A 57671-nucleotide genomic window follows, 5' to 3' on the forward strand; every position below is an offset into this window, starting at 1 on the left:
TAGCTCGATTCACGCTCCCGAAGCACGCCCCGGATGCGTTCCGCCTCCGCGTCGATATAAGCCCTCGGCACGTGGAAGGACGGGTCGATCCGCAGGCCCTGCAGGCTCACCGCGCCGATTGCGAGCTCCGGCTGGTTGGGATGGCCGATCTTCTTGGTGAGCAGGATGTCCATGGGCAGGTGCAGCGCGCGGGCCACCTCAGCCGCCACGTGCACACCGCCGCGCGGTATGGCCAGCAGCACGGCATCCTTCCCGTGGAACGCCTTCAGCGCATCCGCGAGCTGGAGGCCGGCATCGGTGCGGTCGACGAACATGGCGTGAGACTAGACCCGTTCCGGCTTCCCGGGCTGCGGATGCGTGGGCGGGTCCGTGCTCGGCCGCGTAGGCGGATCGTTTGGCCGGGTGACGGGTTCCTCGCGCCGAGGCGTCACCGGGGGCTCGTGAGGCACGCGTGTGGGCGGTTTGCGCTTGGGGGTCTCGGGCGTTGTTGGGTCGGTCATGGTCATTGAGGCCTTTCTGCGGATTGGAGCATGCGGCTGCCCGGCGATGCGTGGGGGTCAACAGCGCTTTCCACGCTCAATCAAGGCCACTGCCCCTGTGCAAGCACCTAAAGATGGCCCGCCGCCCATCCAGCGCACCATGATGCCGATCAGCCCGGTCCCGTTACCTTGCCTGCATGCGAATCCTACTGCTCGTCGGTCTGGTGCTCAGCGCAGCCTTCGGTAATGGGCAGACGCATGCCACCCTGCTTCCCGCGAACCCCGATTACACGGCAGTGGTGAACGACCACCTGGCCGGCCCCGGTGTCACGGTCCTCAATGCCAGCTACCAGTACCTGCCCTACGCCATCGCCACATTCACCGATAGCGTGGCCAGCGTGGGCATGAGCAGCGGCTTGGTGCTGGCCACCGGGCTGGCGCATGTGATCGAACCGCCCAACCTCTCACAGGGCACCACCATGGCCGGGCAGGTCAGCGGGATGGCCGACCCCGACCTGCTGCAGCTGCTGAACCCACCGGCGCCGCAATGGGATGCGGCCATCCTGACGATCGAGCTCATCCCGGCCGGCGATACGCTGCGACTTCGCTACGTCTTCGGCAGCGAGGAGTATGATGAGTACGTCTGCTCCGTGAAGAACGACATCGTGGGCATCTTCCTCTCTGGACCGGGCATCGCGGGGCCTCACAGCAACGGCGCCATCAACATGGCCACGCTGCCCGCCACCGGCCTGCCGGTCTGCGTGAACACGGTGAACATCGGTGTGCCCGGCAGCAACGGCGATGGCTTGTGTTGGGCCTACCCCAACTGGCAGCAGGACACGGTGCATTACGTGGACAACTTCTTCGGCCCGGATTGCGGGCTCGATGGCTATACCGAGGTCCTTACCGCGAAGGCAGCGGTGCTTCCGGGTGCCGTGTACCAGCTCAGGATCGCCATCGCCGATGTGCATGACGGGCTATACGACTCGGCGGTCTTCCTCGAACAAGGCAGCCTCAGCTCGGACCTGTCCACCGGCATGGCCGGAGCCGCGGTTAGTACGCCGTTGCTCTGGTGCGACGTAGAAACGGGCCAAGTGGTGCTGCATGGCCTCTCACCCCGAGGTGGACATACCGTGCTTCAGGCCTTCGATACCGCCGGTCGCATCGTGGCACAAGCCATTGTTCAGGCCGATGGTCCGGTCCTGCGGATTCCCATGCAGCTGGCCGCCGGCTGCCACACCATCCGTGCCGTGCAGGGTGGGACCGTGGTGACCGGGAAGGTGGTGGTGCAGTGAAGTGCTCATCTCCGCGCGTGGATCACCGAAGGAATTGCCCCATCAGCAAGCGGACAGCCTGACCCACGGGTAAGGCTGCGAGGTGGGAGAGGGGGCATGCCCCAGTACATTACACTTCCGCCTTCGACTTCTTGGCCTTCCCGTTCCCGTTCGCCTTCCGCTCTTCCTTCGCATCCACGGGTTTCCGGAGCACGATCCGTCCGTCGAACACATCGATGACCTGCGGTTTGCCGGTCTCCAGGGTCCCTGCGATGATCTGCTTGCTCAATTCGTTCAGCAGCTCCTTCTGGATCATGCGCTTGATGGGTCGGGCGCCGAACTGCGGATCGAAGCCGGCCGAGCCGATGTGCTCGATGAGCTCTTCGCTGGGGATGAGCGAGTAGCCCTTCTCCTCGAGCTTGGCGAGCAGCTGGTGCAGCTGCAGCTTCACGATCTCCCGCACATCCCCCTGGCTCAGCGGACGGAACATGATCAGTTCGTCCACGCGGTTGAGGAACTCGGGCCGCACGGTCTTGCGCAGCAGCTCCATCACCTCGCGCTGGGTCTTCTCCACGACCTCCTCCACGTTCTTGCGCTCCAGCCCTTCGAAGTTCTCCTGGATGATGTGCGAGCCGATGTTGCTCGTCATGATGATGATGGTGTTCTTGAAGTTCACCACGCGGCCCTTGTTGTCGGTTAGGCGGCCATCGTCGAGCACCTGCAGCAGGATGTTCCACACGTCAGGGTGGGCCTTCTCGATCTCGTCGATCAGCACGCGAGTGAATGCGGAAGAAGCGCAACGAATCAGAGTTCTATATTGGACTCGAATCCGGGAATTATTCTTGAACTACATTGGCCATGCTTCGCATCGTTGCCTTCATCTGCGCCGCCCTGCTCTTCCTGGCACTGGCCCGGCTACCGATCGGCTACTACACCTTCCTGCGCATCGCCGTGACCATCGGGGCCTTGCTCCTCCTGCACCACCACTGGACCCGGAGCGGGTTCAATGTCTGGGTGGTCCTCTTCGGGGCGGTAGCCATCCTCTTCAATCCCATCCTCCCCATCTACCTCGGTGACCGCTCCCTGTGGCTGCCGTTCAACATCGCCGGAGGTGTGCTCTTCGTGGTGGCTGGTTTCGCGATGCCACGTACTTCAGGTCGATCAGGCGATCAATAAAGAACGAGACAGAAGATGGCGAGGGTAACCACCTACTTCACCGGCAAGGACGACCTGCAGGCTGTGCTCTTGGTGCAACTCGCCCTGGCGCGCACCTCGGTCCACGTGGCCGTCGCCTGGTTCACCGACGTGCCCCTGTTCAACAAGCTCCTGGAGCGCCAGCGGAGCGGTGTCCACGTGGAGCTCATCATCACGAAGCACGAGTTCAACGACACCTGCGCGAACGACCACGAGGCGATCGCGGAGAACGGCGGGCTCTTCCTGGAGCTCGGCTCGGAGGACCAGCTGATGCACCACAAGTTTTGCATCATCGACCGCAAGGTGCTGCTGCAAGGGTCGTTCAACTGGACGAAGCGGGCCAACCAGAGCAACAACGAGACCCTCACCTTGATCGAGGAGGACCCGGCGAGCGTGAACCAGTTCCTGGCGGAGTTCGAGCGCCTGAAGCGGAACGCAGGGGTGGTGGAGGCCGAGCAGCAGCTCCAGTTGGCCCGGGTCTTCGAGTACTTCAAGCTGCTGCGTGCCTTCATCGGCCTGGGCCGTTCGGCGGACGTGAACGCCCATGCGCACGAGCTGAGGGGTGTGTCCGGATTGGACGGCATCGTGGACCTGCTACTGGCCGGTGAGTACGAGCAGGCGACGAAGGCCATGGAGGCCTTTGAGAGGCGGCACCAGGCCATCGTGAACGTCTCGGCGGTCGAGCGGGAGTGGCTACTGAGCCGCATACGCATGCTGAACGCCATGGTCTCTCAGCTCGTTGGGGAACGGGCCGAGGTGGAAGCGCTCGTTGACCGGTACAACCACCGCTTCCGGGTGGAGCTGAACCCCATCCTGCTGAAGATCCTCGAGCTGAAGAAGAAGATCTACGAGAAGCTCAAGAAATACGGGGTCGACGACCCGACCTATGCTGATCTGGAGGAGGAGTTCAAGAAGGTGAACGAGGAGTACGAGGCGGAGCGCCTGGTGGTGGTGGCCGACCTGAGCGAGGAGGACCAGAAGGACATCAAGGCCATGTACCGGGAGGCGGCCACACTGTGCCACCCGGATTCGAGCAAGTGCGTGTTCAGCGACAAGAAGGAGGCGGAGGAGGCGTTCGGCAGGCTGAGCCAGGCCTACAAGGCGAACGATATCCTTACCGTGCGCGAGATCCTGGCGCAACTGCGCAAAGGCACTTGGCAGGGCGTGAATGAGCTGGACGAGATGGAGACGCTCCGCGCGCAACTGGCAACCCTCGAACACCGCTACCAGAACCTGCTGCGCGAACTCGAGTTGGTGAAGACGACCGAGCCCTACCGAACGATCGAGAAGTTGGATGATTGGGATGCCTATTTTCAAGGCCTGCGCACCGAGTACGAGGCGCAGTACGAGCAATTGGCCAGTGAATACACCAAATAGGTCCGGACATGGGCGATGAAATACAGAAGGTACCTGGTACGGGAGGCGTTCCGTCAACACCGGGAGGGGCAAGCCGATTCGGGCAGAAGTTCCAGCAGTCCGCACAGGGAATAACGGCTCCCATGGAGATCCCCCGGGTCTTCCACCAGCTGGTGATCTTCCTGCTGGATGGTTCCGGCTCAATGACCGCGCTGGGACGGACCGGCCGAACCAAGGGCCAGGAGCTCCACGATGCGATGTACAAAGTGCTTGAGCGTTTGAGAGCGAGCAAGAACAAGAACTGCTTTGACATCAGTTGCCGAGTGTATTCCACGGATGAGAAAGAGATCATCGCTCAACAGACCGTTACGGAGATCGACCTTGCGAAATGGTCCTTCGACCCGGCCGATCACATTGAGGCTGAGGAGACGCACGCGGCAACCTCCTTGGAGGCGGCCTTCGGACAGGCCAGAGGCTACTTGCGCGATAGAACGGACAAGCAGAGCAACGCGCTCATCATTCTGTTGACCGATGGGGATTTCCATGATGAGGACGAGGTGGCCGAAGTGGCGGACAGGATCAGGGAGCATCCGGGGATGTCGTTGGCGACCATCTTCTATGAGACCGAGCTGACACCGGAATGGCAGGAGCTCGTGGGCAGCGACTACAATGAGAATTGTGCTGCGGTGCTGCGGAGCATGGCCACGGAGGAGGCGGACTTCGCCTCCACGGTGGATCCGGAGGCCATCCGCAACCACATGATCAAGAGCATCAGCAAAACGTCGCAGGTCTGAGATGTACTTCGCCGCCGGGCATATCGCCGTCAAGAAGGATCAGGACAGGTCCCTTTGCATTGCGCACGAGCAGTATCGGCTCGTTGCGCTCTGTGACGGTATTGGCGAGTTCAAGGATTCAGGCAGGGTGGCTGAGTTGCTCGTTGAGGCCATCCGGTCGGAGATGCCCGAGCACCGGACCGAGTTGGATGGGATCGTCAGGTCGGCCCAGGAGGGGGTCAAGGCAGGAGGGCTCGTCGGCGGAACCACCTTGCTCTGCTGCTATCAGTGCGGCAGGCACGCAAGCGATGAGGTGACGGTCGCTCACCTGGGCAACGGCGCGATATTCCATCTGGCCGGTGACTTCTATGAACGCGGACCGTCGCAGGTGCCCTATCGCATGCACCATGTCGTGCTACCCCATGTGGATGAGCAGGGTGTGCTCGTGCGCCATGTTTCCCATACGAGCGGCACTCCGGAGTTGGCCCTGTCGGAAACCACTCTTCGTTTGAATTCGCCCCACGGTGATATCCTCCTGCTCGTTACGGACGGGATCGCCACGTTGGAGGAGGAGATGGTGACCCGGGACCCGAGCGGGACGCTCTGGCGGTTGCAGGCCTCCGCGATGCAGCAGGTCCTGGAGCAGCTGCACACATTCCTCTCCGGTGTTCGCGCTCCGATGACCGTTCAAACGGACCTCGGTCGCTTCGTCGCTTCCACGTTGCAGGGCTTGAAGGAGAGCGGTGTGCTCGAGGACGATGCATCCCTGGGCGTGGTGGTCACGGAAGCCGTCCTGTCGCACTACAACAAGCAGCGCAGCTGATGGGCCTTTTGCGCAACATCCATGCGATCTCATCCGTCCCATTCGGACCCAACACGCCGTTCACAGCAGCGACAGAGATCGCCATGGAGGAACAGCCCCTGAACCAGGGCGGTTTCGGTGCGGTGTATCGCCTGCACACGGTGGATGGCCGGTCTGTCCGAGGCGCACTGGTGAAGGTGATGTTCAATGAGGAGCATGGTGAACACGCCTACGAGACGGTGCGCCTGTTGCACGAAAAGTTACGGGGCCGTTTCCATGACGCATTGACCATCGAGCATCCCGAACTGTTGGGCATGCCCTTCTTCTTATTCAGGGCAGAGAATGATGAGGGTGAGCCGGTCGTGGCCATGGCCTTGTGCGATCTAGGAACGCTGGGTTTTGAGGACATGGGAAGTGACAGTTGGGATGCTGCTGCCTACTTCCGCAACACCAGCCCATTGGAGAAGCTGCACCTGGCCTACCAGTTCGCCCGTACCGTCGATGTGCTGCACAACATCGGATTCCTCCATGCCGACCTCAAGGACAAGTCGATCTTCCTGAACACCCGGCAACCACAACTTGCGCTGATCGATTTCGATTCGGGCTTCCATCCGGACACTCAAGGTGCCGCAAGCACCCTGGGCGCCCTCAGCCAATGGGCCAGTGCAAAGCTCAGGGGGTGGATCAAGAGCAAGCAGAGCCCTGGCCAGCTTTCGATCGATGACCGACAGGACGAGGAGCGCTGGGCGCTCGCTTCGGGTGTATTCGAGTTGCTGTCGGGGGTAGCTCCCTTCTTCTTCCTCAGGGATGCAGACGATAACTCCATCGCCAAATACCTCAAGGAGCACAAATGGCCGGAAGTGGATCCGAACTCAGCGTTGGTGAACCCCGCGAACCTGGCATACCACGAGGCCATGCTCCTCTTGCTCCAGGAGCTGGAGGATTCCGGTGGAAAGGACCTGGTAGCAGCGTTCAAGCGGACCTTCAACCGGGGTTACTACAAACCCGGTGCAAGGCCCAAGCCGGCGGAGTGGAAGGTTTTATTGGGCAACCTGTGCAAGCAACATGTGGGCAGCCCGGCGATCACCAGCCTTCAAGGGGATCGCGACAAGATCCACCGAAAGGGAGAACCGGTCAACTTGACCTGGAGCGCCACGCAGCACCGCGCATTGCTTCTCGATGGGAGGCCACTTCCATTTGGTGCCACTGCTGCGGAGGTTGCCCCCAGCGATACCACGGTGTTCACCCTAAAGGCCATCAGCGACTTCGGTACTGCGGAATCCACGTTCAAGGTGGAGGCCGTCAAAACCCCGCCGGTCATACACGGGTTCAATGCGAACAAGCATCTGCGCGATACGCTTGAGCCTGTTGTTCTTGAATGGGCGACCACGGACGCCGTCGAGATCCGCATACTGCCGGTCGGAAGCACGGTGGAACTGAGCGGCACGATCGAGGTACTACCAGAGGCGCCCACCACATATGAACTTCAGGCCTATGGTGGCTTCGGCCAATTGGCCGTTGCGCACGTGCACGTGGAGGTCGCCAGTCCTCTTATCGAGTCGTTCGACTGGGAGGTGAATCTCCTGAAAGGCATCGACAATGTGGACCTGATCTGGCGCACACGCAACACGGTGGAAGTGCTCATTGAGGGCCAACCGGGTGTCCATCCGCCGGAGGGTGTGCTGCACGTGCCCATCCGCCAGGGAACGCCATTCACCCTTACGGCCAAGGGGCTTTTCGGCACAACGAGTGCCTCGCTCAAAGCCTATCCCTTCCCGGTACCCGTGATCGAGCAGATGGCCATGGACTTCCCGCTGATGAACATGACCACCGAGGTGACCATCCCTGCCGCGACCTTCCTTGTCACACCCTTGGACAGGTCCCTTCTGGCTCAAGCACCCACGCCCAGGGACCTTGGCCCCGGGTACCTGCGCGACCAGATGGGCAAGGAACTTTCGGCCCTCAACGAATGGCAGGGCCACTGGATCCTATCGGGCAGAGCCATCTGGGATCGCATCACTGGTAACAAGACTGACGCAGATTGATATGGCACTAGCCCGTTTCCTTTTTAAGCCGATCGAACGCCTCTTTCTCTGGTCCTCGGGTGCCGACATTGAGGTGTTGGACCAAGTTCCCACCGAGAAGAGCAAGTACTACGGTATTGGCGGCACTATAGTCTTCACGGCCTTGATGGCGAGCTTCGCTGGTGGCTATGCCTTCTTCACGGCCTTCAAGGATCCTGCGCTCTCTGTCTTCTTCGGCCTATTCTGGGGCGCATTGATCTTCAATCTGGACCGTTACATCGTCTCCTCTTTCGGCGTCGGCGACGGCAAACGCACCATATCCCGGCAAGAGGTGCTGGAGGCGGCGCCCCGGTTATTGATGGCTGCATTGCTGGGTTTCGTTATCGCCACGCCGCTCGAACTCAAGTTGTTCGAGGGAGAGATCGAAGCAGAGGTGCAGCAGCAGGTAGCTCTTGCGAACAAGCGAATTGAAGGAAATTATGATCTCGCGAGCGATAAACAACTTGTGCTGTGGAAATCAGAGTTGGCTGACATTTCCAACCGGCTTGCCAATATGCAGAATGACGAGGATAGGAAGCGAGTTGAAAGGGATTCTGCTGATTCTGCTCAAGAAAGGGAGTGGGTTTACGGTTGCAGTCAGCACCCGCCCGGAAAGGGCCCCCACCATACCGAGCTGATGAGTAGATATATCGCAAAGAAAAGCGAGTACGATGCCCTGTTGGTGAAGAATGCGCCTATACAAGACGACCTAAGGTCCAAGCAAAGTGCACTGAACGCTAAGGCGGAGAAGCGGGAAACCGATCTTTTGAAAAGCAGTCAAGCAGATATCCATGAAGCCGATAAGAGCCGCGGACTTATGGCAAGATTGGAGGCCTTGGGTTCACTCACCCAACGCAGCGCCGCCATTTGGTGGGCCAAGTGGCTGATCACCCTGCTGTTCATCTTCGTGGAGATCGCCCCGGTCCTGTTCAAGATGATGACCGAGCGCGGACCCTACGACGACATCGTGGAGCAGAAGAAGTACGAGGTGTTGCTCAACCAGCAGCTACGTCGCTCCAAGCTGAATGAGGACGCCAACGCAATGCTGAAGGCGAACCGCAACAACCAGGAGGAGTTCCTTCAAGCCGAGATGTTGAAGAACCGGGAGATGCTCCAGCTGATCGTAGAGGCGCAGAAGGAGATCGCGGCGGAGGCGATCAAAGCTTGGAAGGAGGAGCAGAAGGAGAAGATGAAGGACAACGTGGCGAACTACATCAGGACGAACGGTACGGGGCAGAATCTGGCATGATGCAATATGTGTCCCGTTGTGCCGCTGCCTCAAGCCCGGACAAGTCCGGCTAAAGCGGAGCACCCGGCCCCGCCCTCATCCGAGTAGCGCGGCCGGGCGCAGCCCGTTGATCGTATGTCATGGAGGGCGGGGACACGCCCCGCTCACTCACACCTCCGCCTTGCTCTTCCTCGCCTTCCCGTTCCCGTTCGCCTTCTGCTCTTCCTTCGCATCCACGGGCTTCCGCAGCACGATCTTCCCATCGAACACGTCGATCACTTGCGGCTTGCCGGTCTCGAGCGTGCCCGCGATGATCTGCTTGCTCAACTCGTTCAGCAGCTCCTTCTGGATCATGCGCTTGATGGGGCGCGCACCGAACTGCGGATCGAAGCCGGTGGTGGAGATGTGCGCGATCAGCTCCTCACTGGGGATGAGGTGGATGTCCTTCTCCTCCAGCTTCTGCAGGAGCATGTGCAACTGCAGCTTCACGATCTCACGCACATCCGCCTGGCTCAGCGGACGGAACATGATCAGCTCGTCCACGCGGTTCAGGAACTCGGGACGTACGGTCTTGCGCAGGAGGTCCATCACTTCGCGCTGGGTCTTCTCCACCACGGCGTCCACATCCTTCTTCTCCAGGTTCTCGAAGTTCTCCTGGATGATGTGTGAGCCGATGTTGCTCGTCATGATGATGATGGTGTTCTTGAAGTTCACCACGCGGCCCTTGTTGTCGGTGAGGCGGCCATCGTCGAGCACCTGCAGGAGGATGTTCCACACGTCGGGGTGGGCTTTTTCGATCTCGTCGAGCAGCACCACGCTGTAGGGCTTGCGGCGTACGGCCTCGGTGAGCTGGCCGCCTTCGTCGTAGCCCACATAGCCCGGAGGCGCCCCGACCAGCCGGCTCACGCTGTGGCGTTCCTGGTACTCGCTCATGTCGATGCGCGTCATGGCGTGCTCGTCGTTGAACAGGATCTCGCTGAGCGCCTTGGCCAGCTCCGTCTTACCAACGCCCGTCGTACCCAGGAAAATGAAACTGCCGATGGGGCGGCGTTCATCGCCCATGCCGGCTCGGTTGCGGCGCACGGCATCCGCCACGGCGCGCACGGCCTCATCCTGGCCGATCACACGCTTGTGCAGCTCGTCCTCCAGCTTCAGGAGCTTGGTGCGCTCGGCCTCCAGCATGCGGGTGACGGGGATGCCGGTCCAGCGGCTCACCACGGCGGCGATCTCCTCCACGTCCACCTCCTCCTTGATCATCTTGCTCTCGGCCTGCAGCGCGAGCAGTTCCTGCTTGGCGCTCTCCAATTCCTTCTCGGTCTCCTGGATGCGGCCGTAGCGGATCTCGGCCACCTTGCCGAAGTCGCCCTCGCGCTCGTACTGCTGCGCCTGGTGCTTCAGCTCCTCGATCTGGTCCTTGGCGCTGTTGATGCGGTCCACCAGCTGGCGTTCGCTTTCCCAGCGGGCCTTGAAGCCATCGCGCTGGCCGCTCAGTTCGGCGAGCTCCTTGTTCAGTTCGGCCAGCTTGGCCTCGTCGTTCTCGCGCTTGATGGCCTCACGCTCGATCTCCAGCTGCATGATGCGGCGGTCGATCTCGTCGAGCTCCTCGGGCTTGGAGTTGATCTCCATGCGCAGCTTGCTCGCGGCCTCGTCGATCAGGTCGATGGCTTTGTCCGGCAGGAAGCGGTCGGCGATGTAGCGCGTGCTCAGCTCCACGGCGGCGATGATCGCGGCGTCCTTGATCAGCACCTTGTGGTGGCTCTCGTACTTCTCCTTGAGGCCGCGCAGGATCGAGATGGCGTCCTCGCGGGAGGGCTCGTCCACCATCACTTTCTGGAAGCGGCGCTCCAGGGCCTTGTCCTTCTCGAAGTACTTCTGGTACTCGTTGAGCGTGGTGGCGCCGATGCTGCGCAGCTCGCCGCGTGCCAGGGCGGGCTTCAGGATGTTGGCGGCGTCCATGGCGCCTTCGCCACCACCCGCACCCACCAGGGTGTGGATCTCGTCGATGAAGAGGATGATGTTCCCTTCCGAGGCGATCACCTCCTTCACCACGGCCTTCAGGCGCTCCTCGAACTCGCCCTTGTACTTGGCGCCGGCGATCAGCGCGGCGATGTCGAGGCTGAAGACCTGCTTGCCCTTGAGGTCCTCGGGGATGTCGCCGCTGACGATGCGCTGCGCGATGCCTTCGGCGATGGCCGTTTTACCCACACCGGGCTCACCGATCAGGATCGGGTTGTTCTTGGTGCGGCGGCTGAGGATCTGCAGCACGCGGCGTATCTCCTCGTCGCGGCCGATGACCGGATCGAGCTTGTTGTCCTTGGCGAGCTGGTTGAGGTTCTTGGCGTACTTGTTCAGCGCGTTGTAGGTCTCCTCCTGGCTCTGGCTGGTCACCTTGCTGCCCTTGCGCAGCTCCTTGATGGCCGCGATCAGGTCCTTTTTAGTGACGCCGTTGTCCTTGAGCAGCTGGCTCACGGTGTCGCCGCTGTCCAGGATGCCGATGAGCATGTGCTCCACGCTGGCGAACTCATCGCCGAACTCCTTCAGCGCGGCCAGCGCCTTGGTGAGCGCATCGCTGCTGTAGCGGGAAAGGCTGATCTGCCCGCCGCTCACCTTGGGGTATTGCCCGACGATGCGGTCCAGCGCCTGCGTCATCGCGGGCACGTTCACGTTCATCTTCTTCAGCAGGAAGGGGGTGACGTCGGGGTCCACCTCCAGGATGCCCTTGAGCAGGTGGCCGTTCTCGAGCATCTGCTGGCCGTATCCGGTGGCGATGGTCTGCGCCTGCTGGATGGCCTGCTGGGAGCGGACGGTGAATTTGTTGAGGTCCATGGGGTTCGGTCTTGTGGTCGTTGCCAATCACTGCGAGCGCAGCGAGGAAGGCTTGTGGGCTTCTTGGGACGCTCCCGGCTCATCAACCCCCGCTCCGCGACAAAGCAACGGCGCTTTTGACAGGTGAAGTTCGCATGCGATGCCAGAAAGTCTTAGGCAGGCAGGGCTTTCCTGCAGCTTTGGCTGAAACAATGGCGGAATTCTCGCACGCCCCATCGCATCCCCGAGGCAACGGATCGGCCACGAGGGATATCTTCACCCTGAGCAATCCGTTGGCAATCGGCATGAAGGCCCCTTTCGTCTGCTGGCTCACCCTTGCGCTGAGCATCCCCGTGCTCGGGCAGGACCATTGGGCCCGTCGCGTGGGCGCTTGGAGCAACGATGCCTTCAACGATGTGGCCCGCGATGCATCGGGTGCCTATTACGTGGCGGGGGAGTTCGGCGGCAACATCGACCTGGGGGCGGCCACGCTGATCTCGCAAGGGAGCCTGGATGCGGTGGTGGCGAAGTACACGCCGCAGGGTGCCCTGGTGTGGGTGCGCACCTTCGGCGGCCCGGGGCTCGACCGGGCCATCAAGCTGGAACTCACGCAGGACGGCCAAATCGCCGTGGTGGGCCAGTTCATGGGCAGCGTGGACTTCGGCGGAACGGTGCTGGCATCGCAGGGCGGCACCCAGGATTGCTTCGTGCTGAAGATGGCCCAGGCCGATGGCGCAATGGCATGGGTGCGGACCGGCGGCAGCCCGAACGGGGTGGACCAGCCGAACGGGGTGAGCGTGGGACCCGACGGCAGCATCGCCGTGGCCGGTGAGTTCAGGGGCACGGCGGTCTTCGACCAGGGAGCCCTCACGAGCCTGACGGATCCGGTGACCGGGCTTCCCAGCGTGGACATCTTCCTGGCCACCTACGCGGCGGATGGCACGCCCCAGTGGCTCAAGCACGGCGCCGCCGAGTTCGCCGACCGGGGCATGGATGTGGAGCATGACCTGGAGGGCAACGTGTACCTCACCGGGCAGTTCACCGACACCCTACTGCTCGACGGCGTGGAGCATCCGAATGCCATGTACAGCGCCATCTTCATCGTCCGCTACGGGCAGGGTGGGGCGGAGGAGTGGTTCAGGGTGTTCGGCGGCGGCACCTACAACCAGGTCTTCGAGATGGTGATGGTGGAAGCCGGTTACCTCCTGCTCGTGGGCGACGTGCAGGGTACGGTCATCTTCCTCGATAGTGAGCCCGACCTGTTCACGGCCGTTGAGCCGCGATCCTCCTTCCTGGTGAAGGTGGGCTTCGATGGCGAGCTCATCGCGCAGACCACCTGGGGGAGCGAGTACCCCTTGAGCACCCGGGCGCTCTCCATCCAGGGCGACGACGTGGCGGTGCTGGGGCGCTTCACCTGCCAGTTCACGGGCTTCGTGCCCGAGTATGGCGAATCCAGCTTCCTGGCCACCGGCGCGAACGACCTCTACGTGGCACGCTTCCAGCTCTCCGACCTCGATTTCAAGCAAGCGCAGCAGTTCGGCGGCCAGGGCGACAAGGCACCGGGCGGCATCGTGCACACACTGGACGAGGACGTGGTCTTCACCGGCTCGTTCGAGCGGCTGCTCGTTTTCCCCTCGGAACCCGGATTCGAGGCCAGCCCGACGGGGCCCTTGATGGTTGCCGGCGCGCCGGTGGGCTATTGCGCCGATGAGCAATATGCCTCCTATACCGGCCTGCGCGGCATTGCGCTGCGCGATGCCTTCATCGCCAAGGGATTCATCGGTTCGCGCGAGCCCTACGACCCCTACCAGCGCGAGGGTGCCGCGTGCGACCGCGCCATCCTGCCGCCCGTGATCCGGAATGGCTTCGACGGCGAGCTGGGTCCTGATTCCCTGCGTCGGTGCAACAGCGCCATCCTCACCGCCTACACATTCACCGCCTATACACCCGATACCGCGCAGCGGCACAACGCGCCGGATTACCGCTTCCTCTGGAACAACGGGGTCACCGTGCCCTCCATCCTCGCCACGCAAACGGGCTGGTACTGGGTGGAGGTGCGCATCGGCGAGGGCTGCTACTCCTGGCGCGACTCGCTCTACCTCACCGTTGACCCGCTGCCGCCCCAGCCCTGGGTCAACGACGATGTAGTGGTGAACACCGACGCGGTGTCCGCCACGCCCGTCAACGTGTGCGAGCCCGACCAGCCGTGGCTCTGGGCCTCCAACCTGGTGGCCGGCAATCAGGTGCAGTGGTTCGGCCCGGGCGGGCTCACCGCCTTCGACGACTCCATCCAGGCCGTGGCCACCGGCAACTACGTGGTGGTCACCACCACGCCCTTCGGCTGCCAGCGCCAGAATGCCGTGAACGTGATCATCCATCCCAACGGCCCCCTGCCGCCGCTCGAAGCGCTGCTCGACCTGAGCTACCCGCAGGACGACGACCTCGACGATACCCTCCGCCTTTGCCTGGGCACGGCCATCGCACTGAGCACGCAGGCATCGCTCTTCCTGAATGGCCAGCCCACGGGATTGCCCTATGCCGTGCGGACCCTTAGCGATTGCTCCGGCAGCGGGAACTGGCTGCCCATCCCGGGCAACGGCCTGGCGTTCGACTGCTCGTACCCCTTCACCGCCGAGGGCTGGTACACCCATCGCGTGGGCTTCGCGGTCACCAATGCGCCCTGCGGCGAGGACACCCTTTACTTCACTGCCCTCGACAGCATTTATGTGATGCCGCTCTCCGTGGTGGAGCCGGTGATCGCGCTCAATGGTCCGGCCTTTCTCTGCCCGGGCGACACGGTTCCCGTGGTCGGCACCTGCCCCAACTGCACCAGCACCTCGTGGACCGGAGGAGGGTTGGCCTACACAGCCGGCGATACCGCATGGATCATCGCCGCCGGCAACATCACCTTCGGCGGCACGGCCGTGAGCCCTGACGGGTGCTCCGAGAGCGGTTCCGCGTCGATCCTCGTGCAGTGGAATCCGCTGCCCACGCTGCTTGTCGATCCCTCGGACGCCATCATCTGCCCCGATGATTCGGCCACCATCTGGACGGATGCGCCGGGCTCCCAGTTCCAGTGGTTCGGGCCGCTGGGTCCGCTGGGCATCGACAACGACACCATCACCACCTCGCAGCAGGGTTTCTATTACCTGGAAATGGTGGACGCACTGGGCTGCCTGGTGACAAGCCAGCCCATCCTACTCACCGACTACGCCACGCCATTCCTCAATGTGCTGCCCGACAACGTACTCTGCGAACCCGGGGAGACGGCCACCCTGCAGGTGGTGACCACCAGCACGGCCTCCCTGGTGTGGGAAGCCCCTTTCGCCGGCAGCAACGCCCTGCAGCAGGTGGTGTCCGCGCCGGGCATCTACACCTGCTCGGTGAGCGCCTGCGGCATCACCACGCCCCTGAGCGTGGAGATCTTCGGCAACACGGCCAATGCGGAACTGATGGAGCCCGGTCCCTTCACCCTTTGCCCCGGTGAGGAGGTCATCCTTCAAGCGCAGCCCGGCCAGGTCATCTACTACTGGGAGCCCGGTACCATCTTCCTGCCGCAGATCACCGTTAGCTCCACAGGCCTCTATCTGCTGGTGACCAGCGATGCCAACGGCTGCCGCGATTCCCTGTGGACCGAGGTGTACGTGCTGCCGCCCTACGCCGCACTCGAGCTGGTGGATACGGCCTTCTGCCAAGGCGATCCGCTGGTGGTGACCGCCACCGGCGATGCGGAGATCACCTGGTACGGCGATGCAGCGCAGACCATCGTGCTGGGCACCGGCGGCACCCTCGACCTGGGCACGGCCACCGCGCCGCTCACCATCTGGGTGGAGCAGGTGGTGGGCCAATGCGGCAGCGGGCTCCTGGAACTCGATGTCCAAGTGAGCGCACCGCCGTCGCTTCCGGTCATCATCGGCCCCCCCGAGGTCTGCGCGGGTGATTCCGCCAGCTGGTCGGTTGCCGGTGAGGCCGCGCTCATCGAGTGGTCTGCTCCATGGGGCTCCTTCACGGGCGACACCTTGTTGAACGCGGCGGTCGCCGAAGGTGATGGCGGCACCATCACCGCAACGGCCACCAACCCGGGCTGCCCTGCGGCAAGCGCCTCACTGCCCTTCGTCGTCAACCAGCCTCTGCCGTTCTCCATCGGTCCGGATACGCTGCTCTGCGCAGGTGGCACCGCGCAATACCTGCTGCCGGCCGGCTTCGTGCAGCCACTATGGCACGATGGCTCCTCCCAGCCCTTCCTCAACAGCAGCGCCCCGGCCATCGTCATCCTCCAGGCCCGTGATGCCAACGGCTGCGCTGTCAGCGATACCGCCTTGGTGAGCGCATTCGCCTTCAGCCAACCCATGATAGCCGCCGGCGCCACCATCTGCCTCGGCGCCGATGCGGTGCTCACGGCCTCCGGGTCCGGTGCCTTCGCCTGGTTCAGCGACGCGGGCCTCACGGACCTGGTGCATTCGGGCGGCGCATTCGCCATCGCTGCTCCGCAGGACAGCGCCGTTTACTACGTCACCCAGAGCGAGTGGCTATGTACCTCCGCGCCGCAGGCGGTGGCACTCCACGTGGTGCCGGTGCCCTCGGATGCGGAGCTCACCGGTCCCTCCAGCGCCTGCCTCGGGACACCGGTGCTCCTCGAACTCAGCGGAACGGGAGCGCTCTCCGGCGCTTGGGTCACACCGGCCGGCAGTCACGCCGGCACCGCGCTGCTCATCGATGCGGTGGCGCTTTCCGACTCCGGCACTTACACCGTGCTGCCTTCAGTGGGGCCTTGCTTGGGCGAACCGCTGACCATCACGCTTCAGGTGCTGGTGCCGCAGCCGCTGCACCTTGGGCCCGATACCGTGTTCTGCGAGGGCGGAACCCTCACGGTGGCGCTGCCCCCGGGATTCGGCGCGCCGGTCTGGAGCACGGGCAGCACGGCTCCGGTGATCGTGGTGGACCAGCCCGGCACCTACGCCGTGGAGGCCACGGATGCGCAGGGCTGCAGCGTGGCGGAGGCCATCACGGTGGGTACGGTCGGCTGCGACCCCGTTCTCCCCAACATCATCACGCCCAACGGCGATGGCGTGAACGATGGCTGGGGCCTGCCGCGCGGCGGATTCGTGGGGGCCCTCCTGCGCGTTTACAACCGCTGGGGTCAGCAGGTATGGGAGGGTGACCCCATCCTGCGCCGGTTCGCCGGCCATCACGCCAATGGCGATCTCCTGCCCGATGGAACCTACTACTACGAGCTGCTGCTCACGCGGTCCGATGCGGAGGTGAAGGCGCACACCGGCTACATCACGCTGCTGCGGTAGCCGGACTGCCCTTGGAGCCAGGGCCATGGAGGGGGGAGGCCGTCGTTACCTGAACGGAAACGCCTGTGCAACGCCATGCGGCTACATTCGCCAGCGTCCATGCACGCCGACTTCGCGCCCATCGCCGCGGGCGACCGCCCGGCCTTCGAGGCGCTCTTCAGGGCCCACTACCGGGCCTTGTGCGCCTTCGCCATGGGCTACCTGAAGGATATGGACAAGGCGGAGGACCTGGTACAGGACCTCTTCTTCCGCCTCTGGCTCGACCGCGAGCAGGTGAATGTCACCACCAGCGTGAAGGCCTATCTCTATGCGAGCGTCCGCAACCGCTGCCTCAACGCCCTGAAAGCCGGCGCCCGGGTGCGGGCCTTGACGGAGGACATCGATGACCGGGTGCAGGATGACGGGCACAGCGAGGATGAGCACACCGAGCGCATCGCCCGTGTGCAGGCCGCGATCGAAGCGCTGCCGGAGGAGCGCCGCAAGGTGTTCAAGCTGAGCCGCTATGAGGGGCTCAAGTACTACGAAATCGCACAGCGACTCGGCATCAGCGTGAAGACCGTGGAGAACCAGATGGGCAGCGCGCTGAAGGCCCTGCGCATCGAATTGAAGGACCTGGTGCCCTTGCTGCCCTGGCTGTTCGGGCTGGGCGAGGGTGGGGGATAGGGGTTTCCGGCGGATCGGTTGTCATCAACAGGATATATGGATCACAGCGGCATCGATAGCGACCTCCTGGCCCGGTACATCACCGGTGAAGCGGACCCGGCGCAGCGCGCCCGGGTGGAGGAGTGGGCCGCGGCCAGTGCCGACCATGCCCAAGAGCTGGAGCGGATGCGGCGCATCTGGGGGTGGGGCGCCGAGGCGGAGCCCGGCCCCGGCGCTGATGTGGACACGGCATGGTCGAAGCTGGAGCAGCGCATCGCCGGTGAGGAAGGCCGCGGACGCGTCATGCCCATAGGAGGCGGGGGCGGCGGGCTGCGCCGCTGGGCCGCAGCGGCAGCCCTGGCGGGCGTGCTGCTGGCCGGTTGGTGGCTGCTGCAGCCCGGAACGCAGCGCTACGTTGCCGATGCGGCGGCAGTGGATGCCCGCCTTACGGATTCGAGCCGGGCGGTGCTCTCACCGGCCAGTGCGCTGGCCGTGCGCATGGGGCGGCAGCGCCGGGTGGAGCTCAGTGGCGAAGCCTACTTCGAGGTGGTGCGCGACACAGGTCGGCCCTTCGTGGTGGAAACGGATCACGTGGTCGTCACCGTCCTGGGCACCGCCTTCGAGGTCAGCGCCTACGACACGGCTGCCGTGGTGCGCGTGCGCGTGCGCAGCGGCCGGGTGCAGGTGGCTGCCGCTGGCGATACCATCACGCTCGCCGCCGGGCAGCATGCGGTCTTCCACAAGCACCGTCATGTCCTGGAGCGCAGGCCCGCCCCGCCGGCCGAAGCGTGGGGCAACCGCATCCTCCAGTTCGAGGAAGCCAGCCTCCGCCAGGTGGCCGAGCAGCTGCAGCGGTCCTATGGCGTCCGCATCGCCTTGCGCACCGAAGCCATTGCGCGGTGCACCCTCACCGCGGAGTTCGACGATGAGCCCATCGAGCGCATCCTCGCGGTCATCGCGGACACCTTCGGACTGGAACTGACCGGCAGCGGCCGCGAATTCGCACTCGATGGCGAAGGGTGCTGAGCGCTGGCCGTCACCGCGCTTCGGTCTCCTCGTGGTGCTGATGGCCGCAGCGCATGCCCTTTCGGCCCAGGCCATCCTGCAGCGGCGCATCACGGTCCATGCCGAGTCCGTCCGGCTCTCCACTGCGCTCACCCTCATCGCCAAGGAGGGCGGCTTCCGCCTCAGCTACAACGCGGCGGTAGTGCCGGCCGACAGCACCGTCACCATCCATGCCGTGGACCAGCAGGTGGGCGAAGCGTTGGATCGCCTGCTGACTGAGCGCCTGCGCTGGAAGGAGAGCGGTGGCCACCTCATCATCACCGGGCCTTCCGGGCGCAAGCAGCGGTTCCCCGCAGCCGGCAGCGTATTCGACCGCTCTTCGGGCGCAGCCATCGCACGGGCCACCGTGATGGAGGCCCGCCGGAGCAACGCCGTGGCCACCGACGACCGCGGCCGCTTCACCATCACCCTCAGCGGCGAGCTGGAGCGTACGCCCCTGGTCGTATCGCGCCACGGCTATCGCGACACCGTGGTCTTCGTCGCGCTAGGTATGCCTGCGGGCCGCATCGGCCTTCAGCCCATCGACGGCCTCCAGCGCATTGAGCCCATCTGCGCCTTCGACCGCTGCGGCGTGGAGGACCTGGGCATGACCCGCCTGCTGGTGCCCGCGGCGCGCATGGACCAGGCCGCCAACCTGGCCTATGCCGAGCGCCGTGTCGCGCAGATCTCGCTCATCCCCACCGTGGGCACCAACGGCCCCATCAGCGGGGCGGTCATCAACCGCCTCTCCTTCAATGTGCTCGGCGGCTATGCCCGAGGCGTGGAGGGCGTGGAGATCGGCGGCGGCCTCAACCTGCTCAGCCACGACCTGAGCGGGTTGCAGGTGGGGGGCTTGGCCAATCTGGTGGGCGGCAGGGTGGAAGGGGCGCAGGTGGCCGGCGCCATCAACCACAGTATGCGCTCGCTGGAGGGCCTGCAGCTCGCCGGCCTGGGCAACACCGTATGGGACACGCTCACCGGCGTGCAGGTGGCGGGCGGCGTCAACGTGGTGAAGCGGGGCATGACCGGCACCCAGATCGCCGGGGCCGCCAACGTCGCCTTGGGCGACCTCAACGGCGTGCAGGTGAGCGGCGGCGTCAACGCGGCCACCGGCGCGGTCAACCGGACGCAGGTGTCCGGAGCGGTCAATCTTGCCCGCAGCGTCAAGGGGGCGCAGGTGAGCGGCGGTGTCAACGTGGCGCTGGGCGAGGTGGGGGGCGGTCAGGTGGGCTTCGCGGCGAATGTCGCCCAGCGCGTCACCGGCGGCCAGGTCTCCTTTGGCGTCAATGCGGCACCGGGCGAAGTCAGCGGCGGCCAGGTGGGCTTCGCCCTCAACTACGCAGGCAGCGTCACGGGCGGGCAATTCAGTTTCGGCGCCAACGTGGTGCCGGGCTCCGTGAGCAAGGGCCAGGTGGGCTTCGCGCTCAACTATGCCGGCAACGTCACGGGGGGGCAGTTCAGCTTCGGCCTCAACGTGGTGCCGGGAACTGTGCACGGCGGGCAGGTGGGCGCTGTCAACGTCGGGCGTCGCGTGCACGGCGGGCAGGTGGGCTTCATCAACCTGAGCGACTCCCTCTCCGGAGGCGCGGTCGGCCTGCTCACCTTCTCGCTCAAGGGGTACCACCGCATCGACGCGATCACCGGCGATGCCCTGCCATTGAGCATCCAGCTGCGCACCGGCACGCGCGTCTTCCACAATATCATCGGCTATTCCCCTGCGGTCAGCGCCGATGGCCGATGGAGTTTCCTCTACGGCTTCGGCTTCGAGCCGCGTTTCGGGCAGCGCTTCTTCGCCAACATCGACCTCACCGCCGAGCAGGTGGTGGAGCAGCGCGCCTGGGTCGATGCGGTGAACATCCTGGGCCGATTCAGCCTCGCGCCGGGCGTGCGCTTCGCCGATCGGGTCGTCCTCTTCGCCGGGCCCGTGGTCAATCTGCTGGTCACCGATTGGCGCGATGCCGACACCGGTACGCACCTCAGTGCGCTGCCCCCGGGCCAACCGCCCTACCAACGGCGGTCGGGTACCATCCTCGTCAACGGGTGGTGGGGCTGGAAAGCAGGCGCCGGGGTGATGTTCTAGGGGGCATCAGGTCCTGCACCGCAGGGAGGCGTTCCGTTTGACCGCCGCTGGGCATGGCGGCTAGCGCGGGTGGCACGGCCTTGCGATCACGGCCTGCGGCGGATGACCGGTTCAGCGCAGGCATCCGCTCGTTCATGCCGCTCCATGCGCAGTGCGGCATGCCCGCCGGGCACTTTCGCGGCGCTTCGGGGCAACGGTCGGTCACGTGACGGAAAGTGAGCAGGGGAGTGGGGGTATCGCGCCATGCGCTTGTCACAATCACAACAAACGCGATCAGTATGTGCACCACCCACCGTTCCCTCCTTTCGGCCCTCGTCTTCCTCGCCGCCGCCCCGCTCATGTCACAATCCGCCGATGATGCGCCCATGCGCACCCTGCTCGGAGGCGACCGCTCCCTGCACCACGGCGGCTGGGGCGCGCCCACGGCACACCACACACGGGTGCTCGATCAGGATGCGCTGCTGCTCGGCGCACGTGGTGGCTGGATCATCAACCACCGCTTCACCTTGGGCCTTGCCGGCCACGGGTTGGTGACGCGCGTGCAGAGCGAGGCCTACGATGCGCACCTTGTCGCCCGCGGCGAGGCCCTGCGCCGCGCCAGCAGCCTGGAGATGGGATACGGCGGACTGCTCCTCGAACCCGTCATCGCCTACCGCTCGCCCATTCACATCGCCCTGCCCATCATCATCGGCGCCGGCGGGGTCACCTACGATTACGCGCCCCAATTGCCAGACGATTTCGACCCCCTTGTCCAGCGCACCGCGTATGATGCCCAGGCCTTCTTCGTCGTCGAGCCCGGCATCGAGTTGGAGATGAACCTCATCCCCTTGGTGCGCATCGGCGTCGGTGCCAGTTACCGCTACACCAGCCAACTCGACCTGCCCGCTACACCCAAGGATGCCCTCCACGGCCTCAACGCAGGCCTCACCATCAAGGTCGGCTGCTTCTGAGCGCTGCGCTGAAGCCGCCCATCCCATGGTACCGCCGTCCTTCATCCGCAGTTATCCGAAGCGTAACGCAGCGCCCCCTGCCGGCGTCCGATGCCGGCACCAACACCACAAGCACCACCCGCTCATGCCCATCCTCCTCCGCACCGCCATCGCCGCCGCCGTCCTCCTGCTCGGCCAGGCCCACGCCATCGCCCAGCCGCAGTTCCAATCGGTGCGCGGCACCATCACCGATGCCGACACCAGACAGCCGCTCATCGGCGCCACCGTGCTGCTCGTGGGCAGCGACCCGCTCATCGGCGCCACCAGCGACTTCGATGGCCGCTTCACCCTCAGCCAGGTGCCCGTGGGCCGCATCGCCCTGCAGGTGCGCATGCTCGGCTACGAGGAGCAGGCCCTCGGCAACCTCCTGGTCAATTCCGCCAAGGAGCTTGTGCTGGACATCCGCCTGCAGGAGTCGCTCGTCAGGCTCCAAGAGGTGGAGGTCACCGCCGGCAAGGGCCGTGGCGAGGTGCGCAACGACATGGCCATGCTCAGCGCCCGCCGGATCAGCGTGGAGGAGACCTCGCGCATCGCCGGCGGCATCAACGATCCCGCCCGCATGGTCACCGTCTTCCCCGGCGTCGCCGGCGACCCCGTCGGCAACAACACGATCGTTGTGCGGGGCAACTCCCCCAAGGGCGTCCTCTGGCGCCTGGAGGGCATGGAGGTCCCCAATCCCAACCATTTCGCCGACGATGGCACCACCGGCGGGCCCATCAACGTGCTCAACAGCGACATGGTCGACAACAGCGACTTCTACACCGGAGCCTTCGCCGCCGAGTACGGCAACGTCACCAGCGCCGTCTTCGATATGAAGCTCCGCGACGGCAACGACCGCAAGCGTGAGTACACCCTCAAGGCCGGCGTCCTCGGCACCGATCTCACCGCCGAAGGGCCGCTGCCCGGCATCAAGGGCGGCTCCTTCATCGCCAATTACCGCTACAGCACCCTCGCACTCCTCGATGCCGCCGGCATCGTAGACTACCAGGGCGTGCCCAAGTACACCGATGCCGCATTCAAGCTCAAGCTCCCTGCGGCGAAGGCCGGCACCTTCTCCCTCTTCGGAATCGGCGGGCGCAGCAGCATCAGCCAGCAGGACCGCGGCGTGCAGGACGATACGCTATTCGCCACCAGCGAGTACGGCTCGCGCATGGGCGTGGCCGGCCTCACCCACACCCTCCTGCTCGGGTCCAGCAACTTCCTCTACAGCGCGGTGAGCATCAGCGGCAACGGCAGCGGCAGCGAGTACTTCGAGTCGCCCGCGCCCGGCGAGGACCCCTTGGCCCTCCGTCATGAGGACGACAATGCCCGGTGGACCATTCGCGCCTCCACCACCCTCAACACCCGCATCAACGCCGCCCATAAGCTCCGCTCGGGCATCATCGTCTCCGCCGATCGCTTCCGCATCTACGCCAACACCTGGGACCCTGCCGATCAGCGGATGGAGCTCAACCTCCTCCAGAGCGGCAGCGCCACCACTGTCCAGGCCTTCACCAGCTGGAAATGGCGCATCAGCGAGCAGTGGTCGCTCACCAGCGGACTCCACATGCTCCACTACGCCCTCAACGGCAGCACCAGCGTGGAACCACGCGCTGCCATCCGCTACCAGCGCACCCAGGCCCGCGCCTTCACCCTCGGCGCAGGCCTCCACAGCCGCACCGAGAGCCTCATGAACTACCTAGCCCGCGCCACCGACGCCCAGGGCCGTGCCACCCAGCCGAATCGAAGCATGGGGCTCTCCAAGGCCCTGCACGCCGTGGCCGGCTACGAGCACATGCTCGCCGAGGACCTTCAGCTCAAGGCCGAGGCCTACTATCAGTACCTCTTCAATCAGCCCGTGGAAGATGCCGCCGGAAGCGCCTTCTGGCTCGGCAACATGCAGGAATGGTACACCACCAAGCCTCTCGTCAACCGCGGCATCGGCTACAACGCCGGCGTCGAGCTCAGCATCGAGAAGTTCTTCACCCGTGGCTGGCACGCCCTTGCCACTGCCTCCGTCTTCGAATCGCGCTATCGCGCCCTCGACGGCACCTGGTACAACGCCCGCTTCGGCCTCGGCACCGTCGCCAACGCGCTCGCCGGCAAGGAATGGAAGGTCGGTGCTGCCGATAAGAACAAGATCCTCACCACCGGCATCCGCTACAGCGTCCAGGGCGGCCAATGGCAAACGCCGCTCGATCTCCAAGCCAGCATCGCCGCTGGCTACCAGCAGGAGGGAAGCCCCCTTATGGGCCGCAAGGGCTTGCCCATCCACAAGGTCGACATGGTGCTCGCCTACCGCATCGGCCGCGCCAAGGCCAGCCACGAATTCAAGGTCGATGTGCAGAACGTCCTCAACGCCCAGACCCCCGTGTGGTACTGGTACAATGGCCGCCACCGGCGCATCGACCCTGTCAACCAGCTCGCCGTCCTTCCCGTCCTCCAGTACACGCTGCGCTTCTGAGCCCCGCGCAGGACTTCAAAGAGCAAAGAGAAAGGGCCCCGCAGGGCCCTTTCTCTTTGCTCGGTTGGACCGAGTGGCCTCAGCCGCGCCGGAAGAACATCCGCGTGATGAAGATGCCCTGGCCGTCCTTGTCCCCCGCATCGCTCTCCACACCGCTCGTCACGTGCACCAGCACCCAGCCATCTGCGGCCATCTTGTTGATCTTGTCGGAGATCATGGCATCGTTGCTGGCGATGTTCTGGAAGTTGATGCCGGCGCCGCTGAAGAAGTTCAGCAGTTTCGTCTCCTTGAAGCTGTCGATCTTCAGGTCGCTGCGGTCCACATCGCCCTGGTCGCTCTTCTTGCCGTCCGTCCGCACCGTGGTGGCGGCATCCACGTTCACTTCAGAGGTGCTCTCGATCATCCGGGATCGGCCGATTCCCATGGGGATGATGCTCTCGATGACGGTGAGGACCTTGTACTGCTGGGCGCTCAGGTCCAAGGTGAGGCCCAGGCCCAAGGCAAGGAGTAGGGGAGTGCGTTTCATGGTGTTCTGTTGCTTGTAGCGCAAAGCAAGCATGCTCCGCCGTTCAGAGCGGCGGGAATCCGCATGAACGGCAGTGCGAAGGGGGCGAGCGGCGATCCGCAGGCCTCAGAGCACCCGGCGGAGCATGCGCAGCTTGTGCGTGTAGCGCGCCTCTTCGGGATTGTAGATGCCCTGATGGTCCAGCTTGTCGATCCGCACGCGGCCGCTGCTGTGGATGATCCGCAGGTCGTCCTCCTCGTTGCGCGTGAGCACGATCCCCACATGCACGATGCGGCCCTCCTCATTATCGAAGAAGGCCAGGTCGCCGGGCTCACAGAGGTCCAGCAGTTCCACCACATCGCCCTCGGCCGCCTGCTGGCTGGCATCGCGAGGCAGGTAGATGCCCATCAGGATGAAGATCATCTGCACCAGCCCGCTGCAATCAACGCCCCATGGGGTGCGGCCGCCCCACAGGTAAGGTGCGCCCAGGAAGGGGTGCAGGTACAGCTCCAGCAGGTCGGCCCTTTCCAGGTCGGGGCGGTGGTTCGTCACCGCTTGTACCGGCACGCGGTGGTTCTGCCACAGGATGGTGCCATCCGCATAGAACGGGAGCACGGCGCCGTAGGTGAGCGGCACCTGGCGCTCCCCCAGGTCCACGATGGTGCTCTGGTCGATCACCCGCAGGTCGGGGTCGAAGTTGGGCGTGGGGCAGGGGAGGATCTGCTTGTGGTCAACCCAGCCCTCGTAGCCGTCATGGTCGAACCGCAGGCGGCTCCATGCACCGCGTGTGTCCAGCACCTGCGCGGTCTCGCCGAATAGCCATTGCGACACCATTTCGGAGCGGTCACTCGGCTCGGCGCGCACTGGAACGATGGAGAGGGGGCAGATGACGGAATTCATGGGGAGGAGCGAGCTGATGGGTTGGTGCTTGGCGGATGGTGATGGCTTCGGTCCGTCGCACGCCGTGAGGGATTGCGCAACATGTGCGGGCCCATGGGCGCTTACAGCGCCTCGATCACCATCGCGCTTGCGCCGCCGCCGCCGTTGCAGATGCCGGCTGCGCCGTACCGGGCGCCGTTCTGCTGCAGCACGCCGATCAGCGTGACGATGATGCGCGCGCCGCTGCAGCCCAGCGGATGGCCCAGGCTCACCGCGCCGCCGTTCACGTTCACCTTGGCGGGGTCGAGGCCCATGAGCTTGGTGTTGGCGATGCCGACCACGCTGAAGGCCTCGTTCAGCTCAACGTATTGGATGTCGCTCAGATTCAGGCCCGCCTTCTCCACCGCACGGGGCAGCGCCTTAGCCGGGGTGGTGGTGAACCACTCGGGCGCCTGCTCGGCATCGGCGTAGCTCAGCACGCGCGCCAGCGGCTTCAGGCCGAGTTCCTTCGCCTTGTCCGCGCTCATCAGCACCAACGCGGCCGCGCCGTCGTTGATGGTGCTTGCGTTGGCGGCCGTCACCGTGCCGTCCTTCTGGAACACGGGCTTCAGGCCGGGGATCTTGTCGAAGCTCACGTTCTTGTATTCCTCGTCCTCGCTCACCACCACATCGCCCTTGCGGGTCTTCACGGTAACGGGCACTACCTCCTCCTTGAACCTGCCTGCAGCCCAGGCGGCAGCGCTGCGCTTGTAGCTCTCGATGGCGAAAGCGTCCTGCTCCTCGCGGCTGATGCCGTGCTCCTTGGCGCAGAGCTCGGCGCTCACGCCCATGGCAGTCTGGTGGTACACGTCCGTGAGGCCGTCCTTCACGATGCCATCGATCAGCTGCCCATGGCCGTAGCGATAGCCGTAACGGGCCTTCTCCACATAGTAAGGGGTCTGGCTCATGCTCTCCATGCCGCCCGCCACCACCACATCGGCATCGCCGAGCAGGATGTCCTGGGCGGCCATCATGATGGCCTTCATGCCGCTGGCGCACACCTTGTTCACGGTGGTGCAGGCCACTTCGTTCGGCAGTCCGGCGAACCGGGCGGCCTGGCGCGCAGGTGCCTGCCCCAGGTTCGCCTGCAGCACACTGCCCATGATCACTTCGTTCACCTGGTCGGGGGCGATGCCGGCGCGCTCCACAGCGGCCTTCACGGCCGTGGCGCCCAATTGGGTGGCAGGGACTTCGGCCAGGCTGCCTCCGAAGGAGCCCATGGGCGTGCGTACGGCGGAAATGATGACGACTTCGCGGGCCATGTGATATCGGGTTGGGATTGAGGCGGCGAAGGTACCGAGCGCATCCATGCGATTGGCGAACCGAAGAGCCTCCTATATTTGCCCCCCGTTCGCGGGAGGAAGTTCTTTGGGGCAGAATCCACGGAGAGGTGGGTGAGTGGCTTAAACCAGTAGTTTGCTAAACTGCCGTACGGGTTAAACTGTACCGGGGGTTCGAATCCCCCCCTCTCCGCAAAATCACCAAAGCCCCTGTAAATCAGGGCTTTGGGATTTTTTTGCCGGACTCTTTCCGGTCCGAATTAGCTCCTCCTCAGCTCCTCGACATGGACAGAAGCCATGAACGAGGAGCTGAGGAAGCTGATTGAGTCCCTGCAGCGGACGCAGGACTATCGCCCGGCCTACCTGAGCAAGGGCAAGGAGTGGATGATCTGCTACTACGTGACGCACCCCGTCCGCGGGGTGCGCGTGCGGAAGAAGGAGATGCTCAACCATATCCGCGATCGTGCCGAGCGCTTGCGCTTCGCCAGGCGACGGATCCGGGAGCTCAACATCGCCCTGGCCCTGGGATGGTCCCCGTTCGACCCGGGCCGCGACATGCGAGGGGCGAAGCCATTGGCGAAGGCCTTCGAGGAGTTCCTCAAGGCCAAGGAGCGCGAGCGGATCCGGCCCGACAGCATGCGGTCCTACACCAGCATGGTGGGCATCCTGCGCGAATGGGCCTCCCGCAACGGGCTGGGGGCCATCGGGGTGGGGGAGTTCAGCTCCTCCCACGCCAGGCGCTTCATGCAGGACAGCTACATCGACCGGGAGCTCTCCCCGCGGTCCTTCAACAACTACCACACCTTCTATGTCACCCTGTGGAACTGGCTCCGTGAGCATGGCTACTTGCGCGAGAACGTCTTCCATGGGATAAAGAAGAAGCGGCTCGACCCCGATGGGTCCCAACGGCGATCCCCCAGCATGCATGAGCGGGCCCAGATCCGCGCCTACCTGGAGCGCGAGAACCCGAGGTTCTTCGCCTTCTGCCTGCTCTGCTTCCACTGCGGGATCCGGCCCAAGGAGGCATTCATGCTCAAGCCCGAGCACTTCAGCATCCCCGGCCGGTTCATCCTGGTCCCCGGATCGGTGGCCAAGAACCACCGCACCCAAGGCGTGGCCATCCCGGAGGTCATGGTGCCCAACCTGGAGGGCCTGCGCCTGGAGGGGCAGTCCCCGGAGCACTACGTGTTCAGCACGGGCTTCGAGCCCGGACCCAAGCTCTGCTGCTCGCGTGACAGCGGCCGCGCCTGGACGCGGATGCGCCAGGCCATCGGCCTGGCCAAGGAGGTCACCATGTACCAGCTCAAGCATGCCGGCGGCGAGCAGCTCAGCCGCGACGGGGTGGGAGAGGTGGACTTGATGAACCACCTCAGGCACCATGACCTCTCGGAGACCAGCACCTACACGCGCCGCACCTACAAGATGGGCGTGCGCGATGTGCTGAAGAAGGCCTCGCGCTTCTAGGAGCAGCCCCTCATGCCCACCAGGGCCGCGAAGGCCGCGAAGGCCGCGAACATGGCCGCGAAGAAGGCGTATTGCTTGCTCGTGCGCGCGATCTCATTGGCGGCCCTCATCTCCCGGATGCTCTCCTCCGCCGACCGGGCGCTGATCATGGCAGCCGACGCGCTCTGCTCCGATGCCAACGCCGACCGCCTCGCCAAGGAAATGGTCTCCTCCTGTGCCTCCAGGGTGCTCTCGAGCAGCTTGTCATTGAGATTGGTGCGGGTCAAACGCTGCGCGATGCTCGCCGTGACGCCGTTCTCGGATGCTTCAATGCCGAAGCCGCTCAGCCGGTACCCTCTGAATGGGACCTGGTAGTTGCGTTCGGAGTCGATCCGCCATTGTATGTGGATACTTCTCCCCCTGGCCTCCTCGAACATGCCCTCCTGCCTCAGGCGATACAGTATGCGGCTCACGAACGCCTTGCCCTCCTGCCCTTTGTACCGATCAGGAAGGATGTCATCAATCCAGAGGGTCGGACCTTCGGTCCGCATGGCCTGTAGCAGACCGGTGGCGAACTCGTCATCGGATTCGTCGTCCATGGGTGCAAACGGTATCTCAATCCGAAAATAGGCACTCCGGGGTATCTTACCGCTCAAGATGGAAGCCAGGCATCCTCGATATCCCAATTGGGCGCTGAAGCTCTTGGCGTGGATCATCGCCCTGGTGTGAGCGAATGGTGTGGCTCATTAGCAAGCTGGATCTCTAATCACCGACCATGGATAAGGCCAACTACGGTGCCATCAGACAAGGGTACCAACCTCCGCACCTGCGGGAAAAGTTCGCATTGTTCATTGATGAATCGGGACATGCGCACCAATCGAATGTCGACGCGAATAACGCCTTCCTCACGGTTTGTGGAGTTCTGTTCTCTAAAGACGATTACGGCCCCTTCAAGAGCTCGTTCAAGAGTTTGAAGCAGGACGTATTCGATTCAGTCGACGTGGTCTTCCATTCAAGGGATATCAGGAAGCGCCAGGGGCCCTTCAGAAGGCTGCATGACGAAGCAATCAATGAGCTTTTCGTGACTAGGATGAACCGGGCAATATCAGAATCCAGGTTCACTGTGGTGGCCACAGTGATAGATAAGAGGGAATTCTCGAGGAACTACCCATTTAGTACGTTTGACGTATACGTGATAGCGTTGGAGATGATTATGGAAAGAGTCCTGTATAGGTTGCAGAAGAAGGGGATCTTACTTTACAACAAATCTGTCAAGATTATAGCAGAATCAAGAGGTAAAAACGAAGATAAGCTTCTTCTTGGTGCGTACAATAAGATTGTTGACACTGGTAACAAATACAACACTCCCGAAAGATTCCAGTCATTGTTTACTGGGATCACATTCAAGCGAAAGTCAGAACGAATAGACGGGTTGGAATTGGCGGATTTGTGCGCCTATCCGATAAGCAGGCATGTTCAGGATCCGTTAGTAAGCCACCCATCATTCCCAATTATTCAACCCAAACTACTTCGGACGATCAAGCACGGGTATAACGCTGGAATCAAGCGATTTCCACCACCTGGTACAACCAGGTCGGGATGGTATCCATAGCCCCTAAAAAACAAGAGTCCAGTCGATACATGACCGACCGAACCCTTGCCGACTGGGAAACCCCTGTCCGGGTGTAAAAGTAGTTGCTATGTAGCCGAGAACATAACTGAGTCAATAATTTATCAACACGGTTTGAACAGCGGTAGAATGACTAATGTATCAGAATATGAGCATGTTACGAAGAAGGATGTTGAAGCCATTTCATTAGAGAGGCGATGTCCTGGTGAGGCCTTCGGGCCCTCACCCGCCGAAATGGCGACTCATATGCGGGCTGGATTGGTAGGGGAAGTCGGCAGCTGTGTTAGGCCAATAATTTATTGGTCAAGAACCCGGACCGTACCCGGACCGATTTGCCTGCTCCCAACGCACAACTGAACGTCAGATCACGCGGTAAACACTAGGCCGGAATCTCTGTGCGGCATGGTGAGGCATTCCCCCCCTCTCCGCCAAGCTGAAGCCGTCCATCGCAAGATGGGCGGCTTTTCGCTTCATACCGTTCGGGTGGAGCGTCTGCAAGGGTGTGCCTGGGAGTTCGCGCCATGCAGCGGCCGGCCGCATCGTCCAGGGAGGGCACCAACCTGTGAGCAAGGAGGAGGCGGCCCATGGAACTGGAGCCGGCCGATGCCGAGGCGCGGCCCGAGGCATCGACAGCCTGGTCCGTTCCTTTGGCTACCCGGCGCCCTTGCGGCGCGCTCACGCTTGGTGTTTTATGTCCAGAGGATTAGACCAAGGCGCTTTTCCCCTTCCTTTGCGCCCCGCTCGGGGCGTAGCGTAGCCCGGTATCGCGCCTGGTTTGGGACCAGGAGGTCGTCAGTTCGAATCTGGCCGCCCCGACAGGATGAAGGGTCAACCGATGGTTGGCCCTTTGTCATGCGGAGCTGTCGCAGAGGCTTGGGTAAGGATGGCGCATCCATAGGGCCGCTCTCGGCAGAATCCGCTCATCGTGGAGGTGTTTGCGCCCTACGGCCGAGCGCTCGTGCGCGATGCGCACCTTTGCAGGCTCCGGGTCCCGTAGCTCAGCTGGATAGAGCACCTGCCTTCTAAGCAGGCGGCCGTTGGTTCGAATCCAACCGGGATCGCATCGTGCGCGGATGGCGGCCGTTGAGACCTGACCGCGCAGCGGCCCCGTCGACAAGGTTATCAACACCCGTGCGCCGCCATTCAACAAGGGCGGCTTGAGCCTGCATGCCGGGAACCGGCCCGGGAACCGGAACTTCCATCGGATCCTCAGGGTGACTGGTCGAAATGTTGATTTCCAGCGGGTTCCACTCGCGTATGCCCCTTCGGCCCGGGCCAACTTCGCACCCCGGAATTCCAACGTGAACACCTGATGCCCATGCGCCATCCCATCCTCTTCCTCTTCTTGCTGCTCACGGCAGCGGCTCAGGCGGCTACCTACTACATCTCGCCGACCGGCAACGACGCCAACAACGGCACCAGCTCATCCACTCCATGGCGCACGATCGACCGCGTGAACCAGATCTCCTTCTCGCTAGTGGCTGGTGACCGGATCCTTTTCCAGCGCGGCGGCACCTACCGCGGAAAGCTCAACATCAACGGCAGCGGAACGGCCGCTTCCTACATCGAGGTGGGCGCCTACGGAACGGGCGACCAGCCCATCATCAGCGGCAGCGTGGCGGTGACCGGCTGGACCCAGCACAGCGGAAACATCTGGCGTGCACCCATGACCCAGCTCGTGCGGCACATCTACGTGGATGGCGCCCTGCAGACCATCGCGCGCTTCCCCAATACGGGCTGGCTCCGCGTGGACCAGGCCACCAGCACAAGCCTCACCGATGCCGAACTCACCCAGGCCAGCGGCTACTGGAACGGCGCCACCGCCGTGATCCGGACGACCAATTGGAGCTACGATACCGCCCGCGTGTCCGCGTTCAGTAACGGGGTGCTCACGCATACGAGCACCGGAAACAACCTCCAGAGCCAGCAATGGGGCTATTTCCTGCGCAACAAGCTGGCGCTGCTCGATGCCCCTGGGGAATGGTTCCTGGATCGCGCGGCCGGGCAACTCTACCTGTGGTGCCCGAACAACGCCAACCCCAACAACGTGCTGGTGGAGGCCAGTGTCATGGACTTCGGCGTGTACGTGAGCTGGCAGCGCCACCACATCAAGATCGACGGTCTCCACTTCAAGCACCAGCACACCGCCTCAATCCGGGTCTCCGGCACCTCCGATCTGGAGGCCATGAACTGCTCCTTTACCGATGTCTACCAAGCGGTGATGAGCACCGGGAACAACCAGAGCTTCCACCACTTCAACATACTCAGGACCTACGGGACGGCGATCTACCTGCTGGACAACAATACCAGCGTGACGCACTGTACGCTGCGCGACGTGGCGATGGTGCCCGGGCTGGGAGAGAAGGACATGGGCTACATCGGCATGCGGCTCAATGGCGCCGGCGTCACCATCACGGACAATCGGATGGAGAACATCGGCTATTGCGGCATCGCGGTGGCCAATAATGCCTTGGTGGAGCGGAACGTGATCATCAATGCCATGGCCATCCTCAATGATGGCGGTGGCATCACCTTCGACCATGCCGACGGCGTCATCGTGCGCAACAACATCGTCCGCGACCTCATCGGCAATGTGGAGAGCTGCGCGCCCAACTGGATCAACTCGGTGCCGATGTGCCACGGCATCTACTTCGGCAACACCAGCATCAAGAACGCGCTGGTGAAGGACAATACCGTGAGCAATTGCAGCGCAAGCGGCATGCATGTGGACCACACCATGGTGAGCTCAGGCAACCGCATCGAGGGGAACGTGCTGTACAACAACGCGATCCAGCTCAGCGTCTCGGACTTCAGCAACTACAATGGCCCCGGAGCGACCGCGCCCTATCACGTGCCTGCCTTCAATACCGTCTACTCGGGCAACGTGCTCTATAGCGTGACCAAGGACCAGCTGTGCATGCGGCAGTACCATTGCAACAGCCCCAATTGGGTGGACTACGGCACCTTCACGAACAACAGGTACTTCAGCCCCTACAACGACCGTAGCATCTACCTCTTCAACACCAACACGGGCACCCCGCGCTATTTCGCCCTGGAGCGCTGGCAAGCCACCTTCAGCGAGGATGCCGGCTCCACACGCAGCCCGCTGTACCTGCCCAGCATGGAGGTCACCTCGGTGCTCGGCTCCAATCCCGTGCCCAACGGGACCTTCGCATCGAACGTCACCGGCTGGACGGGCTGGCCCAGCCAGGGACAGCTCGCCCACAACACATCACGGCTCGATAACGGCAGCCTGCGGGTGAGCTTCACCAGCAATGCCACCTACAATACGCACAACCTGAAGCACACCACCAATGTCCCGCTGCAGCAGGGCAGCTGGTACAGGCTGCGCTTCAGCCTGGTGAGCGACATGATGGGGGAGCTCACCGTCGGCTTCAAGGGACTCAGCCAGCTGAACCTGCCCACCCAGGAGGGCGAGCGCGTATTCCCCTTCGATGGCAATCGCCGCGACGTGGAGCACTTCTTCCAGAGCACCATCACGGATCAGGGCTCCTGCCAGTTCACCTGCCTATACACAGAGGGCATCTACTACCTCGACAATGTGTCGCTGGAGCGCGTGACCGCCGTACCGGTCAACCCGTTCCAATCGCACGTGCTGCTGGCCAACGAGCAGCCCACTGCGCAGGTCTTCTCCGTGCCCAGCGGATGCTGGAAGGATGTGGACGGCAATGTGCAGGGCGCAACGGTCACCCTTCAGCCGTACACCTCCCGTGTCATCTACCGGTTCACCGGCGCCGGCTGCAGCACGGCGCCCACGGATTGCGCCGGGGTGGTGGGCGGCACGGCTGTGCCTGGCGCAGCATGCAACGACAACAATCCCTGCACCATCAATGACGTATGGTCGGCCGACTGCCAGTGCGCAGGCACGCAGAGCACGCCTTCGGCGACCATCACGGCCGGAGGAACCACGGTATTCTGCGCGGGGGGGAGCGTGACCCTCGCTGCGAACACCGGGACCGGGCTCACCTACCAATGGCGCAACAATGGAACGGCCATCAACGGCGCCACGGCCAGCACCTACCATGCCAGCACCGCTGGCAGCTACACGGTGTCGGTGACCAATGCCAACGGCTGCAGCGCCACCTCATCGGCGATCCAGGTAACGCTGAATCCGGCGCCCTCCTCAACGGTCACCGCCAGTGGCCCCACCAGTTTCTGCACCGGTTCGAGCGTCACCCTGAGCGCAGCAACGGGGACGGGCTTCGCCTACCAGTGGCGCAACAACGGGGCGGCCATCAGTGGCGCCACGTCAAGCACTTACACCGCCACGGCATCAGGTTCCTACTCGGTGACCGTGACCTCGGGGGGGTGCAGCGCCACGTCTGCCGGCCAGAGCGTCACCGTGAGCGCAGCTCCTGCCGCGAGCATCACGGCAGGCGGCCCCACCACCTTCTGCGCAGGCGGCACCGTGGTGCTTTCCGCGAATACGGGCACCGGCCTCACTTACCAGTGGCGGAGGGACGGAGCCAGCATCACCGGCGCCACCGGCAGCAGCTTCACGGCCACCGCTGCGGGCAGTTACACCGTGACAGTGACCAGCGGAGGCTGCAGCACCACCTCCGCGGCGGTCGCGGTTGCCGTGAACAGCGCACCGGCGGCCACCATCACGGCCGGCGGCTCCACCGGTTTCTGCAGCGGCGGAAGCGTTGCGCTGAACGCGAACACCGGCACGGGGCTCACCTACCAATGGTTCCGCAATGGTTCCGCGATCAGCGGCGCAACGGGAGTCTCCTACACGGCCTCCACGGCCGGCAGCTACACCGTTCGGGTGACGAGCGGCGGTTGCAGCACCACCTCGGCAGCGGTGAACGTGACGGTGGGCACGGCCCCCGCCGCCTCCATCACGGCTGGCGGCCCCACCACCTTCTGCAGCGGGGGCAGCGTATCGCTTGCGGCCAACACCGGAACCGGGCTCACCTACCAATGGCGCCGCAACGGCACCGCCATCAGCGGTGCAACAGCCAGCGTCTATGCGGCAGCCACGGCGGGTACCTACACCGTGACGGTGACGAACGCCGGCTGCAGCACGACCTCTGCCGGGGTCACCGTGAATGTGACGGCCGCACCGATCGCCGCCATCACGGCAGGCGGCTCCACCACGTTCTGCACCGGTGGGAGCGTGACGCTCAGCGCTTCCACGGGAACGGGCTACACCTACCAATGGCGCAACAACGGCGCGGCCATCAGCGGCGCTACGGGCAGCACCTACACCGCCACCGCCACCGGTGCTTACAGTGTTGCGGTATCGGCCGGCGGGTGCACCACCGTTTCGGCCAGCACCAATGTCAACGTGTCCTCGGCACCTGCGGCATCCATCACGGCGGGCGGCAGCACCAGTTTCTGCGCAGGGGGCAGCGTGGCCCTGTCAGCCAACCAAGGCTCCGGCTTCACCTATCAGTGGAGGCGAGATGGGTCGAGCATCAGTGGCGCCACGGCCAGCACCTACAGCGCCACGCAGGGGGGCAGCTATACCGTGGTGGTGGCCAATGGGGGATGCAGCAGCACCTCCTCCCCGCTGGCGGTGACTGTTCGCCCGGTGCCGACCGTGACGTGCAGCGCCAGCCCGAGCACCAGCACCGTATCCGTTGCTGCCACGGGCGGACAGTCGCCCTATGCCTATGCCTGGAATACCAGCCCCGCGCAAACGACCCCCACGGCCTCGGTAACGGCCTCGGGCACCTATGCGGTCACCGTCACCGGAGCGAACGGCTGTTCGAGCGTGTGCTCGACCACCATCACCCTCTCCACCGCTTCGTGCACGGGAATCCGCACCGAGACCCAGGGCATCTGGGGGCTGCCGGCCACGGCAACGAACCAATCCGGCTACATGGCCAACAACTGGTCGGCGGCCTTCCCGGCGCCCAACCACCTCACCATCGGCTGCTCCGGCCGCCTGCTTCGGTTCACCACGGCCCAGGCCGTCATCAATACGCTGCCCACCACCGGTACGGCGGCGTTGCTGCCCAGCGGCACCACCGTGGACCCCGGGACCGCGATCTCCAATACCCTTCTCGGCCATCTGGCCGCATTGAAGATCAGCGTGCGATTGGATGAGCTGAATCCTTCCTTCAGCTCATCGGATGTGCTGCTCAAGGACATGATCGTCCGCTCGGGCACCTTCGCTGGCTGGACGGTGCAGCAGCTCGTGAATCACGCCGACCAAGCCATCGGCGGCTGCGTGGCGCAATACCCCTTGGTAACGATCGCTTCCGCATTGGCCAACATCAATCAAGGGTACCAGGGCGGAACCATGAACAACAACTATCTGCGTTGCCCGGGCTCATCCGCCATGGCACTGGAAGGCGATTGGCCGCAGGAAGATGGCGCGGTGACCGAAATCGATGGCTCTATCCACCCGAACCCCTTCCGCGAGAGCACGACGATCACCCTGCTTGGCCTGGATACGGACCAGCGGCTGGATGTGCGCGTGTTGCGCGTGGATGGAGCCCTGGTGGACCACCTCTACGAAGGCACTGTGCCCGAAGAGGGGGCGCTGCGCCTGGGGTGGCAAGGGGCTGGGCGAGCAGCTGGCCTCTACATCCTGGTCGCCACCAATGGCGACCGGGTATTCCGCGGCAAGCTGATGGTGGAATAGGTGTCGGCTTTGCTCAGATCCGTTCAAGTGCGGAGGCCGGGAGCCACCCCACTTGGTCGTTGGGCAGTGCGACCTCGACCCAGCCATTCCCTTCCTGCGCGATGCCCACCTTGGCGCCGCGGTGAAGGATGAATAGGGCTTTCGCGCCTTGCCTGGGCTCAGCCAACGCTTCCACCTTGCCTGCCATCACCACGGCTGCATCATGCTGCATAAGCGCGCTGTGCCTCATCGAAGCGATGGTCAGGGAGACCGCCAGGCCCATGGCCGCAACGAGCGCCATGGCCCAAAGGCCGATTCGGAGCAGCCGTTGGCTGGTGAGGAGCGCCCCGGCCATGCACGCGAATAAGGCGAGGCAGGCGATGAGGGCGTTGCGGGCCCAGGAGTCAGGGTCATTCCCTTGGATGATCTGCCAGGTCCTGCCCAGAGAATGGCTGGAACCCGGGATGCGGTCCCGAACCTGCTCGTTTGCCAGGTCGAGGTTGGCGCGTATGTCAGCATCGTTCGGGGCCAGCCGAAGTCCGCGCTCATAGTGGAGCACGGCCCGTGCAACATCGCCCAGCTTGAAGTGGCAATTGCCAAGGGCCAGCTGGAGGGCCGGCGAGTCGTACCGTGAAGCCACGCTATCGAATGCGGTGAGGGCACCGGCGTAGTCCGCTTCGGAATAGGCGCGCTGGCCGGCGGCCACCATTGAATCCGCCTCGGCCTGCCGCATCGCGGCTGCCGGGGCCATGAATTGGAAGAGGGGAAGCAGGAGGAAGAGTACCCTGGTCATGATGCCATGGAGCGTTCGATGCGTTGGATGAGACTCACGGCCTCGTCGTAGACCTCCTGCCTCGGCTTGCCTTCAATGGGGGCGAATCGCGCAAGGTCGCATGCTTGGAGCAGGCGGTCGCAGTCGCTGGCCAGTTGCTCGGCAGCGGGCGCGGCGGCGAGCGCTTCCTTGAGGCGCGCTCCGCCGACCTCGGCCGCGCCGAGGCCTAGCTTATCGCTCAGGTAGCCGCGGAGGGCCTTGGACACCGCTCCGTGGAACACGGCTGGATCGTTGCTCCGCAGCGCATCGGATGCCGCGCGCAACCGCTGCCGGGCCACGCGCTCCGCAGCACGCCGCCGCATACCCTGCTCATCGGACAGCCATTTCCTGCGCCGGCGGCGCCAGGCCATCAGCAGGCCGAACGCTATCGGCGGCGCTGCCATGCCCGCCAGCCAGGGCCAGGAGCCGAAGAGGTAGGCATCCTTCCCACGAAGGCCGAATGTGCCGGTGGGGATGTACCGGATGTCCGTATCCAAGGCGGTCACATCCTTGCGCACCGGGCGATTCTGCAAGGTGGCTATGCCGCCGCCAGCGCCCGGTGCCACCTCCACCACCAAAGGTTCGCTGCTAAGGGAGCGGTAGGTGCCGGTCCGTGTGTCGAAGAAGCTGATTCCGACAGGCCCCAGCTCGAAGCGGCCGTCGTGACGGGGGATCACCGTGTACTGGAACCCACGCGAGCCGCTCATGCCTGAAGCGCTCACGTTGATGCGATCCACAACCTTCGGCTCATAGGTCTCGAAATCGGCTGGGAATTGCAGCTTGGGCGCATCGATGAGCTTGAGGTTGCTGCGACCGCTGATCCGCACCTCCACTTCGATGGCCTCGTTGACCTGGACCGCAGTGCGGTCCGCCTTCACCGACAACTCCAGCTCGCCCACGGCGCCATTGAAATCCGCGGGGGCATTGGGTGGCAAGGGGAGGGCCGTGAGCACCGCTGCATTGCTCCGCACCTCGATGGTGCTGCCTCGGTTGAAGAAGCTGCGGTTCACCACGCACGTGAGCTGCATGGGGTCGATGCGCAGGCTCCCTGCCCGTTGCGGCAGCAGCAGCTGCTGCTTGATGGTGATCACCCTGTACCCGATGCCGTTCACCACCTTCTCCTCCCAGCGTGCGCCAGATACATCCAGCTCCTCGCTCCAGAATCCGTTCAGCTTGGGTGGATCCATCTGGGGGGCCTCAAGGCTGGCGTACCGGTTGTAGAGCTGGTAGGTGGCCACTACCTGCTCTCCGATATAGGCTTTGGGCTTGCTCAAGGAAAGGGCGATGAACAGGTTGGGGTCGCCTTGCTGGCCGAGGGCGACGCTCGGGTCCGTGGGCGCTGCCGTGCCCTTGCTGACCTCGATCACGATGGGCTCGGTCTCAATCGTGCCACCGCCGACCCGTGCCCGAGCAGGACCTATGGTGTATCGGCCTGGCTTGGTGGCTGTGAGCACCCAGGTGCGGCTCACCGAGCTGCTCATGCGGCCGTTCACGTAATTGAAGCTGCTGTTCTCGAAAGGACCCTGGACGATTACCAGCCCCCCGAGGTCAGGGGCTTCGAAACGGTCGCGGGCGTTGGAAAGGCTGACGGTGAGCCGCAGTTGATCGCCGGCCGCGATCGCCGTCCGGTCCACCGTGGCCCGGAAGGAGATCTCCTGGGCATCGGCGCTCACCAGCCGGAGCGCCAGCAGGAGGAGAAGCGAAATGCGGGCGATGGCAATCATGGTTCACCAGTCCTTTTCGATGGATGCGCGGTGCGCGGGCCGTGTCTTGGCCCTCACCTGCTGCTGCACGTCCTGTTCCTTGCGATCCACGGCATCGAGCATCCGCTCCGCGTCCTGCCGGTTGAGCCCGGAGCGGGACTCCCGACGGCCATCGCCGGTTTCGCCTTGGCTCTCGCCTTCCTTCCCGCTCTCCTCGGGTTTCGGCGTTCCTTGATCGGCGGATTCCTTCTCCTCCTGGCCGCTCGATTCCTGGGGCTGCTCCTGCTGAGCCTGGGCAGCGCGATTCTGGCGGTCCTGCTTCAGCAGCTCTTCGGCCAGCTTCAGGAGCCGCGGATCTCCGGGATGGGCACGAAGGCCCTGATCCAGGATGCGCATGGCCGGGCTCTTGTCCACCTTGACATATTCCCGAGAGGCTCGGTTGAAGTACTCCTCCGCCGATGCCTGCTGGCCGATGGCGCAAAGCGGCAGGGCAAGGGCGAGGAGGCCGATGGTGATCCTGGTGGTCATTGGGCCTGCGCGGCTTCGTTCACGGTTTCGAGCTTCTGCATGTACTCCTGCTTCGTCCGCAGCGAAGGGTCCTGCTGCAGCCCCTTCTGCAGGAGTTCCAGCGCCGGGCGGAACCGATAGCGCTCGACCAGTGAATCGGCCTGCTGCATGATGAGCCGCGCACGCGCCCCCAACTCGGTGTCCTTTTCCTTCTGACGGTCGCGCTGCTCACGTGCTGCGCGTTCGCGCTGCCGCTTGGCGAAGGCCTGCTGGGCAAGCACCAGATCGTGCCGAGCATCATCGTCATGCGGTGCGATGCGCAGGGCCGACTTGTAGTGCGCAATGGCTGCTGCATAGGCTGAATCGATGCGGCCCTCCAACCGGTCCGCTTCGCGGGTCAGGGAGTCGCGGAGCACGAAGGTGGCCACATCACGGGCGATATCCTGCCCTTCGATGCGGAGCTGCCCGAGCTGGCGCCGCATGCGAAGGACGCTGGTGTCGGCATCCCGGGCCTCGGCCAGGCTGACGCTGCCCAGGTTGAACCGGATGCGCGACTGCTCCCGTGCGGAGCTGTCCATGGTCCCCGCCACCTTGAAGTGCGCAATCGCTTGTTCATAACGGCCCATCATGAGGTTCGCGTTGCCTCGGTTGAAAACGGCCCTTTCATCCCATGGCGCCGAGGCGAAAGCGCTGTCCGCGCGTGCATAGGCGCTGTCCGCATACGCGCGCGCCCCGGTACGCAGCGCCTCGATCGCCGTCCGCTCCTCCGGCGAGCCGCAGGCGATCAGCGCGAGGAACGATATGGTGGCCGCTCGTCTCATGCGGTGACCGTCCGCCAAGCGGATCGCGGGTTGCGCCGCTCCCCGAGCAGCAGGTAGAGGAGGAAGCACACCATCGCAGCGCCAAGTGGCCATTGGAACTGCGCTTCATGGGCGGTATAGCGGATTGTGCCGGTATCCGATTGCTCCATCGCCTTCAGTTGATCCACGAGCTCGAGGATGCCCGTGCTGCTTGCCGTGGCCCGCACGAAGGTCCCGTTGCCCTCCTGAGCGATGCGCCGCAGCAGCGCCTCATCAAGCCGCGTCACCACCGTGGTTCCTGAGCGGTCCTTCCGGAAGCCTTGCAGCTGCCCGTTCCGCCGAAGCGGGATCGGGCCGCCCTCCGGAGTGCCCATGCCCACCGTGTGCACCACGATGCCCGCCGCCGCTGCTGCCTGTGCAGCGCTCGCAGCATCATCCTCGTGGTTCTCCCCGTCGGTGATGACGATGATGGCCTTTCCGGCTGCGCTCTCCGTGTCGAAGGCCCGGCGCGCCAGGTCGATCGCAGCGCCGATCGCCGTGCCCTGGTTGGGGACCGATCCAGTGCCGATGGTGCGGATGAAAAGGCGCGCCGCCGCGCGGTCGGTGGTTATGGGCAGTTGCACGAAGGCGTCGCCCGCGAAGATCACGATGCCCAAGCGGTCGCCGCCAAGCCGGTCCACGAGCTGCTCCATGGCGCGCTTGGCTGCCACCATGCGGCTCGGGCGCAGGTCCTCGCAGTCCATGCTGTTGCTCACGTCGAGTGCCAGTACCAGGTCGATTCCCTTCGCCTTGACCTCCTCGGGTCGCGAGCCCAACTGAGGCTCAAGCAGTGCTACCGCAGCCAGCAGCAGCCCCGCGCGGAAGAGCGCATAGCGGGTGAGGTTTCGCATACCCGATACGGCAGGGATCACGCGCAACTGGGTGGCGCTGGAGGCGAAGCGCTTGATCGCGCGGTCCCGCCACGCCGTGTCAAGGATGAAGAGCAGGAGTGCCAATGGGCCGGCCAGCAGACCCCACGCCATCTCGGGCCGGTTGAAGCGCAAGGCGGGGATGAACTCGGCCAATGCCCACCAGAGCACGGCCGTCATCGCCCATAGCAGCGCCTCCAGCAGCACGCTGAAGAGCGCCGCCAGGCCCCATCGGTATGTCACGCCTCCTTTCATGCCATGCCCCTCAGCAGCGTGCGGTCGAAGAGGAAGCCCGTGAGCAGCAGCAATGAGCCGGCCAGCGCCAAGGGGTGGAACTCCTCCACCTGGACGCTGAACTGCTGCACCTCGAAGCGGGTGCGCTCCATGCGGTCGATCTCGTCGTAGATCTCCTTCAGCCGGCGCTCATCGGTGGCCCTGAAGTACTGTCCACCGGTGATGCGGGCCACCTCCTTCAGCGTGGCTTCATCAAGGTCCACGTCCACATAGTCGAACTGATACTGGCCATTCGCGTATCGGGCCACTGGAGAGAGCGCCTTGCCGCGCGTGCCTACGCCGATCGCATGCACCCTGATGCCCAGCTGTTCGGCGATGTATGCGGCATCGATCGGCTGCACGGTGCCGGTGTTGTTCACCCCGTCGGTCAGGAGGATCACCACCTTGCTCTTCGCGGTGCTTTCACGCAGCCGGTTCAAGGCCGTGGCCAGGCCCATGCCCACCGCCGTGCCTTGCTCGATCAGCCCGCTCCGAGCCTCTTCGAACAGTTCCTTCAGCACGCCATGGTCGGTGGTGATGGGGCATTGCGTATAGGCTTGGCCCTCGTACACCACCAGGCCGATGCGGTCATTGGGCCGTGAGTCGATGAACTCCATGGCCACGCGCTTCGAGGCCCGGAGCCGGTCGGGCCGAAGGTCCTTGGCGAGCATGCTGGCGGAGATGTCGAGGGCAATGACGATGTCGATGCCCTCCTGATGCACGTCCTCGTGGCTATCGCGGCTGAAGGGGCGAGCCAAAGCGAGGAGCAGGATCCCCGAACCGGCCAGGCCCAAGGCGAAGGGTACCGGTTTCAGGAGGACCCTGACAGATGGGCGGGAGGGCAGGTGGGCCGTGAGGACCGACAGACGAACGGCCGTGTCGCGCCGGCGGTCGCGCAGCAGCTGCAGCACCAGCACCGGCAGCAGCGCCAACCCGAGCCAGAGCATGCCGGGCGACCCAAGGTCGTACCGCCCGAGCACCTGAGCAGCTACGCCCGCTACCGCAAGGATCGCTGCGATCATCCAGGTCCACCAGACAAGTATGTCCCTACGGCTTCGCATGGACGGGGGGAGGAGGGGCGGTTTCACGGATCAGGCGGCGCGCAGCGGCCATCAACTGCTCATTCTCCTGCGGCGAGGGAAGTGCCTTCGCGAACTTCACAAGGTCCGCTGAGCGCAGCGCATTGGCGAGCAACGACTGCTGCTCGAGGGAGAGCGGGCTCACCTTCAGCTCCTGCATAAGTTCATCGGTGGTGCGCTCCAAGGCGGGAACTTGGTAGCGTTCCTCGATGTAGCCCCGGAGCAGGTCCGTGAGCCGGGATTGATAGGCCTTGTGCTCGCCTTGCTGCCAGAGCCGCTCGCGTTCGAGTGCGTCCAGGTCGAGGAGGTACCGCTCGTGCAGCGGAAGGAGCGGGGCTACCTCCACAGGCCGCGCCTGCCGGTTCTTCATGCGGCGGACCAGCACCAGCGCGAGGGCCGCTGCCAATGCGATGGCCAAGGCCCCGGCGATCCATGCGGCATGCTCGCGAATCCACAACGATAGGCTGAAGGGTGCCGCATGTATCGGCTTCGGCTCCTTCGGCAAGGCCAGGGAATCAACCGCGTATGGCAACACATGCAGGAGCAGGGGGGCGGATTCCACGACCTCTTGCCCGGCCCCGAACCGGAAGGGGGGAATGGCCCAGTAGCCGGTATCGAAGCTGGTGACGGTGATGCGCTGCTCCAGTACCGCCCCTTGCTCGGCTGTATCGATGGGAGCCCTTCGGACCACCTCGATCCTGGTCGACAGCGTATCGCCGATCAGGGGCCACGCCACGCCGGCTCCCCCTGACCACCGCAGGGTCACCACGGCCTGCTCCCCGATCCGCAGCTCGGAGCGGTCGAGCGCGGCGGAGGCGGGACCATGGCCTTGGGCCATGGAGGCCAGGGGCAGCAGCCCTCCTATGATGGTCAGCATCCTCATCGCCCTCCCTCTCGCTCCTTGAAGAGCCGCATCAGCGGCCGTACGTAGCCATCGGCAGTGGATATGACAGCGTGGTCTACACCGCAGCGCCGGAGCACCTCGCGTGTGCGCTGCCGATGCTTCAGGCCAGCGGCACGGAATGCGTTTCGCACCTTCCTGCTGCCGGTATCCACCCAGCGAACCTCACCGCTCTCCGGATCCGTGAAGCGCACCAGGCCCACTGCCGGAAGCTCGTCCTCGCGGGGGTCGCTCGTGCGCAGCACAACAAGGTCATGCCGCCGGTTGGCGATCTTCAGCGCATCCTCGTAGCCGTCAGCCAGCAGGTCGCTCACCAGGAACGCGATGCTCCGCTTCTTGATCACGCTGTTGAGATAGCGCAGCGCATCGGCGATGTCGGTGCCGGTTCCCTGTGGCCTGAACTCGATCAGCTCGCGCACGATGCGGAGGATGTGGGCCCGGCCCTTCTTGGGAGGGATGAATTTCTCCACCTTGTCGGTGAAGAGCATGAGGCCCACCTTGTCGTTGTTCTTGATGGCGCTGAACGCGATGGTGGCACAGGCCTCGGTGATGAGCTCGCGCTTGAGCTGCGAAGCGCTGCCGAAATCCTCCGAACCGCTGAGGTCCGCCATGAGCATCACCGTCAGTTCGCGTTCCTCTTCGAAGACCTTCACGAAAGGATGCCCGAAGCGCGCCGTCACGTTCCAGTCGATCGTGCGCACCTCATCGCCAGCACTGTACTCACGCACCTCGCTGAACGTCATGCCACGGCCCTTGAAGGCGCTGTGGTATTCCCCGCTGAAGATGTGGTCGCTCAGGCCGCGGGTCTTCAGCTCCACGAGGCGCACCTTCTTGAGGAGTTCCTTGGTATGCCGGGCCGTATTCATGATGAGCCGCTGTTCATGGTCGCATGGGCGCTGGCTCCGGGCCGGAAGAGGCGCTTCGCCGCCTGGCCGGGGCGCATGCCCGCACGCTCAGGGGACTTCCACCGTGTTCAGGACCCGGTCGATGATCTCGCGCACGCCGATGCTCTCGGCCTCGGCCTCGTAGGTGAGCCCGATCCGGTGCCGCAGCACATCAGGGCAAACGGCACGCACATCCTCGGGTATCACATAGCCACGGCGCTTGGTGAAGGCGAAGGCCTTGGCCGCCAGCGCCATGTTGATACTGGCGCGCGGGCTGCCGCCGAAGGCGATCATGCTGGTGAGGTCGCCCAGCTTGTACTGGTCCGGCTTGCGGGTGGCGTAGACGATGTCGACGATATACTGCTCGATCTTCTCATCCATGTACACCTCCCGTACGAGTTGCCGGGCCTGCATGATCTCGGCGGGCGTCACCACCAGGGCCGGCTCAGGGGACGGCCCGGGCCGCGTGTTCTGCCGGATGATGAGCTTCTCCTCCTCGCGCCGCGGGTAGTCGAGCACCACTTTCAGCATGAAGCGGTCCGTTTGCGCCTCGGGCAGGGGATAGGTGCCCTCCTGCTCGATGGGGTTCATGGTGGCCAGCACCAGGAAGGGCTCGGGAAGCAGGTGCGTGGTGGCCCCGATGGTGACCTGCCGCTCCTGCATGGCCTCGAGCAGGGCGCTCTGAACCTTGGCCGGAGCGCGATTGATCTCGTCCGCAAGTACGAAGTTGCTGAAGATGGGCCCTTTCCTCACCGTGAACTCCTCATTACGCTGGCTGTAGATCAGCGTGCCGATCAGATCGGCAGGGAGCAGGTCGGGCGTGAATTGGATGCGGCTGAAGCCCGCATCGATGGTGCGCGCGAGCGATTTGATCGCGAGGGTCTTCGCCAGGCCCGGAACGCCTTCGAGCAGCACATGCCCATCGGCCAGCAATGCCACCATGAGCTTCTGAACCATGTCCTTCTGGCCCACGATGCTCTTTTCCATCTCCCGGTCGATCAGGTCCACGAAGGCGCTGGCCTGTTGGATGCGGTCGTTCAATGCCCGGATGCTATCGGCGGTTACCGGCCTTTCCGCGCTCTGCAGGGTGGATTCCATGGTTCTTGGCCTGATGCTCAAGGCCTCACGCAAAGGTGATTGCCGCCGCTCAGCGCATGCTGCCGGAGTGCGGTTAAAGTGTGTTAACCGGCCGCCCCTGCGATCGCCCCGCTGAAAGCCGCTGTTTGCACCCGTAGGGATAGCTTCGGCGCATGAACCACCGCCAGCCGCTCACCTTGGCCGAGGCCGCCGAGCATGTCCGAGCGTTCCACGATGCCTTCGGCATCCCCAATGCCGATCGCCCCACCGGCGGCATCGGCGACCGCGAGGCCCTGCTTCGCTACAAGCTCATCCGGGAGGAGAATGAGGAGTATCTGGATGCAGCCTTGCGCGGCGACCTCGTGGAGGTGGCCGATGCGCTGGGGGATATCCTCTATATCCTGTGCGGTACGCTGCTCAAGCATGGACTGGACCATAAGATCGACGAGGTCTTCCGCGAGATCCAGCGCAGCAACATGAGCAAGCTCGGCGCCGATGGGAAGCCCATCTATCGCGAGGACGGCAAGGTGCTGAAGGGGCCGGGCTATTCGAAGCCGGACATCGCCTCGCTGCTCGCCCGGTGATCAGATGTCCTTCCGGTCCAGGTCCTCGAAGTTCACATCGGTGAAGGGGGGCGCATCGCCGTTCTGCTCGCGCGAGCCGGAATCGTTGGCACCGTACTCACCGGTCGCCTTCAGCCGGTCGATCTCGCTGATGGCATCGCTCAGCCCATCGATGAACTTCTCGAAATCCTCCTTGTAGAGGAAGATCTTGTGCTTGTCGTAGTGCGCGGTGCCGTCCTCGTGCGTGTGCTTCTTGCTTTCGGTGATGGTGAGGTAGAGGTCACGGCCGCGTGTGCTCTTCACGTCGAAGAAATAGGTTCGTTTACCAGCTCTTACAGCCTTGGAGTACACGTCTTCACGATCGTCGCGCATGGCACTGGCCCTGTTTGGGATGGACGGGGCGATTTCAAATATAGAGGCCCCCATGGAACTTCCAAATGCAATGGGCTGACCTTGAGGCGTTGGCGCCTGCGGTCGAAAACGGTTCCGGGGCGGCGCTCCCGCCGCTCAACGAATCCCCCTAAAGCCCCTTCCCATGCGCGGTTTACCTCAGACCCCCTTGAATTCGGGCTTCCGCTTCTCGAGGAAGGCCTTCACGCCCTCATTGTAGTCGTGGCTGGCCCCGGCGATGCTTTGGAGTTCGTTCTCCACATCGAGCTGGGCCTCGAGCGTGCTGCCTTGCGAGCGGTTGAGCGCTTCCTTGGTCAGCGCGATGGCTTTGGTGGGCATGGCCGCCAGCCGATTCGCCAGCGATGTCGCTTCATTCATCAATTCCGAATCGGGCACGGCCTTCCAGATCATGCCCAGAGCTTCGGCATCCTTGGCGCTCACTTTGGGCGCGAGGACCATCTGTCCGAATGCGCGCTGCATGCCCACGAGCCGCGGCAGGGTGAAGGTGCCGCCGCTATCGGGGATGAGCCCGATGTTGATGAAGCTCTGGATGAAGTTGGCGCTTTCGCCGGCGAGGGTGAGGTCGCATGCGTAGGCGATGTTGGCCCCGGCACCGGCTGCCACGCCATTCACCGCCGCGATCACGGGCTTCTTCAGCGCGCGGATGCGGCGCACGATGGGGTTGTACTGCGTGGTGAGGATGTCCTCGATCCTGGTTCCGGGCGCGATGGCCTCGGCCAGGTCCTGCCCTGCGCAGAAGGCTCGGCCTTCACCGGTGATCAGCACCGCCCGGATGCTGGTGTCGCTCGCGCATCGGTCAAGCGCATCAATCGCTTCAAGCGACATCTGCCGGTCGAAGCTGTTGAGCTTGTCGGGGCGGTTGAACGAGAGCGTGGCCACGCCGTCGGCTGCGGTGAAGAGGAGTTTCTCGTAGGTCATGGTACGAAAGTGAGGCGATCGATCGGAATGCCGGTTGCGCACTTGAAATGCCCCTTCGGGCAGGCCCTGTGCCCATGGAGCCCGCAGGGACGGCAGTCGAGCCGCTCGCCGGTCTCCAACACACGGCCATTCCCGCGCAACGGTCCGAAGCCGAAGGCCGGTACCGTGCTGCAGAAGATGGCGGTCACGGGGGCATTCATGGCACTGGCGATGTGCAGCGGCGCACTGTCGTTCACGTAGTTCATGACGGCGCCTTCCATGAGCGCTGCCGTCCCCAGCAGCGAGAGCCGGCCGGCCAGCACCTCGCCGCGCCCCGCAGCCTTCGCGATGCGGGCGCAGAGCGCGGCGTCGCCGGGAGCTCCGATAAGGAGCAGGCGCAGGTCGGCGGGGAGGGCCCTCATCAGCTCCGCCCACTTCGCCTCGGGCCATTGCTTGGTGAACCAGATGGAAGCTGGGGCCAGGCACACATGGCCATGCGCTGTGCGCGGCGCGCCCGTGGCCATCGATTGGGCCTGCGCTTCCTCCCGGGCCTCGGGGGTGGGGTGGAGCCGGGGCAAGGGCCGCTTCCCATCGGTGAAATGCGCGATCAGGGCGTTGAGCCTGTCCACCTCATGTCGGCCATCACCGATCACGTGCTTCACCCGGCGCGAGAACAGCAGGCTGAGCGGGTTCTTGTCGTAGCCGACCCGCTCTTCGGCCCGCGCCAGCGCCGTTATAAGCCCTGTGCTGAGGTAGCGCTGGCAGTTGATGATGCGGTCGTAGCGCTCGCGCCGCAGTTCGCCGATGAGTCGGAAGAGGTTGCGCGTCTTGCCCTTGCGCTTGTCCCAGACCAGGAGCCTGCGCAGGAAGGGATGCCCCTCGAATAGCCCCTCGTTGCCCTTGCGCACCACCAGGTCGATGGCCGCATCGGGGTGGAACGCATGCAGTTTCTCCAGCAGCGCGGTGGCCAGCACGGCATCGCCCAGGAAGGCAGTCTGGATCACCAGGAAGCGCTGCATGGGCGGGAAAGGTACTTGGCCGGGGATGGGGCAGAAAAAAGGACCGCCCTGCATCAAGCGGGGCGGTCCTGCCGGTCGAGGGTCGGGATTACTTCGCGGGCGCGGTCACGGCTTGGCGCTTCTCGGTGATGCGAGCGCTCTTGCCGCGACGTTCGCGCAGGTAGAAGATGCGCGCGCGCCGCACATCGCCGCGCTTGTTCACGTCGATCTTGTCGATGAAGGGGGAGGCCACAGGGAAGATCCGCTCCACGCCCACGTTGCTGCTGATCTTCCTGACGGTGAAGGTGGCGGTGCTCCCGCTGCCCTTGCGCTGGATGACAACGCCTTGGAATTGCTGGATGCGCTCCTTGTTGCCCTCCACGATCTTGTAGTGCACGATAACGGTATCACCCGCTTTGAAATCGGGCAGTGCCTTCAGGGGGGCGATTTCCTTCTCGAGTTGCTTGATGCGGTCCATGGCCTGTGTGTTAGCGGGTTGCCCAGCGGCCCAAGACGGTGTCAGGGGCATTCGGTCCCGGATTTTGGGCCGCAATAGTACGGAAAAAATCAGGCATCCTTCCCTGCCTGGCTGGCCCCATCCGGGGAGAGCAGATCCGGCCGCCGCCGCCGGGTGCGCTCAACGGCCTGTTCGTGGCGCCAGGCGTCGATGCGCGCCTGATGGCCGCTGAGCAGGACGTCAGGCACCTTCCAGCCACGGTAGTCCGCTGGCCGGGTATAGGCCGGCGGCGCCACCAGTCCGTCCTGGAAGCTGTCGCTCAGCGCGGAGGTCTCGTCGCCGATGACGCCGGGGATGAGCCGAATGATGGCATCGCTCAGTACAGCGGCCGCCAATTCGCCACCGGTGAGGACGAAATCGCCGATGCTCACCTCCCGGGTGACCAAGTGCTGGCGCACCCGCTCGTCGATGCCCTTGTAGTGGCCGCACAGCAGGATGAGGTTGCCCTTGGTGCTGAGCAGATTGGCCAGGGGCTGGTCAAGCAGCTGGCCATCGGGGCTGAGGTAGATCACCTCGTCATACGCCCGCTCGGACCGCAGTTGATCGATGGCCCTGTGGATGGGCTCGATCTGCATCACCATTCCGGCGCCGCCGCCGAAGGGGTAGTCATCGATGCGGCGATGCTTGTCGGTGCTCCAGCGCCGGAGGTCGTGCACCACCACTTCCACCAGTCCCTTGCGGCGGGCGCGCTCCAGGATGCTCTCCCCGAACCAGCTGGTCAACAGGTCGGGCACCGCGCTGAGGATGTCGATGCGCATGGCTCAAAGGAAGGGCGAAATTCCGGTGGCCGAGGCAGCGCGGCGGTGCATGGATTCGGTGGAGCGCCCTACCTTTCGGCACAGTGGTTGCCGAAGTGCGCCCCAGAAGCATACCGATGAAGAAAGCGATCACCCTGGCCCTGTTCTGGCTCCTGGCGGCAGGGGCCTCCGCCCAGAAGCATGTCTACGAGGATCTCCTCGTGCTCTTCGTGGACGAGAAATACGAGAAATGCATGTTCAAGGCCGAGGGATACACCCTCGCCGACGACACCAAGAAGGACCCGCTGCCCTTCCTCTACATCAGCATGTGCCTGTTCGAGATGAGCAAGCAGGAGAAGTACGCAGCCGACTACCCGAAGGCCGCGCGCGATGCTGTGAAGTGGGCCGAGAAGTACCGCAAGAAGGACAAGGACAAGGAGTTCTTCGCCAATTACGAGGACTATTGGGCCGAGCTGAACACGGTATCCTATCAGGCCGGCGAGAACCTGCTGGACGACCCCAAGGGCATCAGCAAGGCCAAGCAGATCTTCGATGGCATGGTGGGCTACTATCCCGAGAATGCGGGAGCATGGCTCATGCTCGCGCTCTCCCAGTACAAGAGCAACCTCAACAAGGAGGGCGACCTGAGCGTGCAGGCCTTCGACAAGGCCCTGGCTGCCGCCGGTGACATCGGCACCCTGCCCAAGGACCAGAGGACGCTCCTCAAGAACGCGCTGATCCGCTATGCGGACTATCTGGTCTCCAAGGGCCAGCGCGACCGGGCGAAGCAGTACGCGGCCAAGGGCAAGGACCACTTCATGGAGGAGCCCGATTTCAAAGGCCTCTGGGAGAGCCTCTAGGAACGCGAATGCGCTGGGAGCCGCCTTAGGGCGGCTCCTTTGCTTACCGGATGCCTCGCCGTGGCCGGATGAGCCGAATCACCAGCAAGGGAAGGAGCAGCAGGTCTGCGGCCAGTGCGAAGGCCAGGGTGAGACTTACCAGCAGGCCCATGTAGAACACGCTCGCGAAGCCGGAGAACACCAGGGAAACGAAGCCCGAGCACAGCATGATGCTGGTGATCACCACGGCCTTCCCCGATGAGAGGAAGGAGCGCTTCATGGCCAAGGGAACGCTGCGGCCCTTCAGCAGTTCGATCCGCAGCTTGCCCAGCAGGTGGATGGTGTCATCAACGGCGATGCCGAACGCGATGGTGAAGATGATCGCCGTGCTCACCTTGATGGCGATTCCCGCCAGGGCCATCGCAGCGGCCACGAGCAGCAAGGGCAGCACATTCGGGATGAGTGCCACCATGGTCATGCGCGCATCGCGGAACACCCAGGCCATGATGCCTGCGATGAGGACGAAGGCCATGGAGAGTCCGCTGAGCAGCTGCCCGCTAAGCTTCTCGTTGTTCCGGTCGATGAGGTAGGCCATTCCCGTCTGTGCGGCCTGGGTCACCCGTAGGGATCCGCTCAGGAAGGCATTGAGCTCGGCGTTGCGTCCCCGGAATACATGCCCGCCCTCATCGCGCACCCGCCCCGAGAGTCGGGCATGGTGGCCGGTGCTGTCGACCAGCCCGAGCAGCGCCCTCGGCCCGAGCGCTGCCCGGGCCATGCGCTGAAGGCGCCGGGCTTCCGCATCGCTGGCTGGCAGCGCGAAATGCGCGGGGGACCCGCCATTCATCGCCTTGTTCATGGACTTGATGACCGTGACGGGCGACAGCACCGCACTGACCCCATAGGCAGCCCTGAGGTAGGCCTCCACGCGCTCAATCTCACGCAATGCCGCCAGGTCCCAGATGCTGCCATCCGATACGGTAACCTCAAGCTCGAAGGGGCGTACGCCGCCGAAATGCTGTTCGAACCAGAAGTAGTCCTGTTTCTGCGGATCATCATCCGGCCAGTCCTCCAACAGGTGGTTGTCCACCTTCATCTGCAGGATCAGCGGGATTGCGACAAGGGCGGCTGCCAGGCTGGACCATGCGATTCGACGGCCATGCCTCAGCACCCACCGGAAAAGTCCATGGAGCGGCCTGTACCACATGGCTGCATGCTGGCCTTCGCCCGCACGCACCGGAGTCGGAACCAGCAGCAGCAGCGCAGGAAGCAGTGTGAAGGCCAGGAGGAAGGCCACGAAGACCCCAATTGCCGTGTAGACCCCGAACTCCCTTACCGGTTGGATGCCGCTGGTATTGAGCGTGGCGAAGCCGATGGCGGTGGTCAGGGAAGTGAGGAAGGTGGCCAAGCCCACCTCGTAGTAGGTGATCGCCAAGGCCCGCTCCTTCGGATGCCCGTTCCGCAGGGCCTCCAGGTAGCGCTGCAGGATATGCACCACATCGCTCATGCCCACCACGAAGAGGATGGTGGGGAGCAGCATGGTGAGGACCGTCAGCGGCCTGCCGAGCATGGTCATGAATCCCACCTGCCAGAGCACCGAAAGGCCTACCACCGCGATCGGCACCAGCACCCCCCACCATGAACGGAAGCCGATGGCCAGGAATACAGCGAGCAATAGGACGGATACGGAGAAGAATACCACCAGCTCACGCTGCATCTTCTGGATGTACCAGTACTGTCCGTGCAGGCGCCCGCCCATGCGGACATTCCCCAGACCCGACCTGTCGACAGCGCCTTGGATGGCTAGCAGCGCCTCGTCGCTCCGCACCTTGCTCAATCCGGGCTCCGCTTGGAGCACGAGGAGCATCGCCCTGCCATCCGCTGCGAAGTAGGTGTCACGGATCAAGGGGTCCTGCCAGAGCCTCGCAGAATCGGCGCGCAGAAGGCTGTCCGCTTCGAGCCTCAGCCACGGCACTTGGAAGACCCCTACGGGCGTGATCCGCGGCTCGGAAAGGTTGGTGGGAGAAGAGACCGACCGGACATGCGGAAGAACGGCGAGAGTGTCCGCCAGCCGATCGAATCGACGGAGGAATGATTGATCGAAGACGGAGACGGGATGCGATGCGCCGATGAGCAGGAAGTCGTTGTCGCCGCCGAACCGCTCCCTGAATGCCATATACCGGTCCAGCTCCGGGTCATCGGTGGGGAAGAACCGCTCGAAGTCATGGTCGAGGCGGACGGAGCGCAGCGCCCATCCGGAGAGCCCTGAGACGACCGCCAACAGCAGGAGGGCGAACCACGCATTCCTCCGTGTCAGCAGGCGCGCGATGCGGTCGATGCGTTGGTCCATCAACAGTGGCTGGTCGATGCAGGCGGGCAAAGGTGGGTCACCCCCGCGGAAGGCGGGGGTACTTTCGCGGTCGATGCGTTCCTCAAGCCTGCGCGCGTGGATGGTCCTCGCCGCAACGTCCGTCAGCCTCGCAGTGTTCGCAGGCCCCTTGGAGAAAGCCTTTGCGGCGCTCGAGGAGCACAACTACTTCCTGGCCCGGCAGATCCTCCGGAAGCAGGTCCGAAAGCACCCGTCAGCGGCATGGTACGGGCTCAGCATCATCGCCGGACGGGCGAACAACCCCTTTCACGACATCGACTCATGCTACGCTTACATCATGCGCGCCGATGCGGCATTCACCGTGGCGCCGGACAAGGAGCGCAAGCGCGTCGGCCGGGTGGGGGTGGACCATGCCGCCGTTGAGGCGCAGAAGACCCATGCTTTCCGCCTTGGCTGGGAGGTGGCGCGCAGCACCAACACCATCGCCGCCTACGACCGCTACATCCAGTCCTATGTCCAGAGCCCCTTCATCGCGGAGGCCACGCTCGTGCGCGATCACCTGGCCTTCCAAGCGGCGCGCGAGGCGAATTCCGCATCCGGCTACCAGGCCTTCCTGAACAGGTACCCGCACGCCCGCGAGGTGTACGAGGCCCGTACCCGGTTGAACCAGGCCATCTACCGGGAGTCCACCGCCGATGGCAACCTGGAGTCCTTCAAGGCATTCATCGAAGCGCATCCGGAGAGTCCCTATGTGCACCAGGCGGAGGATGAAGTATACCGCCTCTCCACGCCGGGACGCCTCGTCGCGGAGTATGCGGCATTCATTCGGGCCAACCCGCGGAACCGCCGGGTGAATGATGCTTGGCGCGCGATCTACGAGCAGTACACCCGCAACCTGAGCACCAATACCATTACCCGTTTCCTGCAGGATTTCCCGGAGTATCCTTTCGTCGAGGAACTGGTGGATGATTACAGGACCGCCAGCCTATTCCTGCTGCCTTTCCGGCGCGAGGGGAAGTGGGGCTACATCGATGAGGATGGCACCGAGCGTATCAAGGCCGTATATGAATGGGCCGAGCCGTTCCAAGGTCCCCAGGCCTTGGTGGGCGACGACGGCAGGGCCGGCAGCATCAATCGGTCGGGCCGCGTGGTGGTGCCCATTGAGTACGATGAGATCACCGAGCCGGTGGAAGGCACCAGTACGGTCGAGCGCTCGGGCCGCGTGGGGGCTGTGGATGCCAATGGCGACCTCGCGGTGCCGATGGTGTTCGAGGATGTGGGCGAATTCAGCGGCGGCCTGGCCTATGCTGCGCGCGACGGCCGATACGGATACATCAATGCCCGCGGCGAGGAGGTGATCCCTTTCCGTTTCGCCTCTGGCGGCACCTTTCGGAATGGCCTTGCCGTCGTTGAATTGGATGGATACTTCGGCGCCATCGACAGCCGTGGGAACACCGTGGTCCCCGCGGAGTACGACTGGGTGGAGGGATTCGAGGGCCCGGTGAGCCGCGTGCGCAAGGATGGCAAGGTGGGCCTGGTGAGCCCCTTCGGCGACCTGCTTGCACCGCTGCGGTACGACCACATCGGCCCTTTCCGCGACAGCTTGGCGCTCGTGGTGGAAGGCCGCAAGTGCGGCTACATCGATGCCTCCGGCGCCATCCGGATACCTGTGGAGTTCGAGGCGCCCGATGGCGTGGCGGGCTGGGGCGATTTCGAGGAGGGGCTCGCGGAGGTCCAGGTGGCCGGGAAGCGATGCCTGATCAACGCGCGCAATGAACGCGTATTCCCATGCGGATTCACGGACATCGGGCCGGCCACCGGGCCTCTGGTTCCGGTGAAGCGCAAGGCCCGATGGGGCTATGCGGACCGCAAAGGCCAGGTAATCGTCGACAACCGCTACGACCAGGCCGGCGAGATGCGTTCCGGTGTGGCACGGATCCGGCTCGGCGACCTCTACGGTCTCATCGACAGCACAGCGAAGGAGGTGGTGCCGCCGCTGTATGTGGCGCTGGCTCCCGTGGGCCATGGCCATTGGCAAGCCACTGCGGGAACGGGGGTGGGGATCATCGACCGCACGGGCAAACCGGTCGTTCCCTTGGTGTTCGATGGCGTGCGATTGGAGCGCGCCGACATCGCCCGGGTCGAGCGGAAGGACCGCTTTGCCTACATCCGCCTCACCGACGGGCGTGTCATCTGGAAGGAGGAGGGATTCGACGGGCCCTGATCACCGCAGAACCGTGACATGGCCGATGCGCTCCTCCGCTTGTGCGCCGGCATCCGTACGCGCCCGGAACCGCAGCTTCCAGACATAGACACCGTCCGGAACAGCAGTCCCGCCGGAGGTGCCATCCCAGGTCATCGCGGGGTCCGTCAGTGCCGCGATGCGCTCCCCCCAACGGTTGAAGATGTCCAGGGAGAAGTCGCGGTTCGGGCCGTCATACACCACTTGGAACAGATCATTGCGGCCGTCCCCGTTGGGCGTGAAGGTGTTGGGGACATGGATGTAGGGACCGCAGATGCCCTCAGTGACCGTGATCGAGGCCTCGGCATCGATGCAGGGGCCTGTCACCTGCACTACGTAGGTGCCGGGCGATGTGACCGCGATGGTCGGAGAGGACTCGCCCGTGCTCCAAGCGTGCTGCGCGGATGGGAGCCCGGTGGAGAGCACGAGTGGAGCGTCGGGACATAGCGTACTGTCCGTTCCGAGGCTTACCGATTCAACGCGCTCCAGGACCGCAACGGCAACGGCATCCGTGGCCATGCAACCCATAAGGCTAAGGACCACGCCGTAGTTGCCCGTCTGGGAAACCACGATGGAGTCGGAGGCCGCCCCTGTGCTCCACAGGATATCCGCACCGCCTGCCTCCACCCTTAGCACTGCGGAATCCCCCGCGCAAAGGGTGAGCGGAGCGCCGAGGTCAGGTAGGGGAAGGGGCACCACGGTCACCACAACGGTATCCGTAGCGAAGCACGCGGCCTCCTCCACATTGACCCAATAGGATCCCGAGGCATTCACCACGATGGAGGGCGCCGTGGCCCCGGTGCTCCACTGGTGCTCACCGGGCAGGCCGGTGGCCAGAGCCACTGACTCACCGGGGCAAAGCGTCTGGTCCGCCCCAAGGTCCAGGTCGCTGGGGTTGAAGATGCCCACGAACAGGTCATCGAAAGCTTCGCACCCATTCAGGTTCACGGACACCGAGTATGCGCCTGCTTCATCCACCAGGAGTGCGGGGCCTGTGGTGCCATCGCTCCAGAGGTAGGTGGCTCCCGCTTGGGCCGCACTCAACAGCAGCGATGCACCGGCGCAGAGGGTGGTATCAGGGCCCAGATCAGCAATGGGGGAGGGAAGGGCCTCCACCACGGCCTGGTCGGTGCTGCTGCACCCATTGATGGTGACGGTCACGCTCACTGCCTCCGCTTCATCGGTGGTGTAGGTAGAGGCGGTGCTTCCGTCGTGCCACAGGTAGGTGGCTCCCGGAAGGGTGGCATTGAAACTGGCCGAAGCGCCCGGGCAGATGGACTGGTTGCCGCCGATCTCCACCACCGGCAGGGGCTGGATCGTGACCTCCACCGCATCCGTAACGGTGCACGGCCCCACTGTCGCGGTGACCTCGTATGTACCGCTCTCGGTGACCGTCAGCTGGGCCGTGGTCGCCCCCGTATTCCAGCTGTAGGCTGCATTCGGAAGGGTGGCGTCCAGCACCACTTGGTCGCCGGCGCATGCCGCAATGCTCGGGCCCAGTTCAATGGCCCCGGGGTCGAGCACGCTGACGATCACGGTGTCCGTGGCCACGCAAGGCCCTTGGGTCACCACAACCCAAACGGTTGAGCTCGTGGCGACGTTGATGGTGCTGGTCGAGGCCCCGGTGCTCCAGTCGTAGGTAGCGCCGGGAATTCCCAGAGCGAAGACCACCTGGTTGCCTGCGCACAGCTGAACATCCGGCCCGAGGTCGAAGGCTGCAGGCGTTACCACTTGCACGTCCACAGCATCCGTGCTGGTGCATCCGTTCAGGTCGACGGTCACACTGTAGGTGCCGGCAGCACTGACTTGGAGGGTAGGGGATGCATCGCCTGTACTCCACAGGTATGTCGCGCCAGGGAAGCTGCCGTCCAGCACCACCGGCTCGCCTGAACAGAGTGTCAGGTCAGGCCCGAGGTCGACGGTCGGGGACGGATTAACCAGCACGGTGAGGGTGTCGCTCACCGTGCAGTTGCCTTGGGTCGCCTCAACCCAGTAGATGCCCGAGGTCCCTACGGTGATGCTGCCCGATGTGGCGCCCGTGCTCCAGGAATAGATGGCTCCCGGAAGCATAGCGTCCAGAACGACCTGCTGGCCATCGCAGATGGCCAGGTCGGGTCCAAGGTCGATGGCATCGGGCGTGGCTTCCACCACGGTGATTGCATCGGTCGCCGTGCATCCGGCGGCATTGGTGACCACCACGCTGTAGGCACCTCCCTGCGTGATCTCGATTGAGGGAGTGGTCTCCCCCGTGCTCCATTGGTAGCTCGCGGACGGCGAGTTCGCGTCGAGGGTGAGGGTCTCTCCCGTGCAGAGGGTCTGGTCGGGCCCCAGGTCCACGATCGGTGCAGCCACGGT

42 protein-coding genes and 3 tRNA genes (2 of these 45 running past the window's edge) are annotated in these 57671 nt (G+C 64.2%); 22 read left to right on the forward strand and 23 right to left on the reverse strand.

Features of this window, described 5'->3' with window-relative positions:
- A protein-coding gene (locus QY325_03925; protein ID WKZ67080.1) for a phosphoribosyltransferase family protein crosses the window boundary here: on the reverse strand, nucleotides 1-314 show its 5' end (the start). Its footprint begins 331 nt before the window's first position; 314 of the gene's 645 nt are visible here — the first part of the coding sequence; the start codon lies at nucleotides 312-314; the stop codon falls past the left edge of the window.
- Nucleotides 315-676: 362 nt separating this feature from the next.
- On the opposite strand from QY325_03925, the gene QY325_03930 reads away from it, so the two are divergent.
- Entirely contained in the window at nucleotides 677-1774 is a 1098-nt protein-coding gene (locus QY325_03930; GenBank protein ID WKZ67081.1) for a choice-of-anchor L domain-containing protein, read from the forward strand.
- Between the two features lie 109 nt (nucleotides 1775-1883).
- On the opposite strand, the gene QY325_03935 is transcribed toward QY325_03930, so the two are convergent.
- Nucleotides 1884-2528, reverse strand: a complete 645-nt coding sequence (locus QY325_03935; GenBank protein WKZ67082.1) for an AAA family ATPase — start codon at nucleotides 2526-2528, stop codon at nucleotides 1884-1886.
- An 83-nt stretch (nucleotides 2529-2611) separates the two neighbouring features.
- Here QY325_03935 and QY325_03940 point away from each other — a divergent pair, with 83 nt between their 5' ends.
- The 6 genes from QY325_03940 (at nucleotide 2612) to QY325_03965 (ending at nucleotide 9190) form a co-directional block, all read left to right on the forward strand.
- Nucleotides 2612-2929 (forward strand): hypothetical protein, encoded by a 318-nt coding sequence (locus tag QY325_03940; protein ID WKZ67083.1) that lies wholly within the window; start codon nucleotides 2612-2614, stop codon nucleotides 2927-2929.
- A gap of 15 nt (nucleotides 2930-2944) precedes the next feature.
- Nucleotides 2945-4324 carry a phospholipase D-like domain-containing protein gene (locus QY325_03945; GenBank protein ID WKZ67084.1) on the forward strand — a complete coding sequence of 460 codons (1380 nt, stop codon included), beginning with the start codon at nucleotides 2945-2947 and terminating at the stop codon, nucleotides 4322-4324.
- A gap of 122 nt (nucleotides 4325-4446) precedes the next feature.
- The gene (locus QY325_03950; protein ID WKZ67085.1) at nucleotides 4447-5097 is read left to right on the forward strand and encodes a vWA domain-containing protein; all 651 of its coding nucleotides are present in this window, start codon (nucleotides 4447-4449) and stop codon (nucleotides 5095-5097) included.
- Between the two features lies 1 nt (nucleotide 5098).
- A complete protein-coding gene (locus tag QY325_03955) occupies nucleotides 5099-5899 on the forward strand; it encodes a protein phosphatase 2C domain-containing protein (protein ID WKZ67086.1) in 801 nt (266 codons plus the stop codon).
- Nucleotides 5899-7923, forward strand: a complete 2025-nt coding sequence (locus QY325_03960) for a serine/threonine-protein kinase (GenBank protein ID WKZ67087.1) — start codon at nucleotides 5899-5901, stop codon at nucleotides 7921-7923. The genes QY325_03955 and QY325_03960 overlap by 1 nt, the downstream gene beginning before the upstream one ends.
- Before the next feature lies 1 nt (nucleotide 7924).
- Nucleotides 7925-9190, forward strand: a complete 1266-nt coding sequence (locus tag QY325_03965) for a DUF4407 domain-containing protein (GenBank protein ID WKZ67088.1) — start codon at nucleotides 7925-7927, stop codon at nucleotides 9188-9190.
- Between the two features lie 147 nt (nucleotides 9191-9337).
- Here the strand turns inward: QY325_03965 and clpB are convergent, their stop codons facing one another.
- Entirely contained in the window at nucleotides 9338-11995 is a 2658-nt protein-coding gene (gene clpB / locus QY325_03970; GenBank protein WKZ67089.1) for an ATP-dependent chaperone ClpB, read from the reverse strand.
- 284 nt (nucleotides 11996-12279) lie between these two features.
- Between clpB and QY325_03975 the strand changes: the two genes are divergently transcribed.
- From QY325_03975 to QY325_04000, 6 genes are all read left to right on the forward strand, one after another.
- The gene (locus QY325_03975; GenBank protein WKZ67090.1) at nucleotides 12280-17274 is read left to right on the forward strand and encodes a gliding motility-associated C-terminal domain-containing protein; all 4995 of its coding nucleotides are present in this window, start codon (nucleotides 12280-12282) and stop codon (nucleotides 17272-17274) included.
- 99 nt (nucleotides 17275-17373) lie between these two features.
- Nucleotides 17374-17937 carry an RNA polymerase sigma-70 factor gene (locus tag QY325_03980; GenBank protein WKZ67091.1) on the forward strand — a complete coding sequence of 188 codons (564 nt, stop codon included), beginning with the start codon at nucleotides 17374-17376 and terminating at the stop codon, nucleotides 17935-17937.
- A 36-nt stretch (nucleotides 17938-17973) separates the two neighbouring features.
- On the forward strand, nucleotides 17974-18942 hold the full coding sequence (locus QY325_03985) for a FecR domain-containing protein (GenBank protein WKZ67092.1): 969 nt from the start codon (nucleotides 17974-17976) through the stop codon (nucleotides 18940-18942).
- Nucleotides 18926-21040 carry a hypothetical protein gene (locus QY325_03990; GenBank protein ID WKZ67093.1) on the forward strand — a complete coding sequence of 705 codons (2115 nt, stop codon included), beginning with the start codon at nucleotides 18926-18928 and terminating at the stop codon, nucleotides 21038-21040. The genes QY325_03985 and QY325_03990 overlap by 17 nt, the downstream gene beginning before the upstream one ends.
- A gap of 365 nt (nucleotides 21041-21405) precedes the next feature.
- Nucleotides 21406-21990, forward strand: coding sequence for a hypothetical protein (locus QY325_03995; GenBank protein ID WKZ67094.1), 585 nt, complete (start codon nucleotides 21406-21408; stop codon nucleotides 21988-21990).
- A gap of 124 nt (nucleotides 21991-22114) precedes the next feature.
- Nucleotides 22115-24472 carry a TonB-dependent receptor gene (locus tag QY325_04000; protein ID WKZ67095.1) on the forward strand — a complete coding sequence of 786 codons (2358 nt, stop codon included), beginning with the start codon at nucleotides 22115-22117 and terminating at the stop codon, nucleotides 24470-24472.
- 79 nt (nucleotides 24473-24551) lie between these two features.
- Here QY325_04000 and QY325_04005 read toward each other — a convergent pair whose 3' ends face one another.
- From QY325_04005 to QY325_04015, 3 genes are all read right to left on the reverse strand, one after another.
- Nucleotides 24552-24998: a hypothetical protein gene (locus QY325_04005; GenBank protein ID WKZ67096.1), complete on the reverse strand. Its 447-nt coding sequence runs from the start codon at nucleotides 24996-24998 to the stop codon at nucleotides 24552-24554.
- Nucleotides 24999-25103: 105 nt separating this feature from the next.
- Nucleotides 25104-25877 carry a C40 family peptidase gene (locus QY325_04010; GenBank protein WKZ67097.1) on the reverse strand — a complete coding sequence of 258 codons (774 nt, stop codon included), beginning with the start codon at nucleotides 25875-25877 and terminating at the stop codon, nucleotides 25104-25106.
- 101 nt (nucleotides 25878-25978) lie between these two features.
- On the reverse strand, nucleotides 25979-27157 hold the full coding sequence (locus QY325_04015) for an acetyl-CoA C-acyltransferase (protein WKZ67098.1): 1179 nt from the start codon (nucleotides 27155-27157) through the stop codon (nucleotides 25979-25981).
- 122 nt (nucleotides 27158-27279) lie between these two features.
- Here QY325_04015 and QY325_04020 point away from each other — a divergent pair.
- Together QY325_04020 and QY325_04025 are read left to right on the forward strand one after the other, a co-directional pair.
- A tRNA-Ser gene (locus tag QY325_04020) sits at nucleotides 27280-27368 on the forward strand.
- Nucleotides 27369-27472: 104 nt separating this feature from the next.
- Nucleotides 27473-28639, forward strand: coding sequence for a site-specific integrase (locus QY325_04025; GenBank protein ID WKZ67099.1), 1167 nt, complete (start codon nucleotides 27473-27475; stop codon nucleotides 28637-28639).
- Here QY325_04025 and QY325_04030 read toward each other — a convergent pair.
- Nucleotides 28636-29217: a hypothetical protein gene (locus tag QY325_04030; GenBank protein ID WKZ67100.1), complete on the reverse strand. Its 582-nt coding sequence runs from the start codon at nucleotides 29215-29217 to the stop codon at nucleotides 28636-28638. The genes QY325_04025 and QY325_04030 overlap by 4 nt on opposite strands.
- Before the next feature lie 176 nt (nucleotides 29218-29393).
- On the opposite strand from QY325_04030, the gene QY325_04035 reads away from it, so the two are divergent.
- The 4 genes from QY325_04035 (at nucleotide 29394) to QY325_04050 (ending at nucleotide 36864) form a co-directional block, all read left to right on the forward strand.
- On the forward strand, nucleotides 29394-30230 hold the full coding sequence (locus QY325_04035) for a DUF3800 domain-containing protein (GenBank protein ID WKZ67101.1): 837 nt from the start codon (nucleotides 29394-29396) through the stop codon (nucleotides 30228-30230).
- Between the two features lie 760 nt (nucleotides 30231-30990).
- Nucleotides 30991-31064: transfer RNA gene (locus QY325_04040), tRNA-Pro, on the forward strand.
- Between the two features lie 171 nt (nucleotides 31065-31235).
- Nucleotides 31236-31309: transfer RNA gene (locus tag QY325_04045), tRNA-Arg, on the forward strand.
- 257 nt (nucleotides 31310-31566) lie between these two features.
- Nucleotides 31567-36864, forward strand: a complete 5298-nt coding sequence (locus tag QY325_04050; GenBank protein WKZ67102.1) for a hypothetical protein — start codon at nucleotides 31567-31569, stop codon at nucleotides 36862-36864.
- A gap of 13 nt (nucleotides 36865-36877) precedes the next feature.
- Here the strand turns inward: QY325_04050 and QY325_04055 are convergent, their stop codons facing one another.
- The 9 genes from QY325_04055 to QY325_04095 all read right to left on the reverse strand — a co-directional run bounded on the left by QY325_04055 (nucleotide 36878) and on the right by QY325_04095 (nucleotide 45807).
- A complete protein-coding gene (locus QY325_04055; protein WKZ67103.1) occupies nucleotides 36878-37636 on the reverse strand; it encodes a tetratricopeptide repeat protein in 759 nt (252 codons plus the stop codon).
- The gene (locus QY325_04060) at nucleotides 37633-39378 is read right to left on the reverse strand and encodes a BatD family protein (protein WKZ67104.1); all 1746 of its coding nucleotides are present in this window, start codon (nucleotides 39376-39378) and stop codon (nucleotides 37633-37635) included. The genes QY325_04055 and QY325_04060 overlap by 4 nt, the downstream gene beginning before the upstream one ends.
- Before the next feature lie 3 nt (nucleotides 39379-39381).
- Nucleotides 39382-39885: a hypothetical protein gene (locus tag QY325_04065; protein WKZ67105.1), complete on the reverse strand. Its 504-nt coding sequence runs from the start codon at nucleotides 39883-39885 to the stop codon at nucleotides 39382-39384.
- Nucleotides 39882-40685, reverse strand: coding sequence for a hypothetical protein (locus tag QY325_04070; protein WKZ67106.1), 804 nt, complete (start codon nucleotides 40683-40685; stop codon nucleotides 39882-39884). The genes QY325_04065 and QY325_04070 overlap by 4 nt, the downstream gene beginning before the upstream one ends.
- A complete protein-coding gene (locus QY325_04075; GenBank protein WKZ67107.1) occupies nucleotides 40682-41815 on the reverse strand; it encodes a VWA domain-containing protein in 1134 nt (377 codons plus the stop codon). The genes QY325_04070 and QY325_04075 overlap by 4 nt, the downstream gene beginning before the upstream one ends.
- 8 nt (nucleotides 41816-41823) lie before the next feature.
- Nucleotides 41824-42867 (reverse strand): VWA domain-containing protein, encoded by a 1044-nt coding sequence (locus QY325_04080; GenBank protein WKZ67108.1) that lies wholly within the window; start codon nucleotides 42865-42867, stop codon nucleotides 41824-41826.
- 25 nt (nucleotides 42868-42892) lie between these two features.
- Nucleotides 42893-43807 carry a hypothetical protein gene (locus QY325_04085; protein WKZ67109.1) on the reverse strand — a complete coding sequence of 305 codons (915 nt, stop codon included), beginning with the start codon at nucleotides 43805-43807 and terminating at the stop codon, nucleotides 42893-42895.
- Nucleotides 43804-44691: a DUF58 domain-containing protein gene (locus QY325_04090; protein WKZ67110.1), complete on the reverse strand. Its 888-nt coding sequence runs from the start codon at nucleotides 44689-44691 to the stop codon at nucleotides 43804-43806. The genes QY325_04085 and QY325_04090 overlap by 4 nt, the downstream gene beginning before the upstream one ends.
- Nucleotides 44692-44778: 87 nt before the next feature.
- A complete protein-coding gene (locus QY325_04095) occupies nucleotides 44779-45807 on the reverse strand; it encodes a MoxR family ATPase (protein ID WKZ67111.1) in 1029 nt (342 codons plus the stop codon).
- Nucleotides 45808-45959: 152 nt separating this feature from the next.
- Between QY325_04095 and QY325_04100 the strand changes: the two genes are divergently transcribed.
- Nucleotides 45960-46370 (forward strand): nucleoside triphosphate pyrophosphohydrolase family protein, encoded by a 411-nt coding sequence (locus tag QY325_04100; GenBank protein ID WKZ67112.1) that lies wholly within the window; start codon nucleotides 45960-45962, stop codon nucleotides 46368-46370.
- Here the strand turns inward: QY325_04100 and QY325_04105 are convergent, their stop codons facing one another.
- From QY325_04105 to trmD, 5 genes are all read right to left on the reverse strand, one after another.
- A complete protein-coding gene (locus tag QY325_04105) occupies nucleotides 46371-46721 on the reverse strand; it encodes a DUF3276 family protein (GenBank protein ID WKZ67113.1) in 351 nt (116 codons plus the stop codon).
- Nucleotides 46722-46898: 177 nt separating this feature from the next.
- Nucleotides 46899-47678, reverse strand: coding sequence for a 2-(1,2-epoxy-1,2-dihydrophenyl)acetyl-CoA isomerase PaaG (paaG, locus tag QY325_04110; GenBank protein WKZ67114.1), 780 nt, complete (start codon nucleotides 47676-47678; stop codon nucleotides 46899-46901).
- Complete coding sequence (locus QY325_04115) at nucleotides 47675-48676, reverse strand: glycosyltransferase family 9 protein (GenBank protein ID WKZ67115.1); 1002 nt, start codon at nucleotides 48674-48676, stop codon at nucleotides 47675-47677. The genes paaG and QY325_04115 overlap by 4 nt, the downstream gene beginning before the upstream one ends.
- 88 nt (nucleotides 48677-48764) lie before the next feature.
- On the reverse strand, nucleotides 48765-49133 hold the full coding sequence (rplS, locus tag QY325_04120; GenBank protein WKZ67116.1) for a 50S ribosomal protein L19: 369 nt from the start codon (nucleotides 49131-49133) through the stop codon (nucleotides 48765-48767).
- An 89-nt stretch (nucleotides 49134-49222) separates the two neighbouring features.
- Entirely contained in the window at nucleotides 49223-49930 is a 708-nt protein-coding gene (gene trmD / locus QY325_04125) for a tRNA (guanosine(37)-N1)-methyltransferase TrmD (protein ID WKZ67117.1), read from the reverse strand.
- 116 nt (nucleotides 49931-50046) lie between these two features.
- Between trmD and QY325_04130 the strand changes: the two genes are divergently transcribed.
- A complete protein-coding gene (locus QY325_04130; protein WKZ67118.1) occupies nucleotides 50047-50769 on the forward strand; it encodes a hypothetical protein in 723 nt (240 codons plus the stop codon).
- Nucleotides 50770-50812: 43 nt separating this feature from the next.
- On the opposite strand, the gene QY325_04135 is transcribed toward QY325_04130, so the two are convergent.
- Nucleotides 50813-53095, reverse strand: a complete 2283-nt coding sequence (locus QY325_04135) for an MMPL family transporter (GenBank protein ID WKZ67119.1) — start codon at nucleotides 53093-53095, stop codon at nucleotides 50813-50815.
- 73 nt (nucleotides 53096-53168) lie between these two features.
- On the opposite strand from QY325_04135, the gene QY325_04140 reads away from it, so the two are divergent.
- Nucleotides 53169-55298 carry a WG repeat-containing protein gene (locus QY325_04140; GenBank protein WKZ67120.1) on the forward strand — a complete coding sequence of 710 codons (2130 nt, stop codon included), beginning with the start codon at nucleotides 53169-53171 and terminating at the stop codon, nucleotides 55296-55298.
- On the opposite strand, the gene QY325_04145 is transcribed toward QY325_04140, so the two are convergent.
- Nucleotides 55299-57671, reverse strand: the 3' portion of a protein-coding gene (locus QY325_04145; GenBank protein ID WKZ67121.1) for a gliding motility-associated C-terminal domain-containing protein. It continues 2325 nt past the right edge of the window; 2373 of the gene's 4698 nt are visible here — the last part of the coding sequence; its start codon lies off the right edge, out of view; its stop codon occupies nucleotides 55299-55301.

It is taken from the genome of Flavobacteriales bacterium (assembly GCA_030584065.1).
In the GTDB taxonomy this organism is placed as follows: Bacteria; Bacteroidota; Bacteroidia; order Flavobacteriales_F; family PHOS-HE28; genus PHOS-HE28.

What these genes read in the sequence shown, in the direction of transcription:
- QY325_03930 (WKZ67081.1), top strand. Translation starts at nt 677, where the DNA reads ATGCGAATCCTACTGCTCGTCGGTCTGGTGCTCAGCGCAGCCTTCGGT.
- QY325_03940 (WKZ67083.1), top strand. Translation starts at nt 2,612, where the DNA reads ATGCTTCGCATCGTTGCCTTCATCTGCGCCGCCCTGCTCTTCCTGGCA.
- QY325_03945 (WKZ67084.1), top strand. Translation starts at nt 2,945, where the DNA reads ATGGCGAGGGTAACCACCTACTTCACCGGCAAGGACGACCTGCAGGCT.
- QY325_03950 (WKZ67085.1), top strand. Translation starts at nt 4,447, where the DNA reads ATGGAGATCCCCCGGGTCTTCCACCAGCTGGTGATCTTCCTGCTGGAT.
- QY325_03955 (WKZ67086.1), top strand. Translation starts at nt 5,099, where the DNA reads ATGTACTTCGCCGCCGGGCATATCGCCGTCAAGAAGGATCAGGACAGG.
- QY325_03960 (WKZ67087.1), top strand. Translation starts at nt 5,899, where the DNA reads ATGGGCCTTTTGCGCAACATCCATGCGATCTCATCCGTCCCATTCGGA.
- QY325_03965 (WKZ67088.1), top strand. Translation starts at nt 7,925, where the DNA reads ATGGCACTAGCCCGTTTCCTTTTTAAGCCGATCGAACGCCTCTTTCTC.
- clpB (WKZ67089.1), bottom strand. Translation starts at nt 11,995, where the DNA reads ATGGACCTCAACAAATTCACCGTCCGCTCCCAGCAGGCCATCCAGCAG.
- QY325_03975 (WKZ67090.1), top strand. Translation starts at nt 12,280, where the DNA reads ATGAAGGCCCCTTTCGTCTGCTGGCTCACCCTTGCGCTGAGCATCCCC.
- QY325_03980 (WKZ67091.1), top strand. Translation starts at nt 17,374, where the DNA reads ATGCACGCCGACTTCGCGCCCATCGCCGCGGGCGACCGCCCGGCCTTC.
- QY325_03985 (WKZ67092.1), top strand. Translation starts at nt 17,974, where the DNA reads ATGGATCACAGCGGCATCGATAGCGACCTCCTGGCCCGGTACATCACC.
- QY325_03990 (WKZ67093.1), top strand. Translation starts at nt 18,926, where the DNA reads ATGGCGAAGGGTGCTGAGCGCTGGCCGTCACCGCGCTTCGGTCTCCTC.
- QY325_03995 (WKZ67094.1), top strand. Translation starts at nt 21,406, where the DNA reads ATGCGCACCCTGCTCGGAGGCGACCGCTCCCTGCACCACGGCGGCTGG.
- QY325_04000 (WKZ67095.1), top strand. Translation starts at nt 22,115, where the DNA reads ATGCCCATCCTCCTCCGCACCGCCATCGCCGCCGCCGTCCTCCTGCTC.
- QY325_04005 (WKZ67096.1), bottom strand. Translation starts at nt 24,998, where the DNA reads ATGAAACGCACTCCCCTACTCCTTGCCTTGGGCCTGGGCCTCACCTTG.
- QY325_04010 (WKZ67097.1), bottom strand. Translation starts at nt 25,877, where the DNA reads ATGAATTCCGTCATCTGCCCCCTCTCCATCGTTCCAGTGCGCGCCGAG.
- QY325_04015 (WKZ67098.1), bottom strand. Translation starts at nt 27,157, where the DNA reads ATGGCCCGCGAAGTCGTCATCATTTCCGCCGTACGCACGCCCATGGGC.
- QY325_04025 (WKZ67099.1), top strand. Translation starts at nt 27,473, where the DNA reads ATGAACGAGGAGCTGAGGAAGCTGATTGAGTCCCTGCAGCGGACGCAG.
- QY325_04030 (WKZ67100.1), bottom strand. Translation starts at nt 29,217, where the DNA reads ATGGACGACGAATCCGATGACGAGTTCGCCACCGGTCTGCTACAGGCC.
- QY325_04035 (WKZ67101.1), top strand. Translation starts at nt 29,394, where the DNA reads ATGGATAAGGCCAACTACGGTGCCATCAGACAAGGGTACCAACCTCCG.
- QY325_04050 (WKZ67102.1), top strand. Translation starts at nt 31,567, where the DNA reads ATGCGCCATCCCATCCTCTTCCTCTTCTTGCTGCTCACGGCAGCGGCT.
- QY325_04055 (WKZ67103.1), bottom strand. Translation starts at nt 37,636, where the DNA reads ATGACCAGGGTACTCTTCCTCCTGCTTCCCCTCTTCCAATTCATGGCC.
- QY325_04060 (WKZ67104.1), bottom strand. Translation starts at nt 39,378, where the DNA reads ATGATTGCCATCGCCCGCATTTCGCTTCTCCTCCTGCTGGCGCTCCGG.
- QY325_04065 (WKZ67105.1), bottom strand. Translation starts at nt 39,885, where the DNA reads ATGACCACCAGGATCACCATCGGCCTCCTCGCCCTTGCCCTGCCGCTT.
- QY325_04070 (WKZ67106.1), bottom strand. Translation starts at nt 40,685, where the DNA reads ATGAGACGAGCGGCCACCATATCGTTCCTCGCGCTGATCGCCTGCGGC.
- QY325_04080 (WKZ67108.1), bottom strand. Translation starts at nt 42,867, where the DNA reads ATGATCGCAGCGATCCTTGCGGTAGCGGGCGTAGCTGCTCAGGTGCTC.
- QY325_04085 (WKZ67109.1), bottom strand. Translation starts at nt 43,807, where the DNA reads ATGAGGATGCTGACCATCATAGGAGGGCTGCTGCCCCTGGCCTCCATG.
- QY325_04090 (WKZ67110.1), bottom strand. Translation starts at nt 44,691, where the DNA reads ATGAATACGGCCCGGCATACCAAGGAACTCCTCAAGAAGGTGCGCCTC.
- QY325_04095 (WKZ67111.1), bottom strand. Translation starts at nt 45,807, where the DNA reads ATGGAATCCACCCTGCAGAGCGCGGAAAGGCCGGTAACCGCCGATAGC.
- QY325_04100 (WKZ67112.1), top strand. Translation starts at nt 45,960, where the DNA reads ATGAACCACCGCCAGCCGCTCACCTTGGCCGAGGCCGCCGAGCATGTC.
- QY325_04105 (WKZ67113.1), bottom strand. Translation starts at nt 46,721, where the DNA reads ATGCGCGACGATCGTGAAGACGTGTACTCCAAGGCTGTAAGAGCTGGT.
- paaG (WKZ67114.1), bottom strand. Translation starts at nt 47,678, where the DNA reads ATGACCTACGAGAAACTCCTCTTCACCGCAGCCGACGGCGTGGCCACG.
- QY325_04115 (WKZ67115.1), bottom strand. Translation starts at nt 48,676, where the DNA reads ATGCAGCGCTTCCTGGTGATCCAGACTGCCTTCCTGGGCGATGCCGTG.
- rplS (WKZ67116.1), bottom strand. Translation starts at nt 49,133, where the DNA reads ATGGACCGCATCAAGCAACTCGAGAAGGAAATCGCCCCCCTGAAGGCA.
- trmD (WKZ67117.1), bottom strand. Translation starts at nt 49,930, where the DNA reads ATGCGCATCGACATCCTCAGCGCGGTGCCCGACCTGTTGACCAGCTGG.
- QY325_04130 (WKZ67118.1), top strand. Translation starts at nt 50,047, where the DNA reads ATGAAGAAAGCGATCACCCTGGCCCTGTTCTGGCTCCTGGCGGCAGGG.
- QY325_04135 (WKZ67119.1), bottom strand. Translation starts at nt 53,095, where the DNA reads ATGGACCAACGCATCGACCGCATCGCGCGCCTGCTGACACGGAGGAAT.
- QY325_04140 (WKZ67120.1), top strand. Translation starts at nt 53,169, where the DNA reads ATGCGTTCCTCAAGCCTGCGCGCGTGGATGGTCCTCGCCGCAACGTCC.